The 57,671-nt window shown below is 49.8% G+C and carries 50 protein-coding genes, 11 tRNA genes, 6 rRNA genes and 1 other annotated feature (1 of these 68 only partly in view); of the genes, 4 read left to right on the top strand and 63 right to left on the bottom strand.

What is annotated here, in order from left to right; translation table 11 throughout:
- Positions 1–82 precede the first annotated feature (82 nt).
- From nusG to cysK, 43 genes are all read right to left on the bottom strand, one after another.
- The gene (nusG, locus tag K6T23_RS00700; protein ID WP_048007597.1) at positions 83–616 is read right to left on the bottom strand and encodes a transcription termination/antitermination protein NusG; all 534 of its coding nucleotides are present in this window, start codon (positions 614–616) and stop codon (positions 83–85) included.
- A gap of 171 nt (positions 617–787) precedes the next feature.
- Positions 788–967, bottom strand: a complete 180-nt coding sequence (secE, locus tag K6T23_RS00695) for a preprotein translocase subunit SecE (protein ID WP_053429958.1) — start codon at positions 965–967, stop codon at positions 788–790.
- A 48-nt stretch (positions 968–1,015) separates the two neighbouring features.
- Positions 1,016–1,162 (bottom strand): 50S ribosomal protein L33, encoded by a 147-nt coding sequence (gene rpmG / locus K6T23_RS00690; RefSeq protein WP_079513658.1) that lies wholly within the window; start codon positions 1,160–1,162, stop codon positions 1,016–1,018.
- Positions 1,163–1,243: 81 nt separating this feature from the next.
- Positions 1,244–1,849 carry an RNA polymerase sporulation sigma factor SigH gene (sigH, locus tag K6T23_RS00685; RefSeq protein WP_370294868.1) on the bottom strand — a complete coding sequence of 202 codons (606 nt, stop codon included), beginning with the start codon at positions 1,847–1,849 and terminating at the stop codon, positions 1,244–1,246.
- 116 nt (positions 1,850–1,965) lie between these two features.
- Positions 1,966–2,475 (bottom strand): NYN domain-containing protein, encoded by a 510-nt coding sequence (locus K6T23_RS00680; RefSeq protein ID WP_048007594.1) that lies wholly within the window; start codon positions 2,473–2,475, stop codon positions 1,966–1,968.
- Between the two features lie 2 nt (positions 2,476–2,477).
- Positions 2,478–3,227 (bottom strand): 23S rRNA (guanosine(2251)-2'-O)-methyltransferase RlmB, encoded by a 750-nt coding sequence (gene rlmB, locus K6T23_RS00675; protein ID WP_238283397.1) that lies wholly within the window; start codon positions 3,225–3,227, stop codon positions 2,478–2,480.
- Positions 3,224–3,643 carry a Mini-ribonuclease 3 gene (locus tag K6T23_RS00670; RefSeq protein WP_218247760.1) on the bottom strand — a complete coding sequence of 140 codons (420 nt, stop codon included), beginning with the start codon at positions 3,641–3,643 and terminating at the stop codon, positions 3,224–3,226. Before K6T23_RS00670 ends, rlmB begins: the two co-directional genes overlap by 4 nt.
- A gap of 2 nt (positions 3,644–3,645) precedes the next feature.
- Positions 3,646–5,046, bottom strand: a complete 1,401-nt coding sequence (gene cysS, locus K6T23_RS00665; RefSeq protein WP_238283396.1) for a cysteine--tRNA ligase — start codon at positions 5,044–5,046, stop codon at positions 3,646–3,648.
- Positions 5,043–5,693 carry a serine O-acetyltransferase gene (gene cysE, locus K6T23_RS00660; RefSeq protein WP_053429962.1) on the bottom strand — a complete coding sequence of 217 codons (651 nt, stop codon included), beginning with the start codon at positions 5,691–5,693 and terminating at the stop codon, positions 5,043–5,045. Before cysE ends, cysS begins: the two co-directional genes overlap by 4 nt.
- A 49-nt stretch (positions 5,694–5,742) precedes the next feature.
- Positions 5,743–5,959, bottom strand: a binding site (T-box leader).
- 44 nt (positions 5,960–6,003) lie between these two features.
- On the bottom strand, positions 6,004–7,461 hold the full coding sequence (gene gltX, locus K6T23_RS00655; protein WP_238283395.1) for a glutamate--tRNA ligase: 1,458 nt from the start codon (positions 7,459–7,461) through the stop codon (positions 6,004–6,006).
- A 66-nt stretch (positions 7,462–7,527) separates the two neighbouring features.
- Positions 7,528–8,004, bottom strand: coding sequence for a 2-C-methyl-D-erythritol 2,4-cyclodiphosphate synthase (ispF, locus tag K6T23_RS00650; RefSeq protein ID WP_238283394.1), 477 nt, complete (start codon positions 8,002–8,004; stop codon positions 7,528–7,530).
- Positions 7,997–8,695 (bottom strand): 2-C-methyl-D-erythritol 4-phosphate cytidylyltransferase, encoded by a 699-nt coding sequence (ispD, locus tag K6T23_RS00645; RefSeq protein ID WP_056541770.1) that lies wholly within the window; start codon positions 8,693–8,695, stop codon positions 7,997–7,999. The genes ispF and ispD overlap by 8 nt, the downstream gene beginning before the upstream one ends.
- 67 nt (positions 8,696–8,762) lie before the next feature.
- A complete protein-coding gene (locus K6T23_RS00640) occupies positions 8,763–9,851 on the bottom strand; it encodes a PIN/TRAM domain-containing protein (RefSeq protein ID WP_238283393.1) in 1,089 nt (362 codons plus the stop codon).
- 186 nt (positions 9,852–10,037) lie between these two features.
- Positions 10,038–11,111 (bottom strand): DNA integrity scanning diadenylate cyclase DisA, encoded by a 1,074-nt coding sequence (gene disA / locus K6T23_RS00635; RefSeq protein ID WP_048007585.1) that lies wholly within the window; start codon positions 11,109–11,111, stop codon positions 10,038–10,040.
- A 4-nt stretch (positions 11,112–11,115) separates the two neighbouring features.
- A complete protein-coding gene (gene radA / locus K6T23_RS00630; protein WP_048007584.1) occupies positions 11,116–12,486 on the bottom strand; it encodes a DNA repair protein RadA in 1,371 nt (456 codons plus the stop codon).
- A 124-nt stretch (positions 12,487–12,610) separates the two neighbouring features.
- Positions 12,611–15,055, bottom strand: a complete 2,445-nt coding sequence (gene clpC, locus K6T23_RS00625; RefSeq protein WP_056541764.1) for an ATP-dependent protease ATP-binding subunit ClpC — start codon at positions 15,053–15,055, stop codon at positions 12,611–12,613.
- Positions 15,052–16,137, bottom strand: a complete 1,086-nt coding sequence (locus K6T23_RS00620) for a protein-arginine kinase McsB (RefSeq protein WP_079513655.1) — start codon at positions 16,135–16,137, stop codon at positions 15,052–15,054. Before K6T23_RS00620 ends, clpC begins: the two co-directional genes overlap by 4 nt.
- Positions 16,134–16,676: a protein-arginine kinase activator protein McsA gene (locus tag K6T23_RS00615; RefSeq protein ID WP_053429969.1), complete on the bottom strand. Its 543-nt coding sequence runs from the start codon at positions 16,674–16,676 to the stop codon at positions 16,134–16,136. Before K6T23_RS00615 ends, K6T23_RS00620 begins: the two co-directional genes overlap by 4 nt.
- Before the next feature lie 20 nt (positions 16,677–16,696).
- A complete protein-coding gene (locus tag K6T23_RS00610) occupies positions 16,697–17,158 on the bottom strand; it encodes a CtsR family transcriptional regulator (RefSeq protein ID WP_056541759.1) in 462 nt (153 codons plus the stop codon).
- Positions 17,159–18,300: 1,142 nt separating this feature from the next.
- Positions 18,301–18,417, bottom strand: a 5S ribosomal RNA gene (gene rrf / locus K6T23_RS00605).
- Between the two features lie 113 nt (positions 18,418–18,530).
- Positions 18,531–21,464: ribosomal RNA gene (locus K6T23_RS00600) — 23S ribosomal RNA — on the bottom strand.
- 158 nt (positions 21,465–21,622) lie between these two features.
- Positions 21,623–23,173 (bottom strand): 16S ribosomal RNA (locus K6T23_RS00595).
- A 161-nt stretch (positions 23,174–23,334) separates the two neighbouring features.
- A tRNA-Ala gene (locus tag K6T23_RS00590) sits at positions 23,335–23,410 on the bottom strand.
- A gap of 8 nt (positions 23,411–23,418) precedes the next feature.
- A tRNA-Pro gene (locus K6T23_RS00585) sits at positions 23,419–23,495 on the bottom strand.
- Positions 23,496–23,499: 4 nt separating this feature from the next.
- Positions 23,500–23,576, bottom strand: a tRNA-Arg gene (locus tag K6T23_RS00580).
- A 15-nt stretch (positions 23,577–23,591) separates the two neighbouring features.
- Positions 23,592–23,680: transfer RNA gene (locus K6T23_RS00575), tRNA-Leu, on the bottom strand.
- An 11-nt stretch (positions 23,681–23,691) separates the two neighbouring features.
- Positions 23,692–23,766: transfer RNA gene (locus tag K6T23_RS00570), tRNA-Gly, on the bottom strand.
- 3 nt (positions 23,767–23,769) lie between these two features.
- Positions 23,770–23,854, bottom strand: a tRNA-Leu gene (locus K6T23_RS00565).
- A gap of 10 nt (positions 23,855–23,864) precedes the next feature.
- Positions 23,865–23,940, bottom strand: a tRNA-Lys gene (locus tag K6T23_RS00560).
- A gap of 59 nt (positions 23,941–23,999) precedes the next feature.
- A tRNA-Thr gene (locus K6T23_RS00555) sits at positions 24,000–24,075 on the bottom strand.
- Between the two features lie 106 nt (positions 24,076–24,181).
- Positions 24,182–24,257, bottom strand: a tRNA-Val gene (locus tag K6T23_RS00550).
- A gap of 9 nt (positions 24,258–24,266) precedes the next feature.
- Positions 24,267–24,383 (bottom strand): 5S ribosomal RNA (gene rrf, locus K6T23_RS00545).
- 113 nt (positions 24,384–24,496) lie between these two features.
- A 23S ribosomal RNA gene (locus K6T23_RS00540) occupies positions 24,497–27,430 on the bottom strand.
- Positions 27,431–27,588: 158 nt separating this feature from the next.
- A 16S ribosomal RNA gene (locus K6T23_RS00535) occupies positions 27,589–29,139 on the bottom strand.
- Together the 16S, 23S and 5S rRNA genes with 9 tRNA genes alongside form the textbook arrangement of a ribosomal RNA operon.
- A 396-nt stretch (positions 29,140–29,535) precedes the next feature.
- Complete coding sequence (lysS, locus tag K6T23_RS00530; RefSeq protein WP_048007746.1) at positions 29,536–31,020, bottom strand: lysine--tRNA ligase; 1,485 nt, start codon at positions 31,018–31,020, stop codon at positions 29,536–29,538.
- A 207-nt stretch (positions 31,021–31,227) separates the two neighbouring features.
- A complete protein-coding gene (locus K6T23_RS00525) occupies positions 31,228–31,443 on the bottom strand; it encodes a helix-turn-helix domain-containing protein (RefSeq protein WP_079513606.1) in 216 nt (71 codons plus the stop codon).
- Positions 31,395–31,919, bottom strand: coding sequence for a 2-amino-4-hydroxy-6-hydroxymethyldihydropteridine diphosphokinase (folK, locus tag K6T23_RS00520; protein WP_056541741.1), 525 nt, complete (start codon positions 31,917–31,919; stop codon positions 31,395–31,397). The genes K6T23_RS00525 and folK overlap by 49 nt, the downstream gene beginning before the upstream one ends.
- Position 31,920: 1 nt before the next feature.
- Entirely contained in the window at positions 31,921–32,280 is a 360-nt protein-coding gene (folB, locus tag K6T23_RS00515) for a dihydroneopterin aldolase (RefSeq protein ID WP_056541738.1), read from the bottom strand.
- Complete coding sequence (folP, locus tag K6T23_RS00510) at positions 32,273–33,106, bottom strand: dihydropteroate synthase (protein WP_056541735.1); 834 nt, start codon at positions 33,104–33,106, stop codon at positions 32,273–32,275. Before folP ends, folB begins: the two co-directional genes overlap by 8 nt.
- A 14-nt stretch (positions 33,107–33,120) precedes the next feature.
- Positions 33,121–33,978 (bottom strand): aminodeoxychorismate lyase, encoded by an 858-nt coding sequence (gene pabC / locus K6T23_RS00505; RefSeq protein WP_420493487.1) that lies wholly within the window; start codon positions 33,976–33,978, stop codon positions 33,121–33,123.
- Position 33,979: 1 nt separating this feature from the next.
- Positions 33,980–34,567 (bottom strand): aminodeoxychorismate/anthranilate synthase component II, encoded by a 588-nt coding sequence (gene pabA / locus K6T23_RS00500; protein ID WP_079513596.1) that lies wholly within the window; start codon positions 34,565–34,567, stop codon positions 33,980–33,982.
- The gene (gene pabB / locus K6T23_RS00495; protein WP_238283391.1) at positions 34,564–35,964 is read right to left on the bottom strand and encodes an aminodeoxychorismate synthase, component I; all 1,401 of its coding nucleotides are present in this window, start codon (positions 35,962–35,964) and stop codon (positions 34,564–34,566) included. Before pabB ends, pabA begins: the two co-directional genes overlap by 4 nt.
- A gap of 131 nt (positions 35,965–36,095) precedes the next feature.
- Entirely contained in the window at positions 36,096–37,025 is a 930-nt protein-coding gene (gene cysK, locus K6T23_RS00490; protein WP_079513592.1) for a cysteine synthase A, read from the bottom strand.
- Between the two features lie 219 nt (positions 37,026–37,244).
- Between cysK and K6T23_RS00485 the strand changes: the two genes are divergently transcribed.
- The gene (locus tag K6T23_RS00485; protein ID WP_238283390.1) at positions 37,245–37,919 is read left to right on the top strand and encodes a response regulator transcription factor; all 675 of its coding nucleotides are present in this window, start codon (positions 37,245–37,247) and stop codon (positions 37,917–37,919) included.
- Positions 37,920–37,953: 34 nt separating this feature from the next.
- Entirely contained in the window at positions 37,954–39,171 is a 1,218-nt protein-coding gene (locus tag K6T23_RS00480) for a sensor histidine kinase (protein WP_238283389.1), read from the top strand.
- Between the two features lie 3 nt (positions 39,172–39,174).
- Here the strand turns inward: K6T23_RS00480 and K6T23_RS00475 are convergent, their stop codons facing one another.
- The 14 genes from K6T23_RS00475 to spoIIE all read right to left on the bottom strand — a co-directional run bounded on the left by K6T23_RS00475 (position 39,175) and on the right by spoIIE (position 54,156).
- Positions 39,175–39,399, bottom strand: a complete 225-nt coding sequence (locus tag K6T23_RS00475) for a ferredoxin (protein WP_056541716.1) — start codon at positions 39,397–39,399, stop codon at positions 39,175–39,177.
- Positions 39,400–39,419: 20 nt separating this feature from the next.
- The gene (locus tag K6T23_RS00470) at positions 39,420–40,406 is read right to left on the bottom strand and encodes an NAD(P)/FAD-dependent oxidoreductase (protein ID WP_238283388.1); all 987 of its coding nucleotides are present in this window, start codon (positions 40,404–40,406) and stop codon (positions 39,420–39,422) included.
- Positions 40,407–40,408: 2 nt separating this feature from the next.
- Positions 40,409–41,320, bottom strand: a complete 912-nt coding sequence (locus K6T23_RS00465) for an RnfABCDGE type electron transport complex subunit D (protein WP_238283387.1) — start codon at positions 41,318–41,320, stop codon at positions 40,409–40,411.
- Positions 41,317–42,231 (bottom strand): FAD:protein FMN transferase, encoded by a 915-nt coding sequence (locus tag K6T23_RS00460; protein WP_238283386.1) that lies wholly within the window; start codon positions 42,229–42,231, stop codon positions 41,317–41,319. The genes K6T23_RS00465 and K6T23_RS00460 overlap by 4 nt, the downstream gene beginning before the upstream one ends.
- A gap of 13 nt (positions 42,232–42,244) precedes the next feature.
- Positions 42,245–42,700: an FMN-binding protein gene (locus K6T23_RS00455; protein WP_056541703.1), complete on the bottom strand. Its 456-nt coding sequence runs from the start codon at positions 42,698–42,700 to the stop codon at positions 42,245–42,247.
- Between the two features lie 127 nt (positions 42,701–42,827).
- Complete coding sequence (locus tag K6T23_RS00450; RefSeq protein WP_238283385.1) at positions 42,828–43,715, bottom strand: peptidyl-prolyl cis-trans isomerase; 888 nt, start codon at positions 43,713–43,715, stop codon at positions 42,828–42,830.
- Positions 43,716–43,740: 25 nt separating this feature from the next.
- Positions 43,741–44,619 carry an Hsp33 family molecular chaperone HslO gene (hslO, locus tag K6T23_RS00445; protein WP_238283384.1) on the bottom strand — a complete coding sequence of 293 codons (879 nt, stop codon included), beginning with the start codon at positions 44,617–44,619 and terminating at the stop codon, positions 43,741–43,743.
- A 15-nt stretch (positions 44,620–44,634) separates the two neighbouring features.
- Positions 44,635–45,405 (bottom strand): type III pantothenate kinase, encoded by a 771-nt coding sequence (locus K6T23_RS00440; RefSeq protein ID WP_053429984.1) that lies wholly within the window; start codon positions 45,403–45,405, stop codon positions 44,635–44,637.
- Between the two features lie 359 nt (positions 45,406–45,764).
- Positions 45,765–47,735, bottom strand: coding sequence for an ATP-dependent zinc metalloprotease FtsH (ftsH, locus tag K6T23_RS00435; protein ID WP_056541694.1), 1,971 nt, complete (start codon positions 47,733–47,735; stop codon positions 45,765–45,767).
- Positions 47,736–47,838: 103 nt separating this feature from the next.
- Positions 47,839–48,387, bottom strand: a complete 549-nt coding sequence (hpt, locus tag K6T23_RS00430; protein ID WP_048007735.1) for a hypoxanthine phosphoribosyltransferase — start codon at positions 48,385–48,387, stop codon at positions 47,839–47,841.
- Positions 48,388–48,390: 3 nt separating this feature from the next.
- Positions 48,391–49,791 (bottom strand): tRNA lysidine(34) synthetase TilS, encoded by a 1,401-nt coding sequence (tilS, locus tag K6T23_RS00425; protein ID WP_238283383.1) that lies wholly within the window; start codon positions 49,789–49,791, stop codon positions 48,391–48,393.
- Positions 49,792–49,858: 67 nt separating this feature from the next.
- A complete protein-coding gene (locus tag K6T23_RS00420; RefSeq protein WP_238283382.1) occupies positions 49,859–50,845 on the bottom strand; it encodes a protein kinase domain-containing protein in 987 nt (328 codons plus the stop codon).
- Positions 50,814–51,575, bottom strand: a complete 762-nt coding sequence (locus tag K6T23_RS00415) for a VWA domain-containing protein (RefSeq protein ID WP_079513602.1) — start codon at positions 51,573–51,575, stop codon at positions 50,814–50,816. The genes K6T23_RS00420 and K6T23_RS00415 overlap by 32 nt, the downstream gene beginning before the upstream one ends.
- Before the next feature lie 88 nt (positions 51,576–51,663).
- Positions 51,664–54,156, bottom strand: coding sequence for a stage II sporulation protein E (spoIIE, locus tag K6T23_RS00410; RefSeq protein ID WP_056541688.1), 2,493 nt, complete (start codon positions 54,154–54,156; stop codon positions 51,664–51,666).
- A 274-nt stretch (positions 54,157–54,430) separates the two neighbouring features.
- Between spoIIE and K6T23_RS00405 the strand changes: the two genes are divergently transcribed.
- Positions 54,431–54,507: transfer RNA gene (locus tag K6T23_RS00405), tRNA-Met, on the top strand.
- Positions 54,508–54,516: 9 nt separating this feature from the next.
- A tRNA-Glu gene (locus K6T23_RS00400) sits at positions 54,517–54,588 on the top strand.
- 132 nt (positions 54,589–54,720) lie between these two features.
- Here K6T23_RS00400 and K6T23_RS00395 read toward each other — a convergent pair.
- The 6 genes from K6T23_RS00395 to yabN all read right to left on the bottom strand — a co-directional run.
- A complete protein-coding gene (locus tag K6T23_RS00395; RefSeq protein ID WP_238283381.1) occupies positions 54,721–55,143 on the bottom strand; it encodes a S1 domain-containing RNA-binding protein in 423 nt (140 codons plus the stop codon).
- Positions 55,144–55,232: 89 nt separating this feature from the next.
- A complete protein-coding gene (locus K6T23_RS00390) occupies positions 55,233–55,610 on the bottom strand; it encodes an FtsB family cell division protein (protein WP_053429990.1) in 378 nt (125 codons plus the stop codon).
- A gap of 27 nt (positions 55,611–55,637) precedes the next feature.
- Positions 55,638–56,288 (bottom strand): spore cortex biosynthesis protein YabQ, encoded by a 651-nt coding sequence (gene yabQ, locus K6T23_RS00385; RefSeq protein WP_238283380.1) that lies wholly within the window; start codon positions 56,286–56,288, stop codon positions 55,638–55,640.
- Positions 56,285–56,587 carry a sporulation protein YabP gene (gene yabP / locus K6T23_RS00380; protein WP_048007754.1) on the bottom strand — a complete coding sequence of 101 codons (303 nt, stop codon included), beginning with the start codon at positions 56,585–56,587 and terminating at the stop codon, positions 56,285–56,287. Before yabP ends, yabQ begins: the two co-directional genes overlap by 4 nt.
- Positions 56,588–56,665: 78 nt before the next feature.
- Positions 56,666–56,935 (bottom strand): RNA-binding S4 domain-containing protein, encoded by a 270-nt coding sequence (locus tag K6T23_RS00375; RefSeq protein ID WP_048014352.1) that lies wholly within the window; start codon positions 56,933–56,935, stop codon positions 56,666–56,668.
- Between the two features lie 44 nt (positions 56,936–56,979).
- Positions 56,980–57,671, bottom strand: partial view of a bifunctional methyltransferase/pyrophosphohydrolase YabN gene (gene yabN, locus K6T23_RS00370; RefSeq protein ID WP_238283379.1) — the end only. Its footprint extends 778 nt past the window's final position; only the last 692 of its 1,470 coding nucleotides appear in the window; its start codon lies beyond the right edge, outside the window — the gene reads right to left on this strand; the stop codon is at positions 56,980–56,982.

Raw genomic sequence — 57,671 nt, 5'->3', positions numbered from 1 at the left:
ATTAGGTTCAGTGGCTCTCGTCGAGACGCACTGACTTATGAAATAGTATCATTTTTTCAGAGTGATTTCAAGTTCTTTTCCATTATAATTTATCGACTTGAGAGAAATCAAGTTCAACCGGCGTATCGCGGCCAAACATATTGACGTGAACTTTGAGCTTCGTTTTGGAAGAATCGATCTCTTCGATCGTCCCGGTGAAGTTTGCGAATGGACCTTCGTTGACCTTGACTGTTTCACCAAGCTCGTAGTCCACTTCCACTTTCTTCTCGCTCATGCCCATCTGTTTCAACAGATTGGTCACTTCTTCCGGAAGAAGCGCTGTCGGCTTGGAGCCGGATCCCGATGAACCGACGAAGCCGGTCACACCCGGAGTATTCCGCACGACATACCATGAATCATCCGTCATGACGATCTCGACGATGACATAGCCTGGGAATACCTTCTTTTTGATTACTTTTTTCTTGCCGTTCTTGATGTCTGTCTCTTCCTCTTCAGGCACGATGACACGGAAGATCTTATCTTGCATCCCCATGGTTTCTACGCGCTTTTCCAGGTTGGCTTTGACTTTGTTCTCATATCCTGAATACGTGTGGACCACATACCAATTCTTTTCCATATGTTAGGACTCTCCAGTCCGTCCCTCCTCGCTTTGTAAGAATACACTTCCATCATCTCTTTCAGACAATGTAAAAAACCCGTAAAAGATAACGGGCTCAAAGGTCAGTACTCTATTATCGTCCATTATACCATGCTTTGACGGTATATATACAGGTAAATCTCTGTTTCTTTATTTTGAATCGATGAGGACTCGCATGAGTTCTGATATACCAAGGTCGATCACCGTGAAGAACAGGGCAAATACGACAACGGTCGTGATAACCGTGATGGTATAGCGCGTAAGCTCTTTGCGGGACGGCCAGCTAACCTTCCTCATTTCCGATGCTACGTTGCGAAAGAATTTAAACATCCGTTAGTAACCTCCAACTAGTATCAATGCTGTAGAGTTCCGTCCCCATCATTTTGTTTCCTTGTGAAGGGTGTGGGAATTGCACGTATTACAGAACTTCTTTAATTCTAATCGAACGGACTGATTCTGCTTGCCGGGAACGCTGTAGTTCCGCGATCCGCAAACGGTACAGGCCAGTATTAATTTCTTTGTCATCCTATCACCCGGTCCGGACCCTGTTCGGTCCATATTAAGTCCTATCAAAAATAACACGGTCACCAAATTGTGTCAATACGGTTACATGGTTATTTCCCGGACTTCCAAGTAGCGTTCAAGCTTCCGCTTCACGCGCTGCAATGCGTTGTCGATGGACTTCACATGGCGGTTCAACTCTTCTGAGATTTCCTGGTAGGATTGCCCGTCAAGATACAATGCGAGCACCTTCCGTTCAAGATCACTCAGGAGCTCGGCCATCTTATCTTCCATATTATCGAATTCTTCACGGTTGATGATGAGAGCTTCAGGATCCATGACTTTCGCACCTGAGATGACATCGAGCAGCGTTCTGTCCGATTCGTCATCATAAATCGGCTTGTCCAATGACACGTAGGAATTGAGCGGTATGTGTTTCTGTCTAGTGGCTGTCTTAATGGCTGTTATGATCTGTCGGGTGATGCACAGTTCCGCAAACGCCTTGAAAGAGGTTAGCTTGTCCTCCCTGTAGTCGCGGATGGCCTTATAAAGGCCGATCATCCCCTCCTGCACGATATCTTCTTTATCTGCACCGATCAGGAAGTAGGAACGTGCTTTCGCCCTTACGAAATTGCGATATTTCTTAATCAAATAATCCAGCGCTTCGCTATGACCCTGATGAACCGCTTCTATGATTGCTTCGTCATCCATTGTCACCAATTTCTCGTCAAATGCTTCTGTCCTGGTGATATTGCTCACAGACATCCCCCCGCGCGTAGCAATAGATAGAAATATTATACATGACAGAAAATTCAATCGTCAACCGGTCATCGTTCTCCGCGCCGCCATTTCTCAAAGATTTCAGCGACTTCATTCGACAACGGTATCTTCGTAGGGGGCTTTCGGTCTGTCGAATTTCGTACTTTTTTTTCGATTTTCTTTTCGATGGCATTTACTTCGTTCAGAAGTTCCCTGGCCGATTTCCGCAGGGCTCCCTGACCGAATATCGCCCACTGCTCCGTGAAGTCAGACGTCGCTACATGGATCTGCGTCTTGATGTTGTTGAGCTCGATGGCAAGTTTCTCGATCCGCTCATCTGCCGTCTCATTCTCTTTGGTGAAAATCACTTCCACCTTATAGTTGTTGTATTTCCTTGCGATTCCCTGCACGTAATAGGCGTCAAAAATGACGATCACCCGATAGCCGGTATACCCTTGGTATTCAGCCATCTGTTCCACCAGGCGGTCCCTGGCAGCCGACAAGTCCTTCTTCTTCAGCTCGTTCAGCTCGTGCCAGGCACCGATGATGTTATATCCGTCCACTAGGAGAATGTCCATGGCTATTCTCCCAGCGGGTGGCGGGTGCGGTAAACCTCATACATTAAAATACTGGCTGCCACCGAGGCATTCAATGATGTCACATGTCCGACCATCGGCAGTTGAACAAGGAAGTCGCATTTATCCCTCAGGATCCTGCTCATCCCCTTGCCTTCGCTCCCGATGATCAAACCGATGGGAAGCGTACCGTCGAGCCTGCGGTAGTCCTGACTGCCCTTGGCATCCGTACCGGCGATCCATACACCGCGGTCCTTCAGTTCCTCGACTGCACGTGACAGGTTGGTGACCCGTGCCACGGGGATATGTTCAATGGCCCCGGTGGACGCTTTGGCCACCGTCGACGTCAAACCGACTGCGCGTCGCTTCGGAATGATGATCCCGTGTGCACCTGAAGCATCGGCGGTCCGCATGATGGAACCGAGGTTATGTGGATCTTCAAGCTCGTCCAAGATCAGAAAGAAAGGATCCTCCCCCTTTTCCTGTGCCTTGTTGAAGAGATCATCGATTTCTGCATACTGATAAGCTGCAACCGATGCAACGACACCCTGATGATTCTCGGGGACCATTTGTTCAATTTTCTTCTTCGGTACGAACTGGACCAGGATATTGGAGTCCTTCGCCAGACCGATGACCTGCTGCATCGATCCCTTCTGCGACCCCTCCTGGATCCAAATCTTGTTGATATCCCGCCCCGACTTCAACGCTTCAATGACGGGGTTACGTCCTCCAATAAAATCTAATTCGTTACTCATGCTCTTTCCTCCTTTCCTTTTTGTTCAAAGATCAACGTGATCAATTCCTCCAGCCGCTCGATGCGATTCTGAAGGAAAAGAAATCCGAGCAGCGCTTCAAAAGCGGTACTATGCTTATACGTCTGCACATCTGTATTCTTGGGGGTGGTGCCGGATTTCGCATTCCTTCCCCGTTTGACGACCAGGACCTCCTCTTCAGAGAGGAGCTCTTCCTCGAACATCCACTTGAGGATCGCCGCCTGTGATTTTGCCGACACATAGCTTGTGGCGGCCCGGTGGAGCTGATTGGGCTTGACCCTTCCTTTGGTGAGGAGGAGCTGCCGCACATACGTTTCATACACGGCATCCCCCATATAGGCCAAGGCCAGCGGATTCATTTGTTTCGCATCGATGTGTTCATTCGTTTCGTACAGCATCCTCAACCTCTTTTCCAGCGTGTGCCTTGAGGAGTGTCTTCGAGGATGATATTCCGCGCTTTCAACGTATCACGGATTTCATCTGCCAATTGGAAATCACGGTCTTTACGTGCCTGAAGCCGCTTCTCGATCAGCTCATCGATCTCTTCATCTACAAGTTCTTCACTGGCAGCAAGGGAGAGCCCGAGTACGCCGAAGAACTCTTGGAACTGGGCAAGGAATGAATCAATGACGGCTGTCGAGGTGTTCTTTTCCATGAGGTAATAGTTCGCCTGCCGGGAAAGTTCAAACAGGGAGGAGATCCCATTCGCCGTATTGAAGTCATCGTCCATCGCTTCGATGAATTGGTCTTTGAGAGCCGCGACCTTGCTGAACCATTCCTGATCGTGATCTGCAAGATTGGCGCTCGTTTCCTTGCGATGCTGGAGATTATCATACGAGGTGCGGATACGGTCAAGGGCCGTCTTCGCGTTCTCCAGCAACTCCAGATTATAGTTGATCGGATGGCGGTAATGGACCGACAGCATGAAGAAACGCAGCACTTGTGGATCGTGTTCCTTGATGATGTCGTGAACCAATACAAAGTTCCCCAATGACTTCGACATTTTTTCGTTATCGATATTGATATATCCGTTATGAAGCCAGTATTTCGCGAAAGGCTTTCCGGTCAGGGCCTCTGATTGGGCAATCTCATTTTCGTGATGGGGGAATGTAAGATCCTGTCCGCCTGCGTGAATATCGATCGTATCCCCGAGGTAGCGCTTCGCCATGGCCGAGCACTCGATATGCCAGCCCGGACGCCCATGTCCCCAAGGGCTCTCCCAGGAGATTTCCCCTTCTTTCGCTGATTTCCACAGGACGAAGTCGAGTTCGTCTTCTTTTTTATCGCCCACGTCGATACGCGCTCCGACTTTCAGCTCATCGACGGACTGATGGGACAGCTTCCCGTATCCGTCAAACTTCCTTGTGCGGTAGTATACATCTCCTTGGGATTCATAGGCGAACCCTTTATCAACAAGCGCCGAGATGAATTCAATGATGGTATCGATGTTATCCGTCACGGTCGGATGGATATCGGCTTTCTGGCATCCGAGAGCCCCGGTGTCTTCAAAGTATGCATCGATGAAGCGCTTGGCGATCGTCGGTACCTCTTCACCAAGCTCGTTGGCCGCCTTGATGAGCTTATCGTCGACATCAGTGAAGTTTGAGACGAATTTCACATCATAGTCCCGATACTCCAAGTAGCGGCGTACTGTATCGAATACGATGGCCGGCCGGGCATTCCCGATGTGGATGTAGTTGTAGACCGTTGGTCCGCACACGTACATCTTGACCTTCCCTTCTTCAAGGGGCTTGAATTCTTCCTTCTGTCTAGTAAGTGTATTATATAAACGGATCGTCAAGACGATCGACTCCTTCCATGTTCCTCTTGTAATAGACTCCTGAGTTCTTCGATTTCTGATTGCAGCTGTTTGATGCGGTCGTTGATCGGATCCGGCAGGTCACAGTGGTTCAGGTCCTTCTGGATCTTCACCCCGTCCTGTATCACGACTTTCCCCGGGATGCCCACGACAGTGGAGTTCGGTGGGACATCCTTCAAGACGACCGATCCTGCCCCTACTTTAGAATTTTCCCCAACTACGATGGAACCTAATACTTTTGCTCCTGTCGCAATAAGGGCATTGTCTCTTATCGTAGGGTGCCGCTTCCCTTTCTCTTTACCCGTACCCCCGAGTGTGACGCCTTGGAAAAGGGTGACGTTGTCCCCGATCTCACACGTCTCTCCGATGACCACACCCATCCCGTGGTCGATGAAGAAACGGCGTCCGATTTTCGCACCAGGGTGGATCTCCACTCCGGTGAAGAAGCGGCTGATCTGAGAAATCACACGGGCGAGGAAAAAGAATCTCCGTTTGAAAAATGCGTGGGCGACCCTGTGGGCCCAGATGGCATGCAGTCCCGAGTACGTAAGGACCACTTCGAAATAATTCCTCGCGGCCGGATCCTGATCGAACACGACATCGATGTCTTCTTTGAATGTCTTGAACATTCCATCCCCCTCCTTTCATTCGCTCAATAAAAAAACGCCCCTGTCAAATGACAGAGACGCTGTAGGCAAGCGCGGTTCCACTCTGATTGGGATCACTCCCCAACTCGGATCCTGTTAACGGTGGAAGCCGCCATCACCTACTTATATGTTCAGCAACGGACTCAGAGGTGCATTTCAGGAACGGAGGGGCTCAGACCACTTTCAGCCGGTGATGGTCCTCTCTAATCAGCTTCCGTATCCCTACTTCTCCTCTTCAACGCGATTTATCCAATTCGTGATACTCTTACTATATTACATTCCCTGCGAAATGTTAACCTAAAAGTCCTTGAAGGCGAAGTTTCACTTTATCTTTCCCCAACAACTCGATGGCATTCGGAAGTTCCGGACCGTGTGTCTGACCGGTAACGGCCACGCGGATCGGCATGAATAGCTTCTTGCCTTTGTGTCCCGTCGACTTCTGGACATTTTTGATGGATTTTTTGATTTCTGCCGCTTCGTAGTTCTCAAGTGCTTCGATCTCCTCAAGGAATGCACGGAGCACTTCAGGAACCTCTTCCTCGTCCAATACGGCTTTTGCTTCTGCGTCGTATTCCAGATCATCCTTGAAGAACATTTCTGAAAGCTCGACGATTTCAGCCCCGAAGCTCATTTGCTCTTGATATAGACCTACCACGCGACGCACCCACTCATGCTCTTCTGCAGTCGGGTTCCCGCTGATCTTGCCTGCTTTGATCAGATGCGGTTCAGCAAGGGCCACCACCTGGTCAAGGTCGAGGGCTTTCATATACTGGTTGTTCATCCACGTCAGCTTCTGATTATCGAACAGGGCAGACGATGTGGAAAGGCGCTCAGGGTCAAAAATCTTGATGAATTCTTCCCTTGAGAACAACTCGTCTTCCCCTTTTGGCGACCAGCCTAGAAGGGCGATGAAGTTGAAGAGCGCTTCCGGCAGATAGCCGAGGGCCTCATACTGCTCGATGAATTGGATGATACTTTCATCACGCTTACTCAGCTTCTTGCGGCTTTCATTCACGATCAGGGTCATATGACCAAATACCGGCGGCTGCCAGCCGAGAGCGTCAAAGACCATGAGCTGCTTCGGTGTATTGGAGATATGATCTTCTCCGCGGAGCACATGGGAAATCTTCATAAGGTAATCATCGACTGCCACGGCAAAGTTATACGTCGGTGTACCGTCTTTCTTCGCGATGACAAAATCACCGATACCGTCAGATTCGAATGATACTTCGTCTTTTACGATATCGTTGAAAGAAAATACGCGGCCTTCAGGCACACGGAAACGGATGCTCGGCTGGCGCCCTTCCGCAGCAAGCTTCTCCTGCTCTTCCGCTGTCAGGTTGCGGCATTTACCGGAGTAGCGAGGCATCTGACCGGATGCGCTTTGCGCTTCCCTTTCAGCTTCCAGCTCTTCTTCGGTACAGTAGCATTTATAAGCTTTTCCGCTTTCAAGTAGCTCATTCAAATACTGTTCGTAAATATGGTTCCGCTCGGATTGACGATATGGGCCGTATTCGCCTTCCTTATCTACACTTTCATCCCAGTCGATCCCAAGCCACTGAAGATACTTAAGCTGGCTTTCTTCTCCGCCTTCAATGTTCCGCTTCTTATCCGTATCCTCGATGCGGATGATGAATTTCCCGCCCACACTGCGGGCATATAGATAGTTGAATAGGGCCGTACGGGCATTCCCGATATGTAAATGACCCGTTGGACTCGGGGCATAGCGTACGCGTACTTCGTTTGACATATTCGTTCCTCCTCAATGATTCTGCTTGTATTAGTTTACCACCGTTCGAAAACGGAATAAAGGGTCTTACTTTTGCTTCACCAGAACCGTCGTCTGAGCGGCGATCCCTTCTCCGCGACCGGTGAAACCAAGTTTTTCGGATGTTGTGGCTTTTACATTCACCTGGGATGGATCCGCTTCGAGGAGCTCGGCGATCCTTGCTCTCATCTCATCGATATACGGGGCCATCTTCGGCTTTTGGGCGATGACGGTGCAATCGATATTCCCCAGTTCATAGCCTTCCTCTTTGACCATTGCCCATACGTGTTGAAGCAACTTGGCCGAGTCTGCGTCCTTGAACTCTTCGTCCGTATCCGGGAAATGCTTCCCGATGTCACCGGCAGCAATGGCACCGAGGCAGGCATCCGCCACGGCATGGAGAAGGACGTCGGCATCAGAATGCCCCAGAAGCCCTTTCTCATATGGGATCGTGATGCCGCCCATGATCAATGGACGATCCTCCACTAGTTGATGCACATCGAAGCCTTGTCCGATTCTAAACATGATGTTTTCCTCCTTCTGTTCTCTTCTTCAATATCGCCTCGGCAAAAAACATATCCTCCGGCGTTGTCAATTTGATATTGTCATAATCACTTTCCACGATGGACACGTCTTCCCCCAGACGCTCCACAAGTGAAGCGTCATCGGTGCCTAGGAACCCTTCCTCCATTGCTGCATCGTGGGCTTTTTTTAAAGATGAAACGCGAAAAGCCTGTGGGGTCTGCACCATCCACAAGCTTGAGCGCTCGATCGTTTCTTCGACTTTCCCATCCATGACTTTCTTGATGGTATCCTTCACCGGAACCGCGGCAATCGCCCCGCCTGTCTCCCCGGCCCGCTCAGCGAGCTCGTGGATGACCGACCGGGAAATGAACGGCCTGGCACCATCATGAACGAGTACGACTTCATGATCGACCTCAAGCAATGCCTGATACACGCTATCCTGTCTTTCTTTCCCCCCGTCGACGAGACGGATATCCTTGCCGATATCATGACGATCGATCAGAGCTTCGAACTCTTCCCGTTCATCGGGATGGATAGCAACAAAGATCCCCTGGCACAGGGGATCCCGGTCGAACACTTGAAGGGTATGGACAATGATGGGTGCCCCGTCCAACTCAAGAAGCAGCTTATTCCGATCCGCTTTCATCCTTTTGCCCCTTCCGGCAGCCGGGATGACCACTTGATACTCCATATGATTAACTCCTTTGACTTCCTCTAGTATTCATCCATTATACCTTACCGGGTCAAAGGAGTCAGGCTTAGAGCGCTTTTTCCAATTGTTTTGGCTTTGCAAAGATCATCCGCCCCGCGGAGGTCTGCAGCACCGAAGTGACTAGGACATCGATATATTTGCCGATGTAATTGCGCCCTTCCTCCACAACGATCATCGTTCCGTCATCGAGGTAGGCAATGCCCTGATTATGCTCTTTACCATCTTTGATCACCTGTACCTTCAGTTCTTCACCAGGAAGGACGACAGGCTTAACGGCGTTGGCCAGGTCATTGATATTCAATACTTGTACCCCTTGAAGGTCGCATACCTTATTCAGGTTGAAATCATTGGTCACAACGATTCCGTTCGTGAGTTTCGCAAGCTTCACAAGCTTCGAATCCACCTCTTGGATCTCTTCGAAGTCGCCCTCGTAGATCTGGACCTCAACCGGCAATTCCTTTTGGATGCGGTTCAAAATATCAAGTCCTCGACGTCCGCGATTCCGCTTCAATACGTCGGATGAATCCGCGATATGCTGGAGCTCTTCGAGGACAAACTGAGGAATGACGACGATGCCTTCGAGGAATCCCGTTTGACAGATGTCTGCAATACGTCCGTCGATGATCACGCTTGTATCGAGAATCTTGAGGGTCTTCACGGCGTTCTCCTCATCATCCTCGTCGGAATCTTTCTTCTTAGAACGAGAATTGCCGAAGAGACCTACCATTTCATCCCGCTTCTTGAAGCCGACCTGGAAACCAAGATACCCAAGCAGCAAGGTCAAGAGCACCGGTACGACCGCATTCAAAATCGGGAATTCAAGCTGATTGACGGCAATTCCCAACAGGTACGCAACGATCAATCCGATAATCAGACCAAGACTTCCAAAGAGCAAATCCGTCACCGGGGCCTTTACCAAACTATCTTCAAACCATTTGACAAAGTTCACCACATACTCGACTGCCCAGAACGAAATAATATAAAAAATAATGGCACCTAATATAGCAGTCATATATGCATTATTGATTAATGAAATATCCGCCATGTTGATGACCGACAATAACTCCGGAATCAATAGGATCCCTAGTGTACCACCTACGATAAGGAAGCATGCCTGAACGATTCTTTTTAACATACCTTCACCTCCTCCTATCCATTATAAACAATTTATGATTTTTAAAACGTGAGATTCTTGACTAATTTTCTTCAATTTCACAAACGATGATAGAGGCCCTCATGAAAAGGCTAACACTCGGGGATTACACTGTCAATTTTTTGGAAACAGGGCATATTTCCCTTTTATCAAACCGGGACTTGGGTGCTATAATTGCCGGTCAGCGAACGTTTGTTCTTTTATGAGTTTGAGACCTTCTTTAATCTTGCGCGCCCTCACTTCCCCGATCCCTTCCACTTCATCAAGGTCTTCGACCGTCGCTTTCACGATATGATGAAGAGCATCATACTCGTTGATCACGTTCTCGATGATGACAATCGGCAGGCGCGGGATCTTGTTCAATACACGGTATCCGCGCGGGAACATCGCCTCGTCGTGGTGGGGATAGCCCTGATAACCCAGAAGCTTCAGGAGCACATTGTCTTCAAGGACTTCTGAGCGCACAAGCTCCTGGAACTTGTATAGAAGCTCGAATGCTTTCACGTTGCGGTCCATGGCGTAATCCCGGAAGATCAACATGGCCTCGCTCTCGATGTCTGAAAGCAGTTCATTCATCTGCAGGCGGATCAGTCTTCCCTCCGTGCCGAGTTCACTCAGATACGTCAGAAGCTCATTTTTGATCCTGAGGACCATTTCGAATCGATGGAGAACCTGGAGCAGATCGCTCTGGGTCACCAATTCTTCGAACTCCAAAACCGATAGATTGGAGATGCTCTGATCGAGGACGACTTTGTATTTCTCCAATGTCTGTACAGCCTGATTGGCTTTGGTCAGGATGACGGAAATGTCCTTCAGGGCGTATCGGAAATTGCCCTGGTACAGGGTGATGACGTTCCGGCGCTGCGAGATGGCAATGACAAGGGCATTCGTCTGCCTTGCCACCCTTTCTGCCGTACGATGCCTCATCCCTGTCTCTGTAGAAGGAACATACACATCGGGGGCAAGCTGGGCATTGGCCAGGATGATCTTCGTCCCGGATTCGTTCAGGACGATCGCCCCGTCCATTTTCGCCAGCTCATACAGATAGCTCGGTGAAAATGGACAATTGATATGAAAGCCTCCGTCCAGAACGGACTTGACCTTGTCATTGTATCCGACGACGATAAGTCCGCCGGTATTGGCCCGGAGCACATTATCGATCCCATCCCGGATAGGCGCACCGGGCGCAACGAATTGTAAAATATCCGATATGGATTTATCCTTTGCCTTTTTATCTTCCATTTTGTTATCCTCCTAAAATCATACCCAACGCTTGGTGGATATCGGATACACCGACCACTTCGATGCCGCCCGGTGCCTGCCATCCCCCGATATTGTTCTGCGGGATGATGACCCGCTGGAAGCCGAGCTTCGCCGCTTCCTGCACCCTCTGCTCAATCCGTGAAACGCGCCGGATCTCCCCGGTCAGTCCCACTTCCCCGATGATGCAATCCTGTGCGCGTGAAGCTTTGTCCCGGAAGCTTGAAGCAATGCTCGCCGCCACGGCCAAATCGATAGCCGGCTCATCTAGCTTCACTCCGCCTGCGACCTTGAGGTAGGCATCCTGTTGCTGAAGGAGCATCCCTGCCCGCTTCTCAAGCACTGCCATGATGAGGGAGACCCTGCTATGGTCGATTCCTGTTGCCATACGTCTCGGATTATTGAAGCTCGTCGGAGTGACAAGGGCTTGAATTTCCACAAGCACCGGCCTTGTTCCTTCCATGGATGCAACAACCGTCGACCCGGCAGATCCCTGTGAACGTTCTTCGAGGAAGATCTCTGAAGGATTGGCGACTTCTTCAAGACCCAGCTCCTTCATTTCAAAGATTCCCATTTCATTCGTAGAACCGAAACGGTTTTTCACCGCCCTCAAGATCCTGTAAGAATGGTGGCGCTCCCCTTCAAAATAGAGAACGGTATCCACCATATGCTCCAGTAGACGGGGACCGGCGATGGATCCTTCCTTGGTTACATGTCCGACGATGAAAATGGCAATTCCTTTCGTCTTACCGATCCGCATCAATTCAGCCGTACATTCCCGGACCTGTGATACGCTCCCGGGTGCCGAAGTGACCTCCGGATGATAAATGGTTTGAATGGAGTCGATGATGACAAAGTCGGGTGAAAGCTGATCGATGGTCTGGTGGATCGACTGCAGGTTGGTTTCTGCATATATGTATAGGTCATCAGCTGTGATATTCAGCCGGTCCGCACGCAGTTTGGTCTGCTTGATGGACTCTTCACCTGATATATAAAGGACTTTTTGCTTTTGTTCAGCAAGCTGTGAAGATACTTGCAGCAGCAGGGTGGATTTCCCTATCCCCGGGTCTCCCCCTATCAACACAAGCGATCCCGGCACCACTCCTCCTCCAAGTACCCGGTTGAGTTCTTTGGAATCAGTAAGGACACGGGGCTCCTGCATCGTTTCGATGGATGTCAGTTTTTCAGCCTTCGATGGCCCTTCGCTGTGTTGGAATGCACCACGGGGCTGCTTCCCCGTAATGGCCACTTCTTCCACCATCGTGTTCCACTCATTACACCCGGGACATTTCCCCATCCATTTTGCTGATTCATACCCGCAGGATGAACATACGAATTTTGTCTTCTTTTTTGCCAAAACGATCCTACTCCTCTTCCTAGTCTTATTACTATACCGAGAGTGCCCCGGCTATACATACCTCTCACTTCTTATGGAAAAAAAGAGGCACAGGTTCATGACCGTGTACCTCTTCCTTTTCACATCAAGGAGTTGAATTGGTTGCTTCTTCTTTCAATTTGACGACGAACTCTTCCCCTTCGACATCGATGAGGATGTCTTGACCCGTCAAGACCTTCCCTCTCAGGAGCTCTTCAGAAAGTTTATCTTCGACATATTTCTGAATGGCCCTGCGGAGCGGTCTTGCACCGTATTCAGGATCGAATCCTTCATCCGCGATCTTCTCCTTGGCAGCCGCAGAAAGTTCAAGATGGATATCCTGCTCTTTGAGGCGCTTCGTGAGTTGATTGGACATTAGGGTGACAATCTCTTTCAGGTGGTCTTTCTCCAATGAGTGGAAGACGATGATTTCATCGATACGGTTCAGGAATTCAGGGCGGAAGGCACGTTTCAGTTCCTCCATCACTTTCCCTTTCATATCTTTGTAATCCTGCTTCCCATCCTGGATATTGAAGCCCATATGCTTATTGGCTTTAAGGGACTGTGCACCGACGTTCGATGTCATGATCAGAACCGTGTTCCTGAAGTCGACAGTCCTTCCTTTGGAATCAGTCAAACGACCATCTTCCAAGACTTGCAGAAGGATATTGAAGACATCGGGATGTGCTTTTTCGATTTCATCGAGGAGCACGACGGAATATGGTTTGCGACGGACTTTCTCAGTCAGCTGACCGCCTTCCTCGTACCCGACATATCCCGGAGGAGATCCGACGAGACGGGAGGTGGAATGCTTCTCCATGTACTCCGACATATCGATCCGGATCATCGCTTCTTCATCACCGAACATGGATTCTGCGAGAGCCCTAGCCAATTCGGTTTTACCGACACCGGTAGGACCGAGGAAGATGAATGAACCGATAGGACGCTTCGGATCCTTCAGCCCTGCACGGGCACGGCGTACCGCTTTCGATACAGCGACAACTGCTTCGGATTGCCCGATGACACGGGAGTGCAGGATCTCTTCCAATTTCAAGAGACGATCTGTTTCTGTTTGAGCAAGCTTGGATACAGGTACTCCTGTCCAGTTGGACACGACCTTCGCGATATCTTCCACTGTGACTTCGGTATTTTCCTGCCCCTGCTTTTCTTTCCATGTATTCTTCGTTTCTTCCAGCTCTTCACGAAGCTTCTGCTCGGAATCGCGTAGGGAAGCGGCTTTTTCAAACTCCTGGCTCTGAACCGCAGCATCCTTCTCTTTGCGGATCTCTTCCAGCTTCGCTTCAAGCTCCTTCAGGTTCGGTGGAGTCGTATATGAGCGGAGTCGGACCTTCGAACCGGCTTCATCGATCAAATCGATTGCCTTATCCGGAAGGAATCGGTCTGAGATATAGCGGTCAGAGAGTTTCACAGCGGCATCGATGGCAGCATCCGTGATGGATACGCGGTGATGCGCTTCATAGCGGTCACGAAGACCTTTAAGGATCTGGATGGACTCATCTGCAGTCGGCTCATTTACCTGGATCGGCTGGAACCGGCGCTCTAGGGCTGCATCCTTCTCAATGTACTTCCGATATTCATCAAGGGTCGTCGCCCCGATACATTGCAGTTCTCCACGTGCAAGGGAAGGTTTGAGGATGTTGGAAGCATCGATTGCCCCTTCAGCCCCTCCTGCCCCGATCAGCGTGTGAAGCTCATCGATGAAGAGGATGATATTGCCTGCCTGACGGATCTCATCCATCACTTTCTTCAGGCGGTCCTCGAACTCACCGCGGTATTTCGTTCCGGCAACGACCGTACCCATATCAAGGGTCATGACACGCTTATCACGGAGGATCTCCGGTACTTCATTCGCGATGATCTGCTGGGCAAGGCCTTCAGCAATCGCCGTCTTACCCACACCCGGTTCACCGATAAGGACCGGATTGTTCTTCGTACGGCGGCTTAGCACTTCGATGACACGCTGGATTTCCTTGCTTCGTCCGATGACCGGATCAAGGCTTCCTTCACGGGCAATGGCCGTCAAGTCACGCGCAAGACTATCAAGTGTCGGCGTATTGGCATTCGCACTGCCGCCTCCTTGGTGTCCGCCAGAATCGTTGTTGCCGAGGAGCTGGAGAACCTGCTGCCTTGCTTTGTTCAAGCTTACGCCAAGGTTTCCGAGTACCCGTGCTGCCACGCCTTCCCCTTCACGGATCAGACCGAGAAGGATATGCTCTGTCCCTACGTAAGAGTGACCGAGCTTCCTTGCTTCATCCATGGAAAGTTCGATGACTTTCTTCGCGCGGGGTGTATAGTGGATCGTCTGGGACTTTTCCGTTCCTTTTCCGATCAGACCCTCCACTTCCTTCTGGATCTTCTCAGGGCTTAGTCCAAGGGCAGTCAGTGCCTTGGCTGCAATCCCCTCTCCTTCACGAACAAGGCCAAGCAGGATATGTTCAGTGCCGATGTTATTATGGGCTAGTCGGATGGCTTCTTCCTGGGCTAATGCCAATACTTTTTGAGCTCTTTCTGTAAATCGACCAAACATCATGATTCTTCCTCCTCACATGTATCTTTATCCAATCTAATTCGCTCCCTGATCAAGGAAGACCTTCTTATGTCCCGTTCATTCGGTCGCAATGGACCTCCGGAATATTGTTGTAAAAAACCCGGTTGGGTCAAAATCATCAATTCATTCAAAATATTTTTGGAGAGACTGTGGATCATGCCCAGATCGATGCCCAGACGAACATCGGACAGGCATTTGGCCGCTTCCTTCGATTCAATGATGCGGCTATGCTCCAGCACCCCCAGCGATCTGAAGACCCTATCTTCTAATTGTATGTTGGAGGTCTGAACTAATGCCTCCCTCGCCGTCAGTTCCTTGGCAATGATCTGATTCACCACGCTGATGAGATCTTCCACGATATCCCCTTCCGACTTACCTAGGGTCGTCTGGTTGGAGATTTGAAAGATATTCCCCAGTGCTTCACTGCCTTCGCCGTAGATACCCCTCACGACGAGCCCAAGCTGGTTGATCGCCGGTATGATCCGGTTCATCTGCTGGGTGAGGACCAAGCCCGGAAGATGTACCATGACCGATGCCCTGAGTCCCGTTCCTACATTCGTAGGACAGGTGGTCAGATACCCGTGCTTCTCGTCGAATGCAAAGTCCAGTTCGCTCTCAAACCAATCATCGAGCTCATTGGCACGGGAGAGTGCCTGCTTCAGTTGAAGACCTGGATACAGACACTGTATCCGGATATGATCCTCTTCATTTACCATTATGCTTATATCTTCATCTGGTGATAGAAGGACGGCCCCGACATTCTTATCTTCTGCCAGATTCGGACTGATCAGGTGTTTCTCCATCAATACCCTTTTTTCCAACGGCTGAATCTCACTCGTAGGTAAAAATTCGAGTTCCCCCAGCTCTTTTGGAAAAGAAGACATTTTCTCTTTCACCCGTTCTACGATCTGCCCTGCTTCCTCAGGTGAATATAGGGTTGAAAAACGGAAGTCCGTCAGATTCCGTGCCAAACGCACCCGGGAACTCAGGACAATATCCGATTGGGGACCTTCTTCATTCATCCACGAACTGACGGTATTGCTTAAAAATCGCTCCAGACTCATTCTGCACCTCCCCCTTCCTGCTTCATCTCACGTTCAAGGGAACGAATGCGATCTCTCGTTTCAGCTGCTCTCTCAAACTCTTCCTCTTCGATGAGGGCCTGAAGTTCCGTTCTCAACTTCTTGATCTGCTTCTTGATCTGGATGGTACCGCCCATTCGTTCCGGTACCTTTCCATGATGCTCCATATTCCCGCTGTGCACCCTCTTCAGAATCGGATCGAGTTCGCTATTGAATGTCTTATAACACTCCGAACATCCAAACCGGCCGATGCTCGTAAACTGTTGGAATGTCAATTTGCACTTCGGACACTGGAGAACTTCCTTTTTCGGCGCTTCCTGCTCCTGTGCCTGCTTGAAGCCGGGGGTGATATTCAATAAACCGGCCAACAGATTATTCACCGTGAAGGCTGCCGAATTCTCGAACATCGTTCCTTTATCCTGAGCACACTGCTCACATAGATGGACCTCGGTCTTCTCTCCGTTCACAACCTTCGTGAAATGAAGGGTTGCCGGATTCTCCTTGCACTCCTGACACATCATTCCATTCACCTCTTACATTCTTACTCGTATTTTAGCGTATCCAGCATAGCCCGGAGCATCCTGCCCCGCAGTATATCCCGTTCAGGCAACTCGACCATGATCACGGATCGATCCATGACGCTCAGCATGATCTTTGCCTCTCTTTCAGATATTATATCCTCTTCCACGAGTCGGAAAACGATATCAGCCGCCGTATTCTGACTGATTTTCTGAGTAATGAGGGCCACCAGCTGATCAATAAGATGCAGCTGATCATGAGCCTTCACCCGCATGATGCGGATGTAGCCGCCTCCCCCTCGCTTACTCTCGACCACATACCCCTTCTCGATGGTGAAGCGGGTATTGATCACATAATTTATTTGAGAAGGAACACATTGGAACTTATCAGCGATCTCACTTCTTTTGATTTCGACGATTTCAGATTCACTTAAATCCAATACATTCTTCAGGTAATGTTCAATGATGTCGGATATATTTCTCATTAAACCTCCTCCTCATTTGACTTTGACTATATTTGACTATAATTATACAACCGGGCTTCCATCTTTGCAATGAAGAAGCATAGCCTTAAAAGCTTTTCTGTTTGGGAGGTATTTTAAACGTGAAGATCGATTAAAAACGGAAAATTCGAATTAGGTGTATATTCGACTTTGTGTGGGGTTAGTCCTTCTTTGGATGTGCAGGGTTTTTGGAAGAGTTCAGTAGAGGAACTGGATGTTGAAGGGCGGGAGTGTAGTACATTTTGAAATGTAGGGTTATATCATTTAGATTCTGGACCTATATATGTTTTCAGAATGAGAGGGTAACGAATTTTGATGGTTTTCAATAGAGGGGACTGTGTCATTTTGGAGCGTCAATAACATATTTCTTAAGGGTTGTACACAGACAGAGCGCCAACTATTGGAATGGTTTAGGTGATTTTAGGAAGGATTTTTATTTGAATTAGAATTGCATATACGATTAGGGTTCCGCAAGTATATGCGGCCGTTCGCACATAAAGGGAATGAATCGCAAATAGGAAAACGGGCGATGATCGATTTCGCAGGTAAAAAGTTGATTTTCGCAAATAGGATTAAAAATATCGCAAATAAATGATTAATTTCCGCTGATATTTTTGGCGGGCGGAGGAGAACGGTGGGTCCAGGAGGCTCAAAGTCCTCCATAGGCGTTGTAAAAAATGTCGAACGGTGTCAGGAGTGAAAAATGACCCATTACTTGGAAAAACATCGCTAATATCAGAACCCTGTTCGCACGTATCGGTCTCCCTTCGCTTGGAACGCAAAAAAGTCGCAAATAAGTGCTCCCCCTTAGCCTCATCTCCAGATAACACCTCTGTCCAACCCACTTGGGTGATCACATACTCCCACAGGTCATTAAATCTCTAAAAGTCTGTCTCTTCGCCCTTGCTCACCAATCTCATCTCAGCCCATACATTAACCGTAATCTCGCCCTCCTAACCAACCCGTTCAACCTGCGATCTTCACCTATCTCTCTAACCAACATCTTTCTACACACCCAATTTCAAACGACCAACATCACGACCAACATTACCACCAACAATCCCCGCCAACAGAAAACACCACAAAAAAAGCAGCCCATCAAATGAGCTGCTTTTCTCTCTATTGCCTGGCGACGTCCTACTCTCACAGGGGGAGATCCCCCAACTACCATCGGCGCTGAAGAGCTTAACTTCCGTGTTCGGCATGGGAACGGGTGTGACCTCTTCGCCAATGTCACCAGACAGGTATTCCATTGAAAGAATTGTTCTTTCAAAACTAGATAAAGGGTTGATAGTCAATCATTACCGGCGTATCGTCCAGTCCGGGAGACGCGAAGCGCCTCCTTCGTCTTACTTTGGTTAAGTCCTCGATCGATTAGTATCAGTCAGCTCCATGTGTCGCCACACTTCCACCTCTGACCTATCTACCTGATCATCTTTCAGGGATCTTACTCACATAAAGTGATGGGAAATCTCATCTCGAGGGGGGCTTCATGCTTAGATGCTTTCAGCACTTATCCCTTCCGCACATAGCTACCCAGCGATGCCTTTGGCAAGACAACTGGTACACCAGCGGTGCGTCCATCCCGGTCCTCTCGTACTAAGGACAGCTCCTCTCAAATTTCCTGCGCCCACGACGGATAGGGACCGAACTGTCTCACGACGTTCTGAACCCAGCTCGCGTACCGCTTTAATGGGCGAACAGCCCAACCCTTGGGACCGACTACAGCCCCAGGATGCGATGAGCCGACATCGAGGTGCCAAACCTCCCCGTCGATGTGGACTCTTGGGGGAGATAAGCCTGTTATCCCCGGGGTAGCTTTTATCCGTTGAGCGATGGCCCTTCCATGCGGAACCACCGGATCACTAAGCCCGACTTTCGTCCCTGCTCGACTTGTAGGTCTCGCAGTCAAGCTCCCTTGTGCCTTTACACTCTGCGAATGATTTCCAACCATTCTGAGGGAACCTTTGGGCGCCTCCGTTACTCTTTAGGAGGCGACCGCCCCAGTCAAACTGCCCACCTGACACTGTCTCCCACCCCGATAAGGGGCGCGGGTTAGAATGTCAACACAGCCAGGGTAGTATCCCACCGACGCCTCCACCGAAGCTAGCGCTCCGGCTTCCAAGGCTCCTACCTATCCTGTACAAGCTGTGCCAAAATTCAATATCAGGCTACAGTAAAGCTCCACGGGGTCTTTCCGTCCTGTCGCGGGTAACCTGCATCTTCACAGGTACTATAATTTCACCGAGTCTCTCGTTGAGACAGTGCCCAGATCGTTACGCCTTTCGTGCGGGTCGGAACTTACCCGACAAGGAATTTCGCTACCTTAGGACCGTTATAGTTACGGCCGCCGTTTACTGGGGCTTCGATTCGCACCTTCGCTTGCGCTAAGCACTCCTCTTAACCTTCCAGCACCGGGCAGGCGTCAGCCCCTATACTTCGCCTTACGGCTTCGCAGAGACCTGTGTTTTTGCTAAACAGTCGCCTGGGCCTATTCACTGCGGCTCTCTCGGGCTTGCACCCTACCAGAGCACCCCTTCTCCCGAAGTTACGGGGTCATTTTGCCGAGTTCCTTAACGAGAGTTCTCTCGCTCACCTTAGGATTCTCTCCTCGCCTACCTGTGTCGGTTTGCGGTACGGGCACCATCTTCCTCGCTAGAGGCTTTTCTTGGCAGTGTGGAATCAGGAACTTCGCTACTATAATTCGCTCGCTATCACAGCTCAGCCTTCACGATGATGGGATTTGCCTCATCATCAGCCTAACTGCTTAGACGCACATATCCAGCAGTGCGCTTACCCTATCCTCCTGCGTCCCCCCATTGCTCAAATGGAAGAAAGGTGGTACAGGAATATCAACCTGTTGTCCATCGTCTACGCCTATCGGCCTCGACTTAGGTCCCGACTAACCCTGAGCGGACGAGCCTTCCTCAGGAAACCTTAGGCATTCGGTGGATGGGATTCTCACCCATCTTTCGCTACTCATACCGGCATTCTCACTTCTAAGCACTCCACCAGTCCTTACGGTCTAGCTTCGCAGTCCTTAGAACGCTCTCCTACCACTGACACCAAACGGTGTCAATCCACAGCTTCGGTGATACGTTTAGCCCCGGTACATTTTCGGCGCAGAGTCACTCGACCAGTGAGCTATTACGCACTCTTTAAATGGTGGCTGCTTCTAAGCCAACATCCTGGTTGTCTAAGCAACTCCACATCCTTTTCCACTTAACGTATACTTTGGGACCTTAGCTGGTGGTCTGGGCTGTTTCCCTTTCGACTACGGATCTTATCACTCGCAGTCTGACTCCCATGGATAAGTCTTTGGCATTCGGAGTTTGTCTGAATTCGGTAACCCGATGAGGGCCCCTAGTCCAAACAGTGCTCTACCTCCAAGACTCTTACAACATGAGGCTAGCCCTAAAGCTATTTCGGAGAGAACCAGCTATCTCCAGGTTCGATTGGAATTTCTCCGCTACCCACACCTCATCCCCGCACTTTTCAACGTGCGTGGGTTCGGACCTCCATCCAGTGTTACCTGGACTTCATCCTGGACATGGGTAGATCACCTGGTTTCGGGTCTACGACCACATACTCATTCGCCCTATTCAGACTCGCTTTCGCTGCGGCTCCGTCTTCTCAACTTAACCTTGCATGGGATCGTAACTCGCCGGTTCATTCTACAAAAGGCACGCCATCACCCGTTAACGGGCTCTGACTACTTGTAGGCACACGGTTTCAGGTTCTATTTCACTCCCCTTCCGGGGTGCTTTTCACCTTTCCCTCACGGTACTGGTTCACTATCGGTCACTAGGGAGTATTTAGCCTTGGGAGATGGTCCTCCCAGCTTCCGACGGGATTTCACGTGTCCCGCCGTACTCAGGATCCACTCAAGAGGGAACGAAGTTTCGACTACAGGGTTGTTACCTTCTTTGACGAGCCTTTCCAGACTTCTTCGTCTACCCCGTTCCTTTGTAACTCCGTATAGAGTGTCCTACAACCCCAAGAGGCAAGCCTCTTGGTTTGGGCTAATCCCGTTTCGCTCGCCGCTACTCAGGGAATCGCATTTGCTTTCTCTTCCTCCAGGTACTTAGATGTTTCAGTTCCCTGGGTCTGCCTTCCATGCTCTATGTATTCAAGCAAGGATACTGTTCCATTACGAACAGTGGGTTCCCCCATTCGGAAATCTTCGGATCAGCTCACTTACAGCTCCCCGAAGCATATCGGTGTTAGTCCCGTCCTTCGTCGGCTCCTAGTGCCAAGGCATCCACCGTGCGCCCTTATTAACTTAACCGAATTGGTTAAAAACCTAAAATGGCGATACTCGGTAATTTCTTGACTATCAATAAAACTTTATCTAGTTTTCAAAGAACAATATAGAAGATGGATTTAAACCATCAAAACTGAACAAAACTTCGACGTCGTCAAACGTTTTAAGTAAATCTTCCTTAGAAAGGAGGTGATCCAGCCGCACCTTCCGATACGGCTACCTTGTTACGACTTCACCCCAATCATCTGTCCCACCTTAGGCGGCTGGCTCCAAAAGGTTACCTCACCGACTTCGGGTGTTACAAACTCTCGTGGTGTGACGGGCGGTGTGTACAAGGCCCGGGAACGTATTCACCGCGGCATGCTGATCCGCGATTACTAGCGATTCCAGCTTCATGTAGGCGAGTTGCAGCCTACAATCCGAACTGAGAACGGTTTTATGGGATTGGCTAAACCTCGCGGTCTTGCAGCCCTTTGTACCGTCCATTGTAGCACGTGTGTAGCCCAGGTCATAAGGGGCATGATGATTTGACGTCATCCCCACCTTCCTCCGGTTTGTCACCGGCAGTCATCTTAGAGTGCCCAACTGAATGCTGGCAACTAAGATCAAGGGTTGCGCTCGTTGCGGGACTTAACCCAACATCTCACGACACGAGCTGACGACAACCATGCACCACCTGTCACTCTGTCCCCCGAAGGGGAAAGCCCTATCTCTAGGGTTGTCAGAGGATGTCAAGACCTGGTAAGGTTCTTCGCGTTGCTTCGAATTAAACCACATGCTCCACCGCTTGTGCGGGCCCCCGTCAATTCCTTTGAGTTTCAGTCTTGCGACCGTACTCCCCAGGCGGAGTGCTTAATGCGTTAGCTGCAGCACTAAAGGGCGGAAACCCTCTAACACTTAGCACTCATCGTTTACGGCGTGGACTACCAGGGTATCTAATCCTGTTTGCTCCCCACGCTTTCGCGCCTCAGTGTCAGTTACAGACCAGAAAGTCGCCTTCGCCACTGGTGTTCCTCCAAATATCTACGCATTTCACCGCTACACTTGGAATTCCACTTTCCTCTTCTGCACTCAAGTTCCCCAGTTTCCAATGACCCTCCACGGTTGAGCCGTGGGCTTTCACATCAGACTTAAGAAACCACCTGCGCGCGCTTTACGCCCAATAATTCCGGACAACGCTTGCCACCTACGTATTACCGCGGCTGCTGGCACGTAGTTAGCCGTGGCTTTCTGGTTAGGTACCGTCAAGGCGCCGCCCTATTCGAACGGCACTTGTTCTTCCCTAACAACAGAGTTTTACGATCCGAAAACCTTCTTCACTCACGCGGCGTTGCTCCGTCAGACTTTCGTCCATTGCGGAAGATTCCCTACTGCTGCCTCCCGTAGGAGTCTGGGCCGTGTCTCAGTCCCAGTGTGGCCGATCACCCTCTCAGGTCGGCTACGCATCGTCGCCTTGGTGAGCCATTACCTCACCAACTAGCTAATGCGCCGCGGGTCCATCTGTAAGTGATAGCCGAAGCCACCTTTCAACCTTCCCCCATGCGGGGGTAGGTGTTATCCGGTATTAGCCCCGGTTTCCCGGAGTTATCCCAGTCTTACAGGCAGGTTACCCACGTGTTACTCACCCGTCCGCCGCTGATCTCAGGGAGCAAGCTCCCATCGATCCGCTCGACTTGCATGTATTAGGCACGCCGCCAGCGTTCGTCCTGAGCCAGGATCAAACTCTCCATAAAAAGTTTGAATAGCTCTTTTAAAATAAATCTAGAATTAACGTTGACGTGTTTGTCTTGTTTTGTTCAGTTTTCAAGGTTCAAATGTTCGTTGCTTTTCTTGAGCAACTTAATCATCTTATCATGTTTCCAACCAAGTTGTCAACACTTTTTTATGATTTTATTGGTGGAGCCTAGCGGGATCGAACCGCTGACCTCCTGCGTGCAAAGCAGGCGCTCTCCCAGCTGAGCTAAGGCCCCAAAGAAAGTGGTCGGGAAGACAGGATTCGAACCTGCGACCCCTTGGTCCCAAACCAAGTGCTCTACCAAGCTGAGCTACTTCCCGATTATGGCGCGCCCGAGAGGAGTCGAACCCCTAACCTTTTGATCCGTAGTCAAACGCTCTATCCAATTGAGCTACGGGCGCATATATGAAATTCACTGGTGCCGAGGACCGGAATCGAACCGGTACGGTAGTCACCTACCGCAGGATTTTAAGTCCTGTGCGTCTGCCAGTTCCGCCACCCCGGCTAGGGCAATTATGGAGCGGAAGACGGGATTCGAACCCGCGACCCCCACCTTGGCAAGGTGGTGTTCTACCACTGAACTACTTCCGCATATGGTGCGGGTGAAGGGACTTGAACCCCCACGCCTTGCGGCGCCAGATCCTAAGTCTGGTGCGTCTGCCAATTCCGCCACACCCGCATGATATAAATGGTGAGCCATGAAGGATTCGAACCTTCGACCCTCTGATTAAAAGTCAGATGCTCTACCAACTGAGCTAATGGCTCGTGCTGCTTTTCTATAATGGACAAATACCCATAAGAAAATACAAAAGAACATAAAAAAGTGGTGCCGGCAAGAGGACTTGAACCCCCAACCTACTGATTACAAGTCAGTTGCTCTACCAGTTGAGCTACACCGGCAAGGTGTATGGTGTATTCTTTTTGCTTTGCCTTAGCTACATTGCAAAGGTTAAAGCTTCTTTATGGTACGTTATTTTCACTTCGCTAACGCTTCGTGAAAAAACTATGGTGGAGGATGACGGGATCGAACCGCCGACCCTCTGCTTGTAAGGCAGATGCTCTCCCAGCTGAGCTAATCCTCCGTATGTACCGCCTGGCGACGTCCTACTCTCACAGGGGGAGATCCCCCAACTACCATCGGCGCTGAAGAGCTTAACTTCCGTGTTCGGCATGGGAACGGGTGTGACCTCTTCGCCAATGTCACCAGACAGGTATTCCATTGAAAGAATTGTTCTTTCAAAACTAGATAAAGGGTTGATAGTCAATCATTACCGGCGTATCGTCCAGTCCGGGAGACGCGAAGCGCCTCCTTCGTCTTACTTTGGTTAAGTCCTCGATCGATTAGTATCAGTCAGCTCCATGTGTCGCCACACTTCCACCTCTGACCTATCTACCTGATCATCTTTCAGGGATCTTACTCACATAAAGTGATGGGAAATCTCATCTCGAGGGGGGCTTCATGCTTAGATGCTTTCAGCACTTATCCCTTCCGCACATAGCTACCCAGCGATGCCTTTGGCAAGACAACTGGTACACCAGCGGTGCGTCCATCCCGGTCCTCTCGTACTAAGGACAGCTCCTCTCAAATTTCCTGCGCCCACGACGGATAGGGACCGAACTGTCTCACGACGTTCTGAACCCAGCTCGCGTACCGCTTTAATGGGCGAACAGCCCAACCCTTGGGACCGACTACAGCCCCAGGATGCGATGAGCCGACATCGAGGTGCCAAACCTCCCCGTCGATGTGGACTCTTGGGGGAGATAAGCCTGTTATCCCCGGGGTAGCTTTTATCCGTTGAGCGATGGCCCTTCCATGCGGAACCACCGGATCACTAAGCCCGACTTTCGTCCCTGCTCGACTTGTAGGTCTCGCAGTCAAGCTCCCTTGTGCCTTTACACTCTGCGAATGATTTCCAACCATTCTGAGGGAACCTTTGGGCGCCTCCGTTACTCTTTAGGAGGCGACCGCCCCAGTCAAACTGCCCACCTGACACTGTCTCCCACCCCGATAAGGGGCGCGGGTTAGAATGTCAACACAGCCAGGGTAGTATCCCACCGACGCCTCCACCGAAGCTAGCGCTCCGGCTTCCAAGGCTCCTACCTATCCTGTACAAGCTGTGCCAAAATTCAATATCAGGCTACAGTAAAGCTCCACGGGGTCTTTCCGTCCTGTCGCGGGTAACCTGCATCTTCACAGGTACTATAATTTCACCGAGTCTCTCGTTGAGACAGTGCCCAGATCGTTACGCCTTTCGTGCGGGTCGGAACTTACCCGACAAGGAATTTCGCTACCTTAGGACCGTTATAGTTACGGCCGCCGTTTACTGGGGCTTCGATTCGCACCTTCGCTTGCGCTAAGCACTCCTCTTAACCTTCCAGCACCGGGCAGGCGTCAGCCCCTATACTTCGCCTTACGGCTTCGCAGAGACCTGTGTTTTTGCTAAACAGTCGCCTGGGCCTATTCACTGCGGCTCTCTCGGGCTTGCACCCTACCAGAGCACCCCTTCTCCCGAAGTTACGGGGTCATTTTGCCGAGTTCCTTAACGAGAGTTCTCTCGCTCACCTTAGGATTCTCTCCTCGCCTACCTGTGTCGGTTTGCGGTACGGGCACCATCTTCCTCGCTAGAGGCTTTTCTTGGCAGTGTGGAATCAGGAACTTCGCTACTATAATTCGCTCGCTATCACAGCTCAGCCTTCACGATGATGGGATTTGCCTCATCATCAGCCTAACTGCTTAGACGCACATATCCAGCAGTGCGCTTACCCTATCCTCCTGCGTCCCCCCATTGCTCAAATGGAAGAAAGGTGGTACAGGAATATCAACCTGTTGTCCATCGTCTACGCCTATCGGCCTCGACTTAGGTCCCGACTAACCCTGAGCGGACGAGCCTTCCTCAGGAAACCTTAGGCATTCGGTGGATGGGATTCTCACCCATCTTTCGCTACTCATACCGGCATTCTCACTTCTAAGCACTCCACCAGTCCTTACGGTCTAGCTTCGCAGTCCTTAGAACGCTCTCCTACCACTGACACCAAACGGTGTCAATCCACAGCTTCGGTGATACGTTTAGCCCCGGTACATTTTCGGCGCAGAGTCACTCGACCAGTGAGCTATTACGCACTCTTTAAATGGTGGCTGCTTCTAAGCCAACATCCTGGTTGTCTAAGCAACTCCACATCCTTTTCCACTTAACGTATACTTTGGGACCTTAGCTGGTGGTCTGGGCTGTTTCCCTTTCGACTACGGATCTTATCACTCGCAGTCTGACTCCCATGGATAAGTCTTTGGCATTCGGAGTTTGTCTGAATTCGGTAACCCGATGAGGGCCCCTAGTCCAAACAGTGCTCTACCTCCAAGACTCTTACAACATGAGGCTAGCCCTAAAGCTATTTCGGAGAGAACCAGCTATCTCCAGGTTCGATTGGAATTTCTCCGCTACCCACACCTCATCCCCGCACTTTTCAACGTGCGTGGGTTCGGACCTCCATCCAGTGTTACCTGGACTTCATCCTGGACATGGGTAGATCACCTGGTTTCGGGTCTACGACCACATACTCATTCGCCCTATTCAGACTCGCTTTCGCTGCGGCTCCGTCTTCTCAACTTAACCTTGCATGGGATCGTAACTCGCCGGTTCATTCTACAAAAGGCACGCCATCACCCGTTAACGGGCTCTGACTACTTGTAGGCACACGGTTTCAGGTTCTATTTCACTCCCCTTCCGGGGTGCTTTTCACCTTTCCCTCACGGTACTGGTTCACTATCGGTCACTAGGGAGTATTTAGCCTTGGGAGATGGTCCTCCCAGCTTCCGACGGGATTTCACGTGTCCCGCCGTACTCAGGATCCACTCAAGAGGGAACGAAGTTTCGACTACAGGGTTGTTACCTTCTTTGACGAGCCTTTCCAGACTTCTTCGTCTACCCCGTTCCTTTGTAACTCCGTATAGAGTGTCCTACAACCCCAAGAGGCAAGCCTCTTGGTTTGGGCTAATCCCGTTTCGCTCGCCGCTACTCAGGGAATCGCATTTGCTTTCTCTTCCTCCAGGTACTTAGATGTTTCAGTTCCCTGGGTCTGCCTTCCATGCTCTATGTATTCAAGCAAGGATACTGTTCCATTACGAACAGTGGGTTCCCCCATTCGGAAATCTTCGGATCAGCTCACTTACAGCTCCCCGAAGCATATCGGTGTTAGTCCCGTCCTTCGTCGGCTCCTAGTGCCAAGGCATCCACCGTGCGCCCTTATTAACTTAACCGAATTGGTTAAAAACCTAAAATGGCGATACTCGGTAATTTCTTGACTATCAATAAAACTTTATCTAGTTTTCAAAGAACAATATAGAAGATGGATTTAAACCATCAAAACTGAACAAAACTTCGACGTCGTCAAACGTTTTAAGTAAATCTTCCTTAGAAAGGAGGTGATCCAGCCGCACCTTCCGATACGGCTACCTTGTTACGACTTCACCCCAATCATCTGTCCCACCTTAGGCGGCTGGCTCCAAAAGGTTACCTCACCGACTTCGGGTGTTACAAACTCTCGTGGTGTGACGGGCGGTGTGTACAAGGCCCGGGAACGTATTCACCGCGGCATGCTGATCCGCGATTACTAGCGATTCCAGCTTCATGTAGGCGAGTTGCAGCCTACAATCCGAACTGAGAACGGTTTTATGGGATTGGCTAAACCTCGCGGTCTTGCAGCCCTTTGTACCGTCCATTGTAGCACGTGTGTAGCCCAGGTCATAAGGGGCATGATGATTTGACGTCATCCCCACCTTCCTCCGGTTTGTCACCGGCAGTCATCTTAGAGTGCCCAACTGAATGCTGGCAACTAAGATCAAGGGTTGCGCTCGTTGCGGGACTTAACCCAACATCTCACGACACGAGCTGACGACAACCATGCACCACCTGTCACTCTGTCCCCCGAAGGGGAAAGCCCTATCTCTAGGGTTGTCAGAGGATGTCAAGACCTGGTAAGGTTCTTCGCGTTGCTTCGAATTAAACCACATGCTCCACCGCTTGTGCGGGCCCCCGTCAATTCCTTTGAGTTTCAGTCTTGCGACCGTACTCCCCAGGCGGAGTGCTTAATGCGTTAGCTGCAGCACTAAAGGGCGGAAACCCTCTAACACTTAGCACTCATCGTTTACGGCGTGGACTACCAGGGTATCTAATCCTGTTTGCTCCCCACGCTTTCGCGCCTCAGTGTCAGTTACAGACCAGAAAGTCGCCTTCGCCACTGGTGTTCCTCCAAATATCTACGCATTTCACCGCTACACTTGGAATTCCACTTTCCTCTTCTGCACTCAAGTTCCCCAGTTTCCAATGACCCTCCACGGTTGAGCCGTGGGCTTTCACATCAGACTTAAGAAACCACCTGCGCGCGCTTTACGCCCAATAATTCCGGACAACGCTTGCCACCTACGTATTACCGCGGCTGCTGGCACGTAGTTAGCCGTGGCTTTCTGGTTAGGTACCGTCAAGGCGCCGCCCTATTCGAACGGCACTTGTTCTTCCCTAACAACAGAGTTTTACGATCCGAAAACCTTCTTCACTCACGCGGCGTTGCTCCGTCAGACTTTCGTCCATTGCGGAAGATTCCCTACTGCTGCCTCCCGTAGGAGTCTGGGCCGTGTCTCAGTCCCAGTGTGGCCGATCACCCTCTCAGGTCGGCTACGCATCGTCGCCTTGGTGAGCCATTACCTCACCAACTAGCTAATGCGCCGCGGGTCCATCTGTAAGTGATAGCCGAAGCCACCTTTCAACCTTCCCCCATGCGGGGGTAGGTGTTATCCGGTATTAGCCCCGGTTTCCCGGAGTTATCCCAGTCTTACAGGCAGGTTACCCACGTGTTACTCACCCGTCCGCCGCTGATCTCAGGGAGCAAGCTCCCATCGATCCGCTCGACTTGCATGTATTAGGCACGCCGCCAGCGTTCGTCCTGAGCCAGGATCAAACTCTCCATAAAAAGTTTGAATAGCTCTTTTAAAAATAAATCTAGAATTAACGTTGACGTGTTTGTCTTGTTTTGTTCAGTTTTCAAGGTTCAAATGTTCGTTGCTTCGTTTGAAGCAACCCTTATAATGTTACAGGTTTTTCATCTCAATGTCAACAACTTTTTTTCAGAAGTTATTTTCATCTGGTTGTTTCTGCGTTGCTCGTTTGCGGCAACAGATAATACTATAACACCATATCAAAGGGTGTGCAATAGTTTTTTTCGATATTATATCAACTTTGTTAAAAAACATTTCGAACCCTACAATGCCCATTGCCCTACCCTAAAACGATTGCTTCTATATATAAGAATCATCATCCATTTTAGGCATAAAAAAAGGCCGCGGATATCCGCAGCCTTTTTTATGGATCAGTCGCGATGGCGCATTTGTGGGAAGAGCAGGACGTCGCGGATCGAAGGGGAGTTTGTCAGCAGCATGACAAGCCTGTCGATCCCGATACCAAGTCCCCCTGTAGGAGGCATACCGTACTCTAGTGCTTCAATGAAGTCATCATCCATCATATGGGCCTCATCGTTTCCTTCTTCCCGTTCTTTCAACTGAGCTTCAAAACGCTCGCGTTGGTCGATAGGGTCGTTGAGCTCGGTGAAGGCATTAGCGTGCTCACGTCCGACGATGAACAACTCGAAACGATCCGTGAACCTTGGGTCTTCGTCGTTCTTCTTCGCAAGTGGAGAAATGGCAACCGGATGACCATAGATGAAGGTAGGCTGAATAAGCTTTTCTTCTACAAGCTGTTCGAAGAACTCATTCACGACGTGGCCATACGTCATATTGTCTTTGATTTCAATGCCATGTTCTTTCGCAAGTGCACGAGCCTCTTCGTCGCTCATTTCCTTCCAGAAGTCTACACCGGAATGTTCCTTGACGGCATCCACCATGTGAAGACGGGTCCATTGCGGTTCGAGGTTCACTTCGTAGTCACCGTAAGGGACGGTGGTAGAACCGAATACCTCTTTTGCGATATGGGCAACCAGGTTCTCAGTCAGTGCCATGATATCACGGTAATCCGCATAGGCTTCATACAGTTCGATCATGGTGAACTCTGGATTGTGGCGGGTTGATACGCCTTCGTTACGGAATACGCGTCCGATCTCGTATACCTTCTCAAGACCGCCGACAATGAGGCGCTTCAGATGAAGCTCGATGGCGATCCTCATGAATAATGGCATGTCCAAGGCATTGTGGTGCGTCTTGAACGGGCGGGCGGACGCTCCACCTGCAATGCTGTGCATCATTGGTGTTTCCACTTCAAGATAGCCGTTTGTATCAAGGTAGCGTCTCATGGACTGGATGATGCGGCTTCTTGCGATGAAAGTTTCTTTGCTTTCCTGGCTTGTGATGAGGTCAAGATAGCGTTGGCGGTAACGCTGTTCAACATCTTTGAGTCCGTGGAACTTCTCAGGCAGTGGGCGAAGGGCTTTTGATAGATGGCGGAATTCCTTCGCTTTGACGGAAAGTTCCCCGACCTTCGTTTTGAAGACAGTACCGGTTACCCCGATGATGTCCCCTAGGTCTGCTGAATTGAAAAGTTCATATGCCTCTTCACCGATGGCGTCTTTACGGACATAGATCTGCACTTGGCCTTCGAGGTCCTGAAGATGCGCGAATCCTGCCTTACCTTTTCCACGCTTCGTCATGATCCGTCCTGCGATGGTTACCGTGATGTCTTTCTCTTCAAGCTCTTCTTTTGAAAACTCGTCAAATTGAGATTTGATTTCACGAGAGCTATGGGAACGGTCGAAACGTTTACCGAATGGGTCCAATCCTTTTTCGCGGATGGCTTCCATTTTGTCGCGTCTGACCTGAAGCTGGTCATTTATTTCTTCGCTCATTTGTTTCACTCCTATTCTATCTACTTTCACTGACTGTCTAAATTATATACCCTACTATTTTACACAATATCTCGGTTTGTAACACCCCTAAAGTATCCGCTTCTAAAAACATCCAAAAAAGGCCGATCGGGCAGGCGGGTTCATCCGCTCACCTTCTCAAGCCTTTCTTCTATGCTTATCCCAATCGTCCGTTGATATGGGCAACATTCACTCTTCATCGTCCGAAGGGGAAAGCTCATCCAACGGGATACTCAATGCCTCGGAGACACTTGTCAGAAAATCATCGCTCGGAACACGACTCCCCCGCTCGATCTCTCCCAGGACCGAGACAGACACTCCGAGTTCCTTTGCAAGACCGTCCTGTGTAAATCCTTTTAATTTCCTGAATGCACGAATGCGTCTTCCCCATTTATCTGTTTCCATAGCCGAACTCCTTCTTTATCAGGTATTTCGTCCAGAAGATTCTCCAACGGGGCACCGAATGAGGGATGTTCCAGGCCGGGAGCGATCTCCAACAGCGGTATGAGGACAAAAGCTCTTTCTTGCATCCTCGGGTGGGGGATGAGAAGATCTGCGGTTTCGATCGTCTCTTGTTCATACAACAGCACGTCAAGATCGATGATCCTCGGACCCCACTTGAACTCCCTTTCCCGACCAAGATCAAATTCCACCTGTAAGCATTGATGCAACAGCGTTTCTGGACGCAAACTGGTTTGAACTGCAATGACCATGTTCAAAAACTCGCCTTGATCCGTATATCCGACGGGCTCTGTTTCATAAATGGAAGAGAGCCTTTTGACTTCTATCTTACCATGACTGCCGAGGATTTGAATGGCTTTTTCCAAATATGCCTCCCGATCCCCGATATTGGATCCGAGAGAAATGTAAGCGGTATACATATTATCGGCCCCTGGTGATTTCGACGGCGACGGATTTATAATGACCGGGAATCGGGGGATCCGGCTTGATAACGGTGATCTTGCACTCGGCAACGCTCGGGAAAGACTCAAGCAGGTTGCCGGCAATCCTCTCAGCAACTGCTTCTACAAGATTCAGCGACTCACCCTCCACAACCGATTTGGTGACCGTATAGATTTCAGCATAGTTCACCGAGTCCTCCAGGTTATCGCTCTTCCCGGATGTGCTGAGATCCAGGTGAAGTTCGGCACTCACCCTGAAACGCTGGCCCAGCTTGTTCTCTTCTTCAAACACCCCGTGATATCCGTAGAATTCCATTTCGTTCACATAGATTTTATCCATTCCACTTCCCCTTTCCGACTAATGCGTCCATCATTTTCGCCATCCTCGCCATTTCCTTCACATCATGGATCCGCACGATGTGGCAGCCTTTCTGGATACCGTAACATACCGTTGCACCCGTTCCTTCCATCCGTTGGTCGACAGGAAGATCTAGGACATGACCAATCAACCGCTTCTTCGATGTACCGAGAAGGACAGGGTAACCCAGCGACACAAGAATATCAAGATTCCTCATCATCGTCATGTTGTCATCCATCGTTTTCGCAAAGCCAATGCCAGGATCGAGGATGATCTGATCATCCTTCACCCCAGCCTGTTTCACGAGAAAAATGCTTTCCTGGATGTCCTGGATGCTGTCACGGACAAAGTCTTCATATTCTTCCGTCTCCCGGTTGTGCATCAGGATGATGGGGACACCCGCACCGGCAGCAACCCTCGCCATATCCGGATCCTTCTTTGCGCCCCATACATCATTGATGATAGATGCACCTGCTTCAATGGCCCTTCTCGCCGTCTCTGCCTTGAATGTATCAATCGAGATCGGTACGTCGACTCGGGAAGCGATCGCTTCAATGACGGGGACAACGCGTGCGATTTCTTCCTCGGCCGATACAGGTTCATAACCCGGCCGGGTGGACTCGCCTCCGATATCGATGATATCCGCCCCCATGTCCACCATTTCCTTGGCACGCTCCACTGCCGCTTCTATATGATTGTATTTCCCTCCGTCCGAAAAGGAATCGGGGGTTACATTCAGGATTCCCATGATCAACGTCTTTGCGCTGAAATCGAGTTCGTACTTTCCACATTTGATTACTTGCTTCATTCCGCTGTTGCCTCCTAGCTCAATTCACTGATTCTTGTAAGGGTGGAGGTGCAGGCTCCATATTCCCGTTGCAGATGCACAGTCCATCTTCCCTCTGCCCCGGGATAATGGGTCTCTTCCACTTGATGGACCGGTACCACTTCCTGAACGGAGTTGGTGAAGAAAATTTCATCAGCTTCAAGAAGATCTTCCTTTTTATAATACCCTTCTCTTACCCTTAGTCCCGCTTTTCCTGCCAGGGCTATAATGAAGCGGCGGGTGATCCCATTAAGCAACCCCGTCCCGACCGCAGGAGTATATAGGTCATCGTCTTTCGTCCAGAAGAGGTTGGACGTCACTCCTTCGCAAATCCAGCCTTCATCCGTTAAGAAGATGCCCTCTTTGACCGGGGAAGGGCCCACTTCCCTTTTACCTGCCATGTTGTTGAGGTAGTGGTGGGATTTAAGCCGCTCACCGGTTTCAGGTGTATTGCGAGCCAATGACAGGAAGACTCCTTCTTTGGAAGCCGCTCCTTTGTCAGGGAGGGGCTTCTGGAACAGAATGATCGTCGGATCCTCATAGGGTGCTGAGGGAAGGCCGATTTCCCCCGGGCCACCGGAGATATTCAGGCGGCAGTACGCGTCTTCCCATCCATTCCGCTCAAGTAGGTCCTTCACGATCCCCATGACCTTGCTTTCAGGAAGGGAGCAGTGGATCTTCATATCCTGGAGGGATCTTGAGAGCCTGTCCAGATGGTCTCCGATGAGGAAGGGATGCCCACCATATGTCCGGAACGTCTCAAAAAGGCCCATTCCGTATAGGAAGCCATGATCGAATGGTGATATGCGGGCTTCATCCCTGTGTATGATCTGACCGTTCAAGTAGATATACATCCTATACCGTCACCCCAGCACTTTTATAGGTTGCAAGGAAGTTTGCCAGGAGCTGCTTTCCGCCTTCGGTCATAATGGACTCGGGGTGGAACTGAACGCCTTCGATGGGAAGTTCCTTGTGACGGATCCCCATGATTTCCCCTTCTTCCGTTTCACCCGTGATCTCCAGACAGTCAGGAAGCGTCTCCCTCTTTACAATCAAGGAATGATACCTGGTGGCGGCAAATGGAGCGGGAAGATCCTTGAAAATCGTCCTTCCGTCATGGTGAACAAGAGAGACCTTGCCGTGCATCAGCCGTTCGGCCCGAACCACTTCTCCACCGAATACCTGGGCGATGGATTGGTGGCCGAGGCAAACACCAAAGATGGGGATCCGTCCCTTGAAGGTCCGGATCGCCTCAAGACTGATCCCTGCATCATCAGGTGTACACGGTCCTGGAGAAATCATCAGATAGGCCGGATTCAACTCCTCGATTTCTGCCAACGTTATGTCGTCATTCCTTCGCACGATGAGCTCTTCACCAAGCTCCCCGAGGAATTGAACCAGATTATACGTAAATGAATCATAGTTATCGATCATAAGGATCATGCCTTCACTCCCCTTCCTTCCGCGCGGTCCTTCGCCACCCACATAGCTTTTGCCTTCTTGAGGGATTCTTTGTACTCGTGGGCAGGATTGGAGTCGATGACGACACCCGCTCCAGCCTGGATGTGGCCGATTCCGTCCTTCACCAACATTGTGCGGATGACAATATTCAGTTCCATGTCACCGTTCACGCCGATCCACCCGACCGATCCCGTATAGATCCCCCTTCTCACAGGCTCCAGCTCCTCGATGATTTCCATCGTCCTCACCTTCGGGGCCCCAGTAATCGTCCCACCTGGGAACACTGAGCGGATCAAGTCCGCCCCTGTCTTGGTGTCGTGAATCCTTCCCCTCACGTTGGACACGATGTGCATGACGTGGGAGTATTTTTCAATGACCATGAATTCATTCACTTCCACGGTTCCATACTCACAGACCCTTCCGAGGTCGTTGCGCTCAAGGTCGACGAGCATCACGTGCTCGGCACGCTCCTTCTCATTGTGGATGAGCTCGGAAGCAAGGCGTGCGTCTTCTTCATCGTCTGCCCCTCTTGAGCGCGTCCCGGCAATCGGCCGGGTGCTGACTTCAAGACCCTGCTTTTTGACGAGCAGCTCCGGAGAACCTGATACCACCTGCAGTTCCGGGGAATGCATGTAGCTCATATATGGAGAAGGATTCAAAAGGCGGAGCTCTTTATAGACCAGGAACGGGTCGACTTTCAAATCCTGTGATTGTCGTACGGATAGGTTAACCTGGAATACGTCCCCTTGAGCGATGTACGCCTGGATCTTCCTGACCGCATCTGAAAAAGCCTTTTCGTTCATGGATACTTGAACCTCTCCAGGTTCATACTCATTTTCACCGGCAGTGGTCACCCCAGCAGGCGCGCTCCATTCAGCCAGCCGTTCTTTCAGCCTTCCCTCGGCGCCCTCATCCCCCAAAGAAGAAAGCATCATGATCCACAGGCAGTCGGTTTCATGATCAAAGACCACCCACTCGTTGAAATAATAAAAGTAGAGATCAGGCAGGGACTGATCATCATGAGCAATGTTCGGGATGCGTTCGATCTGCCTCGCATAGTCATAGGTGATGAACCCGATTACCCCCCCTTGAAAATCGGGGAGCTCTTCTTGTCTCGGGGCTTTCCTTTGGGCCAGCCACCCTTCCAGCTGTACGAGGGGATCCCCCTCAAGCACCTCGACTGACCCTTCATGTTCAACTTCAAGTCCGTGGGAATGTCCTGTCAGAATAGCTTCGGGCCTGATGCCAGCGATGCTATACCTTCCTCCGCGCCCGCTCTCCAGGAGGACGTGATGTGATTCACGACGGCTTATCTGTTCATATGATGCGAAAAATTGTTCTTTGGATGATGGATGCTTCAGAAAGTATACGTGCTGCATTGGCCACACTCCCTCATGTTTTTCTTCTTTCATGATACATGAAGAAGCACAAGGTTTCATCGATTATAATATGAAAATCACAGGCAAAAAACGGCCGTGAAGCAAAGACTGCTCCACGGCCGCATCATATATCACTCTTCGTCGAACTGATAGAGAGGCGTGCTCAAATAGCGCTCTCCGTTACTTGGGATGATGGCAAGGACCTTCTTCCCTTTCCCAAGCTTCTTCGCTACTTCATTCGCCGCGTAGATTGCCGCACCGGATGAGATTCCGCCAAGGATCCCTTCTTCGCTTGCAGCTCTTCTTGCATAGTCGAACGCTTCTTCCTTCCCGACCTGGATGACCTCGTCATAAAGGGAGGTATTCAGGATCTCCGGAACAAAACCGGCACCGATCCCCTGGATCTTATGAGGACCCGGCTTACCACCTGACAGCACAGGGGAATCCGATGGCTCCACAGCATACAGTTTGATATCGGGATATTTCTCTTTCAGGACTTCACCGACACCTGTGATGGTACCACCTGTACCGATCCCTGCGATGAAGGCGTCGAGCTGATCGCCCATCTGCTCCACAATCTCAGGCCCCGTCGTTTCACGGTGCACCTTTGGATTGGCCGTATTCTTAAACTGCTGAGGCATGAAGTAACCCTTCTCCTTGGAAAGCTCTTCGGCTTTGCGGATCGCTCCACCCATTCCTTCTGCCCCAGGCGTCAAGACAAGCTCGGCACCGTAGGCACGCAGAAGGTTGCGACGCTCCATACTCATCGTATCAGGCATAACAAGAAGGGCACGGTACCCTTTCGCCGCAGCCACCATGGCAAGGCCAATTCCCGTATTCCCACTCGTCGGCTCAACAATCGTATCCCCAGCCTTCAATGTGCCTGCTTCTTCACCAGCCTCGATCATCGCAAGGGCAATCCGGTCTTTTACCGAGCTTCCCGGATTCATATATTCAAGCTTCAAGTAGACATCGGCACTCCCATCATCCACAATTCGATTCAGTTTCACAATCGGCGTCTGCCCGATCAATTCCGAAATTGAGTTAGCTACTCTGACCATTACTCCTCACTCCTAATTCCAAGCATTTTTGTTGGTTTTGATTAAAATGTAACAATTTTCAATTTATTTGTCAACACATATGACTTCAGTCCCTACACAAACTTAACATATGCCATTGGGATCATTACTATGATTTGCACCCGGCAAAAGCATTTTTTATAAGGATTTTCTAATGTAACTCCAGTAGACTGATGGGAATGAATGTGGAGGTGGTCTAATATGAACATTTTAATCATAGAAGATGATCCAGCACTACTTGAAATCCTGACGACCGTCATTGAAGAAGAACGGTTCAAGGTGGAGCAGGCGGATAATGGCGAGTACGGGCTGGAGCTTGCCCTGACCAATATGTATGATCTGATCATTGTGGATTGGATGCTCCCGGAGCTTGACGGGATCTCTGTCATCCAAAAAGTGAAAGGGGCAGACATTTCAGCACCGATCCTCATGTTGACGGCAAAGGACAGTATACGGTACAAAGTTAGTGGCTTGAATGCAGGAGCCGATGATTATCTGGTCAAACCATTTGCTACCCAAGAGCTGATCGCCCGGATCTTCTCCCTGTTGCGTCGTGCAAGAAAAATAGACAACGGGGGCAATATCACCGATAACGGTCTTATACTGGATGTGAATGCGCACACAGCTACGGTTGATGGAGACACGCTCAGCCTGACCTCGAAAGAGTACGAGCTTCTGGCATACTTTCTTACCAACCGGAATCAGATCCTGACCAAACAACAGATCTTTGACCGCATCTGGGGAATCGAATCAGAGACGATGGAAGGCATCGTCGATCTGTACATCCATTATGTAAGGAAAAAGCTTGCACCTTCCGGATTCGAAAAGCGAATTCAGACCGTCCGCGGTGTTGGCTATAGATGGAGGGGCGAATGATATGTTCCGCAGAACACAAATTAGACTTGTTGCCTTGAATACCATCGTGCTTTTGATTCTCCTGAACGGATTTTCCATCAGCGTTTACTTTTATACCGGACACCGATTAAACAAACAGGTCGATAACGAACTGCGCCGTGCAGAACACCAGTTCAAAGAACATCCTTCCTCCCTCATGGAAGAACGATCACCTGAAGAATCCGAAGCTTCCGACATCCTTACAGTGGTGCGGAGTGGAACGAACATGGTCTATTCTAGTGCCGTAACACCCACAGAAGAAGCAGACATCTCCTCTCTAGATCGTTCCAACTTAAAAAGCGGGATTGCGCGCTATCGTACAGACGGGGAAACCTTCAGAGTGCTCACCAAAAACATACAGAGCGATGCCTTCGGGGACGGAAAATCCTCCTACACCATCCAATTCATCTACCGCATGCACCAGGAGCAGGAAATGCTGGAGCATCTACTCTTTGTTATGATCTGGATCAGCGCTGCCGGAACCATCTTCAGTATACTGGCCGGATACTTCCTCGCGAACCGGGCCCTTCAGCCCGTTAAAAACGCTTGGGATAAACAAACGCGGTTCGTTGCAGATGCCTCCCATGAACTCCGCACCCCGCTGTCGGTCATGCAGCTGAACCTTGAACATTTATTCCGCTATCCCGATCACACGGTCGAAGATGAAATCGAACGGATTTCTTCAACGATCCAAGAAACCCGCTATATGTCTAAGATGGTGGCAGACCTCTTGACCTTGGCCCGCTCAGATACCGACCAGGCAGAACTCATCGGGGAGTCTATCATCATCGATGAACCATTGGATAAAGCCGTCCTTGCGTTCAAGGAAGTGGCCAACTTGAAAGGGATCAAACTCATTGCCGCCCCGCCTTCCGGGCTACAGGTACTGGGAGATGAAGAACGCCTGTATCAACTGTTTATCATCCTTCTGAATAACGCGGTAAAATATACACCTGCAGGCGGAAGTGTCGAAATCTGCACCGCGAAAGAAGGAGGAAAGGTGCGAACTGAGATTAAAGATACCGGGATCGGGATTTCTCCTGACGACCTGCCTCATGTATTCGACCGATTTTACAGGGGCGATCAGGCACGATCCCGGGGCGTGGAAGGTACGGGACTCGGTCTTTCCATCGCCAAGTGGATCACCGACATCCATTCCGGTTCCATAAAAATCGAAAGCCGTCCCGGTAAAGGAACGACCATCATTCTTTCTTTTCCCATCCGTAAGAACTGACATTTAGAACTCATGTGCAGATACCAGGATGGAGTCAGTCGGGCATCCGGCTTCCGCATCTTCAAGATCCTCATGAAGTGAAAAGGGGATCTTGGTGATGCCCCTGTTCTCATCCCCATCAAGATACACCTCTGACAGTCCTTCATCATCGTACCTGAAAATGTCCGGAGCACAGCTTCCACAAGCTCCGCAGGCAATGCACGTCTCTTTGTCCACTTTGGTATACATTTGGTATCCTCCTCTTGTCTTTACTTCGAAAATAGTGATGTACTATGCTTTGGCTGAATGTTGGCTCCTGAATCAACGAATGCCTTGGCGTGATTCACCGCCGTCGGTCCTTCCCCGAATCCTGTGGCAATGAGCTTCACCTTCCCTGGATAGGTAGCAATATCACCCGCTGCATATATACCCGGTATGGACGTTTCCATACGGGTATTCACGACAATAGCATTGCGATCAAGTTCAAGGCCCCACTGCTTCACCGGTCCAAGAGAGGCCATGACCCCATGGTTGACCACCACTTCATCGACTTTTTCCGAGCGTCCTGTTTCCCCGCGGAGATGGTCAAGGGTTACGGATTCTATCTTCTCATCTCCTGCAAGTCCACTGATTGCATAGGGGGTCAGTACTTCTACACCGGATTTCATCAGTTTGTCGACGCTATGCTCATGCGCCCTGAAAGAATCCCGTCTATGCACAAGTAAGACACTGGAGGCATGGCGGTCGAGCAAATTGGCCCAATCCACTGCAGAGTCCCCTCCCCCGGATAATAAGACCCTCTTCCCTTTGAATCTCATGAGATCAGGGATATGATAGTGCAGATTCCTTCCTTCGAATCTCTCTCCCCCTTCAAGCTTTCTCGGCTGGAATGCCCCCCTGCCCGCCGTGATGATTACAGTTCGTGAAAGATGTTCCTCCCCTGTATGGGTGCAGAGCCTGAAAAGATTATCCTTCCTTTTGACTATTTCCTTTACCTCCTGTCCAAGGACCACTTCAGTGTCGAACTGCAGGGCCTGCTTCTTAAGCTGCTCCACAAGCTCACCTGCAGGAATGGAAGGAAAGCCCGCAATATCATAAATGTCTTTTTCAGGATACAAGGAAGCGAGCTGGCCCCCCAGCTCAGGAAGGCTCTCGATGATCTTCACCTTCATTTCCCTCATTCCGGCGTAAAATGCTGAGAAAAGCCCGACTGGACCTCCTCCTATAATTGTCACATCGTACCATTCATTTTCCATGGTTAAACCCCTCTCTTACTGCTTTGTTTTTTCTTTGCCCTCATTTTATCCAATGCATATTTCCATAGATTTGCCGTCAGCAATCCTACCAATAAGTAGGAAAGCCCTTCGAAGAGGACGTACATCAGGGCGCTGATGATTCCAATCAGGACACCGAACACAATCTGATCCCTTGTTTTCCCGGGAGATGTAGGCGGATCTGTCGCCATGAAAAATCCGAAAAACAGCGCCGACTGGATGAAAGGTGTTGAATACACTTCCGGGGCTCCCCTGCCCATGATGGAAAAGACGAGGAAGACTAAAAAATGGGAGCCTAAAAAGCTGAAAACGATGGGGAATTTATTTATTTTATTTGTAAGGTAATAACCTGCCGCCACCAATACCGCTAGGAAAGGGACGGGCGAAAGCGCAAGGCCGCCCCACCCGCTTTCCCCTGTGGAAAAGACGAGGAGCCCGATGAACAACCCGGTTGCAGCCGGATTAAATATCGGCTTTCTCCCGTTCACCAGCACATGCTTGGACAACGCGGCGATGGCTGATAGAACAGGTGTCACATACCAAGCCGTTGAAGAGCTGAGGACCATGGCCATAATCAGTCCCGTGATGAAGGCCGACTCCAGGTTGATTTTTTTCCTCTCTTGTTTGATTGATATGATCAAATCGACCGCCAGAGATGGAATCACCGCCAATAGGACGTGCATGAATCCAAGAAGCGGCGGTTGGAACCACTCGGCAATAAAGAAAAGGATGGCGAGCAGGAAGAGGAGCGTCATCTTCGGTGTCTTCAATCGACTTTTCCACCTTGATTCTGTGTGTTTCTCCGAACGCTCCCTCCTTACTGCAGGTGCTGCTTCTCTCAAAGCCTTTGACAGTTCATAGGATGGGATTTCGCGATTCTTATAGGATGATTTCATTTCGTTCCACCTCCGAATCCTTTTGACGTGTGAATGTGTTGATCACGCGTCATGATCATGGCTTCACACCCCGTTGACCGGGCAAGCTCCAAACCTTTCTGCCATCCCATGATGAAGATGGAAGTGGAGACTGCATCCGCCAGCATGGCGTGTGATCCTGTCACGGTAACGCTGACAACCTCACGAGGAGATGTCTGTTTCCTCGGGTCGATCAGGTGATGGCTGCCATTCTGTATCGGGCTCTTCCTCTCATATCCACCCGAAGTACAAATCGCCTGATTTTTAAACGGCCACATCCCGATCAGGCTTTCGGGGTCAAAGGGATGCTGAATGCCGATTTCCCATGGTAGCCCATCAGCTTTCTCCCCTTTTACAAAAAGGTCTCCCCCTGCCTCAACGACGAAACCCTCGAACCCGTTTAGTTCCCTTGCGGCAAGGTCGATGGCCAGCCCCTTGGCTACTGCCCCCAGGTCAAGATCCATAGGTTCTGTAAGCCGCACGCTCCTGGTCCTGCGATTGAGATGGATATGTCGGTAATCTGCTCCACGGGCACGCTCATTCAAGACTACCGCCTCGCGAGTCAAGTAGTTCGTATGAAATCCGGCTGCAGCGAGGGAGCTTCCTATAGCAGGGTCAAATGCCCCATCGGTCTGTTCCGCCATTTTCAATGAGAAATGCAAGAGCTGGAACAACAGATCACTCACTTCCACCCACTCATGACAGGTACCACTCAGCTGCTTCAGTTCACTGTCTGGATCGAACCGACTGCACCGCTCTTCTATAAGCTTGAAGAATGTATACGCCTTATTCATCTTCTCCTCCACATGCTCCTGAGGGAGGATAGTCGATACCTTCAGCGTAACGACAGTGTCCATGTAGATTTTTGACTTGATCTGGAGTTGCCTTTCCATCTTATCCACCTTCCTATGCTTTAGCCTTTTCCAATGCGAACTGTACTGCATTCCTGAAATCTTCCGTGCTGAGGGTGGCACCGGAGACATTGTCCACATCGTAGCTTTGTTTTGACACCACTTCACTTGGCAGGTCATTTATATAAGACGAGGAATAGTGGGTATTCACGTCTGTTATGTCGACATTTGTGATCTGGTCGTTCTGAATGGTGACGGCTACCGTGACGGCCCCGATCCGATTCGAAGCCTGTCCGGAGAATGTTCCATCTTCATACATACGGCGGGTCTCCGGTTGAACGGCCTTCACCTGAGGTGTATCGTCTTTCTCGACGTTCCCCGCTTGAACCTGCTGATTTTGAATGACCGGACTCTGCTCCTCGTTCAGGTGGCTGATGCCCATTCCCGAGAGATAAATGCTTCCTACAGCAGCCGAACAAAGGGCCACCCATTTCGGATTCATTTTTGGCATTTGTTTTCCCTCCATGTATTGATCTCATCTTGAGTATAGAGCCGCTTTCTTTGAATTCTTTTAGAATCACGCTTCCGTTCCAATAAAAAAAGGCCACCGATATACAATCGGTGACCCATCAACATGTCTATTTGGTTTGGTCTTTTCCATAGTACCAATCCACATCGAGCTCATCCCAAAAGGATTCCGCCCGCATGGGGGATTCAACCTGCTCAAGAGCGATCTTCCGCCTGATTTGCTCTTTCACCTGTTTGAAGGAATAGTGATTCTTCTTGATTGTATCCTCCACAAAATAAATGAGGTATCCGTCATCAGACGGAACAGGTTTGCTCCACTCTCCCTTGGACAGGGTGTTGACCTCTGCTTTCGCTTCCTGGGTCAGGATGTTTCCATCGTCAGGGATATAGCCGAGATCTCCCCCAAGGGGGGCAGTCTTTTGATCAGTGGATTTTTCCATGGCCAACGCTTCAAAGCTCGAACCATCTTTCAGTTCCTTGAGTATCTGGTCGGCCTCAGACTGATCCGGCACTTGGATCTGCTTCAACTTCACCATTTTCGGAATGGTGTATAAGCGTTCATTCTGTTCATAATACTTCTTCAGTTCCTTATCGGAAATCTCCACGTCTTTTGTGAGGAGCTTTTCCAAGAGGAGATCCGCTTTGATCTGGGACTTGATGTCTTTCTCGTCCTGGAGATTGCCTTCATCGAGGACATTATAAGCGGACTGGATCATGGCGAATTCCCGATCGATCTCCTTTTGAGAGACGGAAATATCGTATTTCAGGGCCAGGCGATCCATCACCTTCCGGTTGATGAGCGCCTTCAGCTCCTCTTTTCCATACTTGTCTTCAAGAGAATGGAGCCACTCCTCCCGGGTGATATCCTTCCCGTCGATGCTTGCCACGCTCTCTGTATTCTTCCCTTCCCCTTTTCCGGAGAAGATGAGCGTCAGGATATTTGTAGCCAATAAAAGTCCGATCACCGTCAATAGGACGGAACGTTTAATTCTCATCATCCATTCTCCCCGGCCTGAGATCGTATTATTTTGCTTGCAGCTGAAGCTCTTTCAGTTCTTTTTCAGAGAAGATATACGTTTCGTTACAGAAGTGACATTTGGCTTCGGCCATGCCGTCTTCTTGGATCATATCTTTGATTTCCTCTTCACCAAGGCTGATGATCGCATCACCGAACCGCTCCTTCGAACATTGACATTGGAAATTGACAGGCATGGTTTCAAGGACCTTCACATTGTCCTCGCCCAGAACCTCGTCCAATATCTGTTCAGGCGAAAGGCCGCGTTGGATGAGCTTTGAAATCGGCTCGATTTTCCCTAGGCGCTCCTCGATCTTCGTGATCGTCTCATCTTCTGCTCCAGGAAGAAGCTGAAGGATGAAGCCTCCTGATGCCAGGATCGTATTGTCAGGGTTCACAAGTACGCCGACTCCGACAGAAGAAGGAACCTGTTCACTGGTCACAAAATAGTAGGTGAAGTCTTCTCCGAGTTCGCCTGAAACGATCGGCACCTGTCCGGAGAAGTTATCCCTCATGCCGATATCTTTTACAACAGAAAGGGTACCTTCTGTCCCAACAGCACGACGCACATCCAATTTACCATGTTCATTCAGGTCGAAGTGGACATGGGGGTTGGTGACATATCCCCTTACCTCACCATTTGCATTGCTATCGACGATGATGGCACCGATTGGTCCGCCACCTTCCACTTTTATTGTAAGTTTGTTCTCACCTTTGAGCATGGCCCCCATCATGAGACCTGCACTCATGGAACGCCCTAGGGCTGCAGAAGCAGTCGGCCATGTATTGTGGCGTCGCTGTGCTTCTCCTACGGTTTCTGTACTTTTGACGGCATATGCCCTTACTTGACCATCATAGGCCAACGCTTTTACTAAATAGTCGCTCATATAAAAGCTCCTTCCTTATCCGTTAATGTTGCGTTTATAAATCAGCTTCAAGCCTTTCAGCGTCAGGAATGGATCGACCACATCGATGACTGTCGATTCTTTCGAAATCAACGTCGCCAACCCGCCGGTGGCGATGACGGTCGGCTCCTGAGTACTTTGTTCTTTCATACGGCGTACGATGCCTTCCACTTGTCCCACATATCCGTATAAAATTCCGGCTTGCATGGCAGTGACAGTATTCTTTCCAATAATATTCTCCGGACGTGCAATTTCAATCCGCGGCAATTTCGCAGCCTTTGAATAGAGTGCTTCCGTCGAGATCCCGATCCCAGGGGCAATGGCACCGCCCATATACTGCTTGTCTTCATTCACATAGCAGTAAGTGGTAGCTGTACCAAAGTCCACGATGATCAGTGGCCCTCCGTATTCATAAATACCTGCTACGGCATTGACGATACGGTCGGCTCCGACTTCCTTGGGATTATCATATTTGATATTCAAGCCCGTCTTGATTCCAGGTCCTACAACAAGGGGCGTGATATGGAAGTACTTCACGCACATCCTTTCAAGACTGAACATGATGGGAGGAACAACGGAGGATATAATAATACCATCAATATCATCAAAGGATAGCTTCGCATGCTCAAACAAATTCTTTACAAGCATGCCAAATTCATCCTCGGTCTTATGGCGATTCGTCTCGGCTCTCCAGTGATACTTCAATTCGTCATTTTCATATACACCGAACACAATGTTCGTATTTCCAACATCCATTACAAAAATCACAATTTTCACCTACTCGGTCATTGTTTTCACACTGCCAACATCATACCATAATCCGTTTGGGGAGGCGACTGGGTTGAACTGAATGAGAGATAACCGACAAGCGCTGTACACGTCTTGATGGGTTGAACGGACCGGATGTTTCGCAAGGGAGGGCTTGGAATTGTAAAGCACCGGTATCGTACCCAACGTGAGCAGGCGTGACCAACCGCTTTGCCAACAGGGGGAACACATTGGAGGTTCTCAAAGGAATCGCTCTTTCTGCCTACTCCCATCTCACAGACTTCTCACAAAAAACCAAAAAAATCCGAACGGCTACGAGTGCCGTTCGGATTTTCATTTGGTCGGAAGTCCAACCATTATTATACGCGGTCTGTATCGTCTCTGTTTGAGGAGTCTCCACTTACCGGTTCATCATTCTTTTTCTGGATGTTCACTTTCACGTCGCTTGTTTCGACGTCGGATTCATATACACGCTCTGGAAGTTTACCGTGATCCATTAGGTTCTTAATCTGAGCGGCATCAAGAGTCTCGACTTCAAGCAATGTCTTAGCGATGAGTTCCAGTTTGTCGCGATTCTCAGTAAGGATCGTTTTTGCACGCGCATAGCTTTCATTGATGAAGCGCTGCATTTCAAGATCGATATCATGAGCAATGGCGTCTGAATAATTTTGCTCGCTGTTGATGTCACGTCCAAGGAACACCTGACCGCCTTGTTGCTGACCGAATTGAAGCGGTCCGAGTTTTTCACTCATTCCATATTCCGTCACCATTTTGCGGGCAATGCCTGTGGCGCGCTGGAAGTCATTATGGGCACCGGTCGAAACTTCTCCGAAGATGACCTCTTCCGCTACTCGCCCACCAAGGAGTCCTGTGATTTTATCAAGGAGTTCCGGCTTCGTCATGAAGTAACGATCTTCCTTAGGAAGCATGACTGCGTATCCACCAGCCTGACCACGAGGTACGATGGTCACTTTATGAACCATATCGGCTTCATCTAGGACACAGCCGATGACGGTATGACCTGCTTCGTGGAAGGCAACGATCTTGCGTTCCTTCTCTGAAATGACACGGCTCTTCTTGGCAGGTCCGGCAATGACACGGTCCGTTGCTTCGTCGATGTCGCGCATGTCGATCTTTTTCTTATCTTCACGGGCGGCCACAAGGGCAGCTTCGTTGAGGAGGTTCTCAAGATCGGCACCAGAGAAACCAGGTGTCCTTTGGGCAATGGCTTTCATATCAACTGAATCATCAAGCGGCTTGTTCTTCGCATGCACGTTCAGTACCGCTTCACGACCGTTCACATCCGGGCGGTCGACTGTGATCTGACGGTCGAAACGTCCTGGACGAAGCAATGCAGGGTCAAGGATATCAGGTCGGTTCGTTGCAGCCACGATGATGATTCCTTCGTTGGCACCGAATCCGTCCATTTCAACAAGGAGCTGGTTCAACGTCTGCTCACGTTCATCGTGACCTCCGCCGAGTCCTGCACCACGTTGACGACCGACAGCATCGATCTCATCGATGAAGATGATACATGGAGCATTTTTCTTCGCATTTTCGAACAGGTCACGTACACGGGATGCACCGACCCCTACAAACATTTCCACGAAGTCCGAACCACTGATGGAGAAGAACGGAACGCCTGCTTCCCCGGCAACCGCACGGGCCAGCAAGGTTTTACCGGTACCAGGAGGTCCTACAAGAAGGACACCCTTTGGAATGCGTGCACCGATTTCAGAGAACTTACGTGGATCCTTGAGGAATTCTACGACTTCCACAAGTTCCTGTTTCTCTTCGTCTGCTCCGGCAACATCCTTGAAGCGGACTTTTTTCTTCTCTTCGCTGTAAAGCTTGGCTTTGCTCTTACCGAAGTTCATGACACGGCTTCCACCGCCCTGAGCCTGATTGAGCAAGAAGAAGAAGAGAATGAAGATGATGACGAATGGGATGATCGTCGTAAAGACGGAAATCCACCCGTTGGTTTCTTTCGCTTCCAGGATTTCGACGTCTACCTTCTTAAGGGCATCTTCACCAGTTGTGCCACTGGCGGCGTCGTTGATCCGATCCATGAGCTTTCCATCGGTAGACAGGATGTGAGTCACGAAGTACTCGTCTTTCTTAGCATCCCTCATCTGCCCCTTCAGTTCATAAACGCCCCTTGAAGGCTGGACGGAGAATGATTTGACTTGATTGTCTTCCAACTTATTAATAAACGTACTGTAATCGATCGTTTTGGTTGGTTCGTTGTTGTTGTTGAAAAAACTCACCACACCTATGATCAGTAAAAATACAAGTAAATAGAATATGGTGTTAGAAAAGATCCGTTTCATCCCTTACCTCCTCCCACGGTAAACAAACTACGTAAAATAGTATCATAGTAAATCATGGCATTACAACAAATTGCACTTGCGAAGACTCTTCTTAAGATGGACGTTATTCCCCTGTTGTATACACCGCTGGTTTCAGTACTCCGATGTAAGGGAGGTTACGGTATCTTTCCGCATAATCAAGGCCGTAGCCGACAACGAATTCATCCGGTACGATGAAGCCTACATAATCTGCCTTGATATCTGCTTTGCGTCCCGTTGGCTTATCAAGCAGAGTGACGATGCTGATTGATTTTGCCTTACGGTAGCGGAACAGTTCGACAAGATAGCTCAGCGTCAAGCCGCTGTCGATGATATCTTCGATAATCAGGATGTCGCGCCCTTCCACTTTCGTATCGAGGTCTTTGACGATCTTCACCTCTCCTGAAGAGACAGTGGAGCTGCCGTAGCTGGACACATCCATGAAGTCCATTTCCATATGGGCATCGATGCGCTTGCACAGATCCGCCATGAATGGCATCGCGCCTTTCAGTACACCGATTGCCAGCGGAAACTTATCTTGATAGGCATCCGTCAGTTCAGCACCCAGCGCTTTGATCTTTTCTTGAAGTTCTTCTTCTGAAATAAGTACCTTTTCAATATCCTGATTTAACAATGTTCAACTGCCTCCTAGAAGATGATTGCTCTTGACTTGTAACACTAAACTATCCTCGCGTCCCTCTCCCGTATCGTAAACGGACTTCCTTAATCCGGGAACCCAAAGGATCCTGCCTTCAGAATCAGTGACGACCGGCCACCGGTCCCGAAGATGCAAAGGGATTTTTTCATCGATGAAAAGGGTCTTGAGCTTCTTCGAGCCCTCCATCCCTTTCACCTTCATGCGATCCCCGGATTCCCTCGTGCGTACAATCAACGGAAGGGTGACTCCATCCCTGTTCAGATGGATCGTTTCACCCCCGTCATCCTGTACATACCCCATTGAGGGCATAAGCGAGATCCGGATGCCGGTGGGAAGGATGATCGATGAATGGATTTCCAGTTCAAAATAGTATGGACCTCCGGAAAGGTTCCCGAAGTGAAAATAACATGTCTGATAAGCCTTTGTAACCTTAAGCCCCGAGGGTAAATCCAATTGTGCATTGGGATTCTCCCCCTTTAACAGACGTAATACATCGTAAATATGTATAGACGATAAAGAAGCGGGTTTAAGTTTATAAAGATAGTTTAATATTAGATTAATCGCTCTTCTTTGTAAAGGCTGAGCCATCTGGAGAAAGCGTTTGATATCAAGAGTGGAAAAATCCTCCTCCACCTTCCATACCTTATTCAACTTTACCCTAGTCAATTCCTCCAAAAACTCTTCATCTTCCAATGATTCTTCACTGAATTGTTGGAAATTCCGATGGACGTGCGGATTCTCTTCCTTTAAGAAGGGCAGCACCCTGGAACGGAATCGGTTCCTCGTATATGTATCCTTGCTGTTGCTTGGGTCGATCCTCGGGAAAAGATGCTCCCGCTCGCAGTAATCCAAGATCTCTTCCTTGGTCACAGGAAGGAACGGCCGGATGATCTCCCCTATTGAGAAGGGCCGTTTGAACGGAATGCCGGCACGTCCTTTGCCCCCCGCTCCACGCGTCCACTTCATCAGGATGGTCTCGACCTGGTCGTCCCCGTGATGCCCAAGAGCGAGTTTATTGCCTCCGTATCTATCCATAACCTGTCGGAGATACCCATAGCGGACCTTTCTCGCCATCTCCTGCAGGCTGCCTTTTTCCGTCTCCATCATTTCCGGGATATTGATGCGCTCACCAAAAAAGGGGATGTCCCGCTCCTTGCAGAACCCTTCGACGAACAAAAGATCTTCATACGATTCCCGGCCCCTGAACATATGATCGACATGGGCACAAGCCACCTCCACGTCGAGTTCGTCACGGAGAGCATGAAGGAAATGGATAAGGGCCAGGGAATCGGGACCTCCGGAAACGGCAACGACGAGCCGGTCTCCTTTTTCGAGCAATCGATGCCTTTGAATGAATTCCCGGGATGTCTGTTCTAGCATAGCAATCCTCTTTCCAACCGTTTTCCTTATATTGTATCAGTATCCCCGTGGAAACTCACGGGAGACGCTACAACAGTTCCCCGTAGATGTAGAGGAAGTAGATCATCCCCACAATGAGGATGATGAGGACGGTCTCCAAGGACCTGCTTGCCTTTGATTGTTTAGCAGGCTTCTTCGGCGGTGCCTGTGGCGTCTTCCTGGTAGATGCAGGCTTGTGCGAATGCTTCTTTGCCGGTCCGTGATTCGCTGAGCGGGATATGCCTCTTAGAAGGTCTTCTCTCATCTCCTGTGCGGAAGAAAAGGTCCCCTCCAGCGCCCCGAAGATCGTCCCCCGGTATTTCCTCAAGCTATCTGTTCCCTCCACCGCCATCTTCAGCTGCTGAAGCTGTCCGTTCTCGCGTTTGGAGAATCGGTTTGGATAAGCAAGATTGATCAGGATCATCCCGACGGCGAACAGATCATAGCTTGGTTCCGCCCGGCGGGACCCCCCGATCCAGTAGCCCCGATCGAAGAACTCCGTGAATTCCTTGATGGCACGTCCCTGGATGGTCGTGCCCCCCACATCGATGCACCTGATCCGGTGGGGCGCACCTGTGACGATCAGGTTCTCAGGCTTAAGATCTCCGAACACCCACCCTGCTTGGTGGATCCGCTCCAGGTCGGCAAGGAGCTGGGCGACGAGGACACCCGTCCAGGAGAACCCCTTCCCCTGTACGAAGGAGAGAAGCGTAGGTCCCTGGATGTACTCCATTGTATAAAAAGGGATCTTCTTCCCCCTGTATTCCCAATCATCCACATCCATGAGCCCGGGGCCAAGCGGGGTACCCTGGAGTTTCGAGAACGCTTTGAGTACGTTCACCTCGGATGTGATGGTGACATTATTATCGCTCATCTTGAGGGCCTGGTAGCCCTGCCCGTCCCTTACCAGATACACGATGCCATTGGCCCCGTATCCCAGCTCTTTCATGATGGTATAAGAAGCCCCATGCCATTTCCCCGTTATGGTCGTACCGGGCGGAAGATTAAATGGTTTCTTCGAAGTATTGTTCATCATCGCCACGAGAGAGCAGTCCCCTTAGTGAACGTTTTTTCTTGAAGTGGGTGATGGCCTCTGAAATCGCCGGCCCCGTCGGAGTGATGCCTCCCGGGGAAAGCTTCGAGAATATACTTGATAAGGTTTCAAGACGCGGGGTCCAGTCCAGCAATTTTTCGACATCCTGTCGTTTCCCGGGAAATACGAAAACGGAAAATTTGTTATCTCCCATTCTGGCATTCAAGCTGAGGGACAGGTCCAATAGCGCTTCCTTCACAGTGGGAAGCTTGTGCTTCATGCTTGCAGACGTATCGACAAGGATCAACACTTCCATATCCACCGATTCACCCAGTTCATCCACTACTTCCATCACTTCTCCTCGCTGTTCCGGTGGGAGCTCCTCCATGGAGGCCGATTTCCCGAGGATCGACTTCAGCTCTTTATTGATGACACCCTGGAGCGTCTGGGTCATCGCCTTCCGCGTGACCATCTGGACGGTTTGGGAAAGTTGCTGGGCATAAACGACCTGACTGACCCCTCCTCCTGATAGAGCGATGCCCTCGATCTCCACCATTCCATTTTGATCGATGACGTCATTGTCCATGACGCCGATGACATTGACGGAGATCCCCTGTTCCTTTGCTAACGCGGCCATGGCAATGGGGTCTTCCCCCTGATTGGAGCATCCATCCGTGATCAATAGAATCTGACGAAGTGTACCTGCTTTCATAAGAGTCTCCTCCTCCTTCATAGTTGCTATCAGCATCGCCGAATGGAGAGGGATTTATACTCTAGTGAACTACTTTCTTCTCTTTTTATGGCGGTTCCGTGAACCTTTCTCAGGAGATCTGCTTCTTCTGCCTGCTCTTCTGGATCGGGATCGATGACCATTTCGGAATATTATGTTTGATCGTGGAGACCACGATCGTCATGTCGTCATCGATCATACCCGAGCTCGACCGGATGACTTCTTCCATGAGGAGATCGGCCACTTCCTGAGGATCATCCGTCTGTAGTTCTTTAATCTTCCGTTTCATCCATACGTCATAGTTCTCTACGTGCTTCGGTCCTTCAAATGCCCCGTCGCTCATCATGATCAAAAGGTCTCCCGCCTTCAACTGCTCGGAGACGACATCCACATCGAAGTCCTGCTGCAGCATCCCCATGGGAAGGTTGCTCGCTTCGATCTTCATGATCTGGTCATTCCTTTTGATGAAGCTCGGTGTCGAACCGATCTTAAGGAAACGGGACGAAGCGTTCTGAAGGTCGATCATGGCCAGGTCCAGGGTGGAGAAGATCTCGTCATTGGTCCGCAGTGACAGAATCGAGTTGATCGACTTGATGGCCACCTGCTCTTCAATCCCCGACTCGAGGATCTTCTTAAGCAGTCTCAGGGTCTCATTGCTTTCATAATGTGCCCGTTCCCCATTGCCCATCCCATCGCTTATGGCCACGGCATATTTCCCCCTGCCGAGCTCGATCATGGAATAGCTGTCTCCCGAGACCAGACCTCCCCCTTTGGCTGCATGGGACACACCTGTGTCCACTACGAATTTCTTCGCTGATTGGAAGGTGACATGGCACTGTCCATTAGGGAATTGGGAACAGTCCTCTTTTTGGACGACGATGTTTTCACCAAGGATATCCGACAGCATCGGTGCAATCAACTTTTCCCCTTCACCGTGCCCCCCAGAGTACGGGATCACCATATCGATATCGACGTTGCCCTGTTCAAGGTTATAGATTTCAATATGATCGATTTCAATACCGAACTCGCCGATGCTCGCAAGGATCTGCTCTTCCTGCAGATAATGGTTCTCCCTCTCCCGCTGGATTTCTTTCGCAAAGTTGCCCATGACTTCCGAGACGCCGAGAAGCTGATCGGCCACGAGCTTCCTGCTTTCCTGCACCTGCTTCTTCAGCTTCAGATTGGCCTGATAGAACGTCAACTCCTGATAAATGGTTTCTTTCAGCTTTTTCTCCCTTGTACAGTGCTTCTCCACCTCTCGTGATAATCGGGAAGACAGGGGTACCCTGCCCTGGTCGTATTCAGTCATGACCTCTTTCATCATATTGTAGGTTTTATCAAAATTCCTCGCCCAGCACTGATCCTTCTTGAAGCAGGTCTGGCACGTCTTCTCCGTGACATTGCTGAGGAAATAGTCAAACTCTTTATCCTCGACTTCTTCCATTTTCATCTTCTCTTCCACCTGCTGAAAGCTATTCGATAGCGCCTGGAAGACAGAGGAGAACTGCGTGACGCGGCTTGCCGTCACGTCCCGCACCTTGCGCATATAGCCCTGCTGCTCCTGATGGTACTCGGCCGTACCCGGTATGTGCTTGGCGATTCGCTTGACCAGGCTCTGGGGCGTAAGAAATAAAAGCACGATCGCCACCCCCGACTCATAAAGGGTGGTCGTCAGTACCATACTGTTATCCCCGTACATCCCCATAAGCAGGGTGGCAATGAGCAACCCGATGGCAGCACCGAATTTCTTCCCTTCCTTCATCAAGCCTCCGAGAAGGCCCGCAAATGCAAGGAGGCTCATTTGTTGAAAGCTTGCCACGCTGGCCAGGCTGAATACAAGCCCTGTGACGACGCCAACCGTAGAGCCTACTGTCGCTCCTGCAACAAAGGAGAATAGAAGGACAAGATACCGGGAAAGGATATGCTCCACAGAAAGCCCCTGGAAAGCCCATCCGATCGTTCCGGTCATGATGGACGCAAGAAGGATGATCAGGCTGACGACTTCCTCCGTCTTCAGGGACCTCCTTCTCCTTTGAACGGTGACGAACGGGACGCTTTGGATGAAGATATAGGTAAGGAGGAAAGCAAGGAACGCTTCGATGAGAGCCATGACCCCGTTATAGAGGGTGAGCACCTGCCCCTGCTGGACGTAATCAAAGCCGAGCTTGACGAAAGCGACGGAAAAGAGAACGTAAAAGGATACGATCTTCATATCATTCTGGTGGAATTTTTGCGTCAGCCGGAACGCAAGGAGGAATATTATCGCCGTTGCGAACGTATAACTGATACTGGAGAAGGATAAGGTGACAGCTCCGGCCAGCAGCCCCATGAGCGCGATGGGCGATTTTTCCCTTCGGACAAGATAGACAGCTGCAAAGAACGGCAGGGCAAATGGTGTAAGATGAGAGAGGATCAAGGCTCTCCCAAGTAAAAAGCCGATCACAAACAGAGCCAGTCCCTTTTCAATGAAGAGCCACTCCAGCTTCGAATAAATCGATTTGATCCCTTTGGACATCTCGACCCTCGTTTGTTCGATGTCTACGTTCTGAACAGGTTCGATGATTGTTTGATCAGCTTTCCCCATGTAACAAACACTCCCCATAACTTTTTTTACTAGTATAAATGGGACATGCTCAGAACTTTGTCAGAATGAGGGAATGTATACCCAAAAAGTTTCGACGTGTTTCCGGACGAAGTGGTAAAATATTCAGAAAATAAATCGGTGATTTTTCCCTTTTCATCCTCAAATCCAACTCCTATCAGGCTCAACCGCGTTTTGACAAATTATTTATGAAATAGTATTGACTTTGCATTTCTTTGTGGGTATTATAGTTTTTGTGCCTTAAAGGCCACTAAATGGCGGTGTAGCTCAGCTGGCTAGAGCGTACGGTTCATACCCGTGAGGTCGGGGGTTCGATCCCCTCCGCCGCTACCATATCTTTGAGGCCCGTTGGTCAAGCGGTTAAGACACCGCCCTTTCACGGCGGTAACACGGGTTCGAATCCCGTACGGGTCATCATACAGAAGGACCACTTCAATCGAAGTGGTCCTTTTTTGTATGCACCTGTATGAAAAACAATAAAAAAACAGATACATTCATTGAATGCATCTGCATGAGGACCTGCTATATGGATTAATAGACAGCAAGTTATCCTTTTTTCGCTCCCCTTCCACCACGGCGAGACTCTGTATTTTTTTTCAATGAAGATAAGCGGTCTTCGCTGTCTTTCAAGAAGCGCGCCATCTTTTGTTCGAAGTTTTCCTTCGTACGGGTGTCAGCCGGTTTGTTGTTGCGTGGGCGTTGAGGACGTTGCGGGCGCTGTGGGCGTTGTGGTTGTTCTTTAGCTTTACGGATGGACAAGCCGATCTTTCCATCTTTCTCAACGTTGATAACCTTAACTGTCACTTCGTCTCCAACTTTAAGGTGCTCGTTGATGTCTTTGACATAATTGTCGGCTACTTCACTGATGTGAACCAGACCTGTCGTACCTTCTGCTAATTCCACGAACGCTCCGAAATTTGTAATTCCTGTTACCTTACCCTGTAACTTGCTGCCTACTTCAATTGACATAAAAGAAATGCTCCTCCTTAGAATGTTAGATAAACCTACTCTATATTATAGCCAATTAAAAAAAAGAGTGTCAATAAGACACCTCTCCTTTAGTTCTCTTTATCCTTTCCAGATTCAGGGATATTAAAGATAATCTCTCCATTATCCGATAGGAAATAATCACGCCTGGCCAGTTTGGCGATATAATCATCATCATTCAACTTCACGATTTCTTCTTCCAATGCCGTTTGTTTTTCCTTCAGTGCGTCAAGGTTTTTCTCCAGCTGCACCTTTTCTGCTTTCTTGTCTTCAAGCACCTGAGCCCTGGAAATGAGCGTCGAGACCATAAATCCTGTGATGGCGATTGCTAAGACGAAGAACACGGAAAGACGGCGGACTAAACGTTTTTTTCTTTTAGAGGATGCTTTATGTTTGTTTTCCTGCTGGCGGACATATTCATTCTCCATCGGAGTGACGTTTCTTCCCATTTCCAAACCTCCCTTTCCCCGATGCGGTCATTTTTTATTTTTTTTAATGGTCCATTTCCGGATCCATGTATATACTTTTTTGCCATTGGACTTCATAATTCCTGCCATTTTATTATATAACTTATCGACTCTTTTTGTAAGATGGTTCGGCAATAGTTTCCAAATTGTTCGAAATATCCACCAGATCGGAGCCAATGCGACCTTCAGTACCCCGTATACGATCCGCCATGCTGTCCTGAATACGAATCGGATGACGGCATATACCGTTTTCAGTATCCAGAGAACCACTGCCAGGATCATAAAAATGATCCATTTCACCGGTGAATAGATGAGCTTTTGCCATATCTTCACCAAGAAGCGGTAAAAGGAGATCGTGAAGAGGATGAGCTTCTCCAGCAGATTTGTATACAACGTCTTGAAAAGCGCCTGATACGCTGCGAATCCGCAGAGCAGGGCCACGAATATGTACACCCTGATCTCTCCGAAGTTGACGACGAATAAAATGTAGAACATGGCGAGAGCCTGCAGGACCCAGAACATGACATCATTGATAAAGACGAACCAGCGCTTCCGCTGGCTCCTGTTAAGAAATCGATGGTACGTGTCCAGGGACGCCCCGAATAATGCCCCCATGCCGATCATGGAGAGCATCGTATAGAATTGGGTGGTGAGTGTCATCGAAACAGCTTGCTAAAGAAACCTTTAGCTTTCTCCCCGCTTTGTTCATCAAGATAGACGAGGTCGAACACCTTCCCTTTGATCGAGACGATCCCCTTATCCACATCGAGGTTCTTCATCTGAAGGTTCTGTCCACGGACGGATAAAAAACCCATGACCGTCTCAAGGAGGAACTCTTCATTATCAAAGCTCTCAACCTGCTTGACTCCCGTGATATCGAGGAGTTTGCGTCCCCTCATCATGACATCGTGTTCCTGAAAGACTGCCTTTTCTTTATTGCCATCATGATATTGATTCATCTTCATCCCTCACATCCCATAGTACAAGCTTTGTACCATGTTATGGTGTGGATGATGGAATTAGAACCAAAACAGGGGTCACTCTTCCTCCTGGTTGACCCTTTCTTCAGACAGGACCGTATACAGGCCGCTTGCTTCTTCTTTCTTAGTCGTCTCCAAAAGCCTTTCAATCTTTACCCTCATGACCTTTTGCCCAAACCTCACACTGAGCTCATCCCCGACTTTTACATTGGAGCTTGCTTTGGCCTGGGTCCCATTGATGGAGATCCTCCCCTGGTCGGCCACTTCTTTGGCGAGGGTCCTCCGTTTGATCAAACGTGATACCTTCAAAAACTTATCCAGCCTCATGGTGGTTGCCATTCTCATTCTCTCCTTTTACGGCTTTACAGCCATTAATGTGATTCATTCTTCGCTTCATCCCAAAATGCATCCAGCTCTTCAAGGGAATGATCTTCGAATGGTTTTCCAGATTGGTTCACGCGCTCTTCCACGTGGGAGAAGCGACGATAGAACTTTGAATTGGTCATGGACAGGGCCTCTTCAGGGTGAATGCGGTAAAATCTTGATACATTCACGAGGGCGAATAGGACGTCACCGAATTCCTGCTTCCGGTCCTGTTCACTTCCATTCTCGGCTTCCTGTTCAAATTCCTTCAGTTCTTCCCACACTTTTTCCCAGGCACCTTTGACGTTGTCCCAATCAAAGCCGACACCTGCTGCCTTTTTCTGATATTCATAGGCCTTCATAAGAGCAGGTGCTCCTTTGGCGACACCTTTTAGAAGCGGTGGCTGACTCTGTCCGCCTTTCTCCTGCTTCTTGATCTCTGCCCAGTTCGCTTTCACTTCTGCCGAATCCCCGACCTCGACATCACCGAATACGTGAGGATGCCGGCGAACCATTTTGGATGATAGTCCTTCCATTACTTCCTCCATATTGAACATGCCTTCATCTTCCCCGATCTGGGCATGAAGGAGGACCTGGAGGAGGACGTCACCCAATTCTTCAACCATATGATCGATATCATCCTCATCAATCGCTTCCAAGAGCTCATATGTTTCTTCAATCAGATATTTCTTCAGTGACT

Origin of the sequence: Rossellomorea marisflavi (assembly GCF_022170785.1) — a bacterium.
In the GTDB taxonomy this organism is placed as follows: domain Bacteria; phylum Bacillota; class Bacilli; order Bacillales; family Bacillaceae_B; genus Rossellomorea; species Rossellomorea marisflavi_B.
Note: the sequence above shows the minus strand (reverse complement) of the source record. Positions and strands in the feature narration are given on the sequence as shown.

Excerpts from the sequence above, each read along its gene's own strand:
- nusG (WP_048007597.1), bottom strand. The coding sequence starts at position 616 with ATGGAAAAGAATTGGTATGTGGTCCACACGTATTCAGGATATGAGAAC.
- secE (WP_053429958.1), bottom strand. The coding sequence starts at position 967 with ATGTTTAAATTCTTTCGCAACGTAGCATCGGAAATGAGGAAGGTTAGC.
- rpmG (WP_079513658.1), bottom strand. The coding sequence starts at position 1,162 with ATGACAAAGAAATTAATACTGGCCTGTACCGTTTGCGGATCGCGGAAC.
- sigH (WP_370294868.1), bottom strand. The coding sequence starts at position 1,849 with ATGGATGACGAAGCAATCATAGAAGCGGTTCATCAGGGTCATAGCGAA.
- K6T23_RS00680 (WP_048007594.1), bottom strand. The coding sequence starts at position 2,475 with ATGGACATTCTCCTAGTGGACGGATATAACATCATCGGTGCCTGGCAC.
- rlmB (WP_238283397.1), bottom strand. The coding sequence starts at position 3,227 with ATGAGTAACGAATTAGATTTTATTGGAGGACGTAACCCCGTCATTGAA.
- K6T23_RS00670 (WP_218247760.1), bottom strand. The coding sequence starts at position 3,643 with ATGCTGTACGAAACGAATGAACACATCGATGCGAAACAAATGAATCCG.
- cysE (WP_053429962.1), bottom strand. The coding sequence starts at position 5,693 with ATGTTCAAGACATTCAAAGAAGACATCGATGTCGTGTTCGATCAGGAT.
- gltX (WP_238283395.1), bottom strand. The coding sequence starts at position 7,461 with ATGTCAAACGAAGTACGCGTACGCTATGCCCCGAGTCCAACGGGTCAT.
- ispF (WP_238283394.1), bottom strand. The coding sequence starts at position 8,004 with ATGTTTAGAATCGGACAAGGCTTCGATGTGCATCAACTAGTGGAGGAT.
- ispD (WP_056541770.1), bottom strand. The coding sequence starts at position 8,695 with ATGGAGTATCAAGTGGTCATCCCGGCTGCCGGAAGGGGCAAAAGGATG.
- K6T23_RS00640 (WP_238283393.1), bottom strand. The coding sequence starts at position 9,851 with ATGTTAAAAAGAATCGTTCAGGCATGCTTCCTTATCGTAGGTGGTACA.
- disA (WP_048007585.1), bottom strand. The coding sequence starts at position 11,111 with ATGGAAGATAAAAAGGCAAAGGATAAATCCATATCGGATATTTTACAA.
- clpC (WP_056541764.1), bottom strand. The coding sequence starts at position 15,055 with ATGATGTTTGGTCGATTTACAGAAAGAGCTCAAAAAGTATTGGCATTA.
- K6T23_RS00620 (WP_079513655.1), bottom strand. The coding sequence starts at position 16,137 with ATGAGTCTGGAGCGATTTTTAAGCAATACCGTCAGTTCGTGGATGAAT.
- K6T23_RS00615 (WP_053429969.1), bottom strand. The coding sequence starts at position 16,676 with ATGATGTGTCAGGAGTGCAAGGAGAATCCGGCAACCCTTCATTTCACG.
- K6T23_RS00610 (WP_056541759.1), bottom strand. The coding sequence starts at position 17,158 with ATGAGAAATATATCCGACATCATTGAACATTACCTGAAGAATGTATTG.
- lysS (WP_048007746.1), bottom strand. The coding sequence starts at position 31,020 with ATGAGCGAAGAAATAAATGACCAGCTTCAGGTCAGACGCGACAAAATG.
- K6T23_RS00525 (WP_079513606.1), bottom strand. The coding sequence starts at position 31,443 with ATGGAAACAGATAAATGGGGAAGACGCATTCGTGCATTCAGGAAATTA.
- folK (WP_056541741.1), bottom strand. The coding sequence starts at position 31,919 with ATGTATACCGCTTACATTTCTCTCGGATCCAATATCGGGGATCGGGAG.
- folB (WP_056541738.1), bottom strand. The coding sequence starts at position 32,280 with ATGGATAAAATCTATGTGAACGAAATGGAATTCTACGGATATCACGGG.
- folP (WP_056541735.1), bottom strand. The coding sequence starts at position 33,106 with ATGAAGCAAGTAATCAAATGTGGAAAGTACGAACTCGATTTCAGCGCA.
- pabC (WP_420493487.1), bottom strand. The coding sequence starts at position 33,978 with ATGTATATCTACTTGAACGGTCAGATCATACACAGGGATGAAGCCCGC.
- pabA (WP_079513596.1), bottom strand. The coding sequence starts at position 34,567 with ATGATCCTTATGATCGATAACTATGATTCATTTACGTATAATCTGGTT.
- pabB (WP_238283391.1), bottom strand. The coding sequence starts at position 35,964 with ATGCAGCACGTATACTTTCTGAAGCATCCATCATCCAAAGAACAATTT.
- cysK (WP_079513592.1), bottom strand. The coding sequence starts at position 37,025 with ATGGTCAGAGTAGCTAACTCAATTTCGGAATTGATCGGGCAGACGCCG.
- K6T23_RS00485 (WP_238283390.1), top strand. The coding sequence starts at position 37,245 with ATGAACATTTTAATCATAGAAGATGATCCAGCACTACTTGAAATCCTG.
- K6T23_RS00475 (WP_056541716.1), bottom strand. The coding sequence starts at position 39,399 with ATGTATACCAAAGTGGACAAAGAGACGTGCATTGCCTGCGGAGCTTGT.
- K6T23_RS00470 (WP_238283388.1), bottom strand. The coding sequence starts at position 40,406 with ATGGAAAATGAATGGTACGATGTGACAATTATAGGAGGAGGTCCAGTC.
- K6T23_RS00465 (WP_238283387.1), bottom strand. The coding sequence starts at position 41,320 with ATGAAATCATCCTATAAGAATCGCGAAATCCCATCCTATGAACTGTCA.
- K6T23_RS00460 (WP_238283386.1), bottom strand. The coding sequence starts at position 42,231 with ATGGAAAGGCAACTCCAGATCAAGTCAAAAATCTACATGGACACTGTC.
- K6T23_RS00455 (WP_056541703.1), bottom strand. The coding sequence starts at position 42,700 with ATGCCAAAAATGAATCCGAAATGGGTGGCCCTTTGTTCGGCTGCTGTA.
- K6T23_RS00450 (WP_238283385.1), bottom strand. The coding sequence starts at position 43,715 with ATGATGAGAATTAAACGTTCCGTCCTATTGACGGTGATCGGACTTTTA.
- hslO (WP_238283384.1), bottom strand. The coding sequence starts at position 44,619 with ATGAGCGACTATTTAGTAAAAGCGTTGGCCTATGATGGTCAAGTAAGG.
- ftsH (WP_056541694.1), bottom strand. The coding sequence starts at position 47,735 with ATGAAACGGATCTTTTCTAACACCATATTCTATTTACTTGTATTTTTA.
- tilS (WP_238283383.1), bottom strand. The coding sequence starts at position 49,791 with ATGCTAGAACAGACATCCCGGGAATTCATTCAAAGGCATCGATTGCTC.
- K6T23_RS00420 (WP_238283382.1), bottom strand. The coding sequence starts at position 50,845 with ATGATGAACAATACTTCGAAGAAACCATTTAATCTTCCGCCCGGTACG.
- K6T23_RS00415 (WP_079513602.1), bottom strand. The coding sequence starts at position 51,575 with ATGAAGGAGGAGGAGACTCTTATGAAAGCAGGTACACTTCGTCAGATT.
- spoIIE (WP_056541688.1), bottom strand. The coding sequence starts at position 54,156 with ATGGGGAAAGCTGATCAAACAATCATCGAACCTGTTCAGAACGTAGAC.
- K6T23_RS00395 (WP_238283381.1), bottom strand. The coding sequence starts at position 55,143 with ATGTCAATTGAAGTAGGCAGCAAGTTACAGGGTAAGGTAACAGGAATT.
- K6T23_RS00390 (WP_053429990.1), bottom strand. The coding sequence starts at position 55,610 with ATGGGAAGAAACGTCACTCCGATGGAGAATGAATATGTCCGCCAGCAG.
- yabQ (WP_238283380.1), bottom strand. The coding sequence starts at position 56,288 with ATGACACTCACCACCCAATTCTATACGATGCTCTCCATGATCGGCATG.
- yabP (WP_048007754.1), bottom strand. The coding sequence starts at position 56,587 with ATGAATCAATATCATGATGGCAATAAAGAAAAGGCAGTCTTTCAGGAA.
- K6T23_RS00375 (WP_048014352.1), bottom strand. The coding sequence starts at position 56,935 with ATGAGGCTGGATAAGTTTTTGAAGGTATCACGTTTGATCAAACGGAGG.